Annotated in this window: 48 protein-coding genes, 1 tRNA gene, 2 rRNA genes and 1 pseudogene (2 of these 52 cut by a window edge); 18 read left to right on the top strand and 34 right to left on the bottom strand. The window is 66.4% G+C overall.

Translation table 11 applies throughout. From position 1 onward, the window contains the following. On the bottom strand, positions 1-949 hold the 5' portion of the coding sequence (gene dinB / locus ACEN9K_RS09180; RefSeq protein WP_051081447.1) for a DNA polymerase IV. Its footprint begins 308 nt before the window's first position; 949 of the gene's 1,257 nt are visible here — the first part of the coding sequence; its start codon is at positions 947-949; its stop codon lies off the left edge, out of view. 99 nt (positions 950-1,048) lie between these two features. Here dinB and ACEN9K_RS09175 point away from each other — a divergent pair, with 99 nt between their 5' ends. After that, positions 1,049-1,570: a hypothetical protein gene (locus ACEN9K_RS09175; protein WP_018771509.1), complete on the top strand. Its 522-nt coding sequence runs from the start codon at positions 1,049-1,051 to the stop codon at positions 1,568-1,570. Beyond that, positions 1,567-2,661, top strand: a complete 1,095-nt coding sequence (locus ACEN9K_RS09170) for a polyprenyl synthetase family protein (RefSeq protein ID WP_056389738.1) — start codon at positions 1,567-1,569, stop codon at positions 2,659-2,661. Before ACEN9K_RS09175 ends, ACEN9K_RS09170 begins: the two co-directional genes overlap by 4 nt. A 9-nt stretch (positions 2,662-2,670) precedes the next feature. Here ACEN9K_RS09170 and ACEN9K_RS09165 read toward each other — a convergent pair whose 3' ends face one another. Next, entirely contained in the window at positions 2,671-3,024 is a 354-nt protein-coding gene (locus ACEN9K_RS09165; RefSeq protein WP_026266108.1) for an Rv2175c family DNA-binding protein, read from the bottom strand. A 249-nt stretch (positions 3,025-3,273) separates the two neighbouring features. On the opposite strand from ACEN9K_RS09165, the gene ACEN9K_RS09160 reads away from it, so the two are divergent. Both ACEN9K_RS09160 and pknB read left to right on the top strand, forming a co-directional pair. Continuing rightward, entirely contained in the window at positions 3,274-4,659 is a 1,386-nt protein-coding gene (locus ACEN9K_RS09160; protein WP_026266107.1) for a lytic transglycosylase domain-containing protein, read from the top strand. A 95-nt stretch (positions 4,660-4,754) separates the two neighbouring features. Further along, on the top strand, positions 4,755-6,848 hold the full coding sequence (gene pknB, locus ACEN9K_RS09155; protein WP_488314785.1) for a Stk1 family PASTA domain-containing Ser/Thr kinase: 2,094 nt from the start codon (positions 4,755-4,757) through the stop codon (positions 6,846-6,848). Between the two features lie 65 nt (positions 6,849-6,913). Here pknB and ACEN9K_RS09150 read toward each other — a convergent pair whose 3' ends face one another. After that, complete coding sequence (locus tag ACEN9K_RS09150) at positions 6,914-8,305, bottom strand: class II 3-deoxy-7-phosphoheptulonate synthase (protein WP_018771504.1); 1,392 nt, start codon at positions 8,303-8,305, stop codon at positions 6,914-6,916. Positions 8,306-8,403: 98 nt separating this feature from the next. Further along, positions 8,404-9,240, bottom strand: coding sequence for a lysophospholipid acyltransferase family protein (locus tag ACEN9K_RS09145; protein ID WP_026266106.1), 837 nt, complete (start codon positions 9,238-9,240; stop codon positions 8,404-8,406). Between the two features lie 111 nt (positions 9,241-9,351). Here ACEN9K_RS09145 and ACEN9K_RS09140 point away from each other — a divergent pair, with 111 nt between their 5' ends. From ACEN9K_RS09140 to ACEN9K_RS09130, 3 genes are read left to right on the top strand one after another with little or no spacing between them, the layout of a single operon-like run. Next, positions 9,352-10,140 (top strand): alpha/beta hydrolase, encoded by a 789-nt coding sequence (locus tag ACEN9K_RS09140; RefSeq protein ID WP_495635570.1) that lies wholly within the window; start codon positions 9,352-9,354, stop codon positions 10,138-10,140. Next, entirely contained in the window at positions 10,137-10,943 is an 807-nt protein-coding gene (locus ACEN9K_RS09135) for an alpha/beta hydrolase (protein ID WP_018771501.1), read from the top strand. Before ACEN9K_RS09140 ends, ACEN9K_RS09135 begins: the two co-directional genes overlap by 4 nt. Then, complete coding sequence (locus tag ACEN9K_RS09130; RefSeq protein WP_134164411.1) at positions 10,930-11,556, top strand: hypothetical protein; 627 nt, start codon at positions 10,930-10,932, stop codon at positions 11,554-11,556. The genes ACEN9K_RS09135 and ACEN9K_RS09130 overlap by 14 nt, the downstream gene beginning before the upstream one ends. A 40-nt stretch (positions 11,557-11,596) precedes the next feature. Here ACEN9K_RS09130 and ACEN9K_RS09125 read toward each other — a convergent pair whose 3' ends face one another. Next, the gene (locus ACEN9K_RS09125; protein WP_026266105.1) at positions 11,597-12,685 is read right to left on the bottom strand and encodes an ROK family glucokinase; all 1,089 of its coding nucleotides are present in this window, start codon (positions 12,683-12,685) and stop codon (positions 11,597-11,599) included. A 171-nt stretch (positions 12,686-12,856) separates the two neighbouring features. Between ACEN9K_RS09125 and ACEN9K_RS09120 the strand changes: the two genes are divergently transcribed. Beyond that, complete coding sequence (locus ACEN9K_RS09120; protein ID WP_134164412.1) at positions 12,857-14,665, top strand: AMP-dependent synthetase/ligase; 1,809 nt, start codon at positions 12,857-12,859, stop codon at positions 14,663-14,665. A gap of 66 nt (positions 14,666-14,731) precedes the next feature. Here ACEN9K_RS09120 and ACEN9K_RS09115 read toward each other — a convergent pair whose 3' ends face one another. After that, a complete protein-coding gene (locus ACEN9K_RS09115; RefSeq protein WP_495635569.1) occupies positions 14,732-18,130 on the bottom strand; it encodes a pyruvate carboxylase in 3,399 nt (1,132 codons plus the stop codon). A 302-nt stretch (positions 18,131-18,432) separates the two neighbouring features. Here ACEN9K_RS09115 and ACEN9K_RS09110 point away from each other — a divergent pair, with 302 nt between their 5' ends. Further along, positions 18,433-19,251 carry a ParA family protein gene (locus ACEN9K_RS09110; RefSeq protein ID WP_495635568.1) on the top strand — a complete coding sequence of 273 codons (819 nt, stop codon included), beginning with the start codon at positions 18,433-18,435 and terminating at the stop codon, positions 19,249-19,251. A gap of 74 nt (positions 19,252-19,325) precedes the next feature. On the opposite strand, the gene ACEN9K_RS09105 is transcribed toward ACEN9K_RS09110, so the two are convergent. The 5 genes from ACEN9K_RS09105 to gcvH form a co-directional block, all read right to left on the bottom strand. Beyond that, positions 19,326-19,919 carry a MerR family transcriptional regulator gene (locus ACEN9K_RS09105; RefSeq protein ID WP_018763528.1) on the bottom strand — a complete coding sequence of 198 codons (594 nt, stop codon included), beginning with the start codon at positions 19,917-19,919 and terminating at the stop codon, positions 19,326-19,328. A gap of 234 nt (positions 19,920-20,153) precedes the next feature. After that, the gene (locus tag ACEN9K_RS09100) at positions 20,154-20,657 is read right to left on the bottom strand and encodes a bifunctional nuclease family protein (protein ID WP_018771495.1); all 504 of its coding nucleotides are present in this window, start codon (positions 20,655-20,657) and stop codon (positions 20,154-20,156) included. Then, entirely contained in the window at positions 20,657-21,373 is a 717-nt protein-coding gene (gene ftsR, locus ACEN9K_RS09095; protein ID WP_018763526.1) for a transcriptional regulator FtsR, read from the bottom strand. The genes ACEN9K_RS09100 and ftsR overlap by 1 nt, the downstream gene beginning before the upstream one ends. A 23-nt stretch (positions 21,374-21,396) precedes the next feature. Continuing rightward, positions 21,397-21,873, bottom strand: a complete 477-nt coding sequence (locus ACEN9K_RS09090) for an FHA domain-containing protein (RefSeq protein ID WP_018771493.1) — start codon at positions 21,871-21,873, stop codon at positions 21,397-21,399. Positions 21,874-22,028: 155 nt separating this feature from the next. Continuing rightward, complete coding sequence (gene gcvH, locus ACEN9K_RS09085; RefSeq protein ID WP_018763524.1) at positions 22,029-22,415, bottom strand: glycine cleavage system protein GcvH; 387 nt, start codon at positions 22,413-22,415, stop codon at positions 22,029-22,031. 167 nt (positions 22,416-22,582) lie between these two features. Here gcvH and ACEN9K_RS09080 point away from each other — a divergent pair, with 167 nt between their 5' ends. Then, complete coding sequence (locus tag ACEN9K_RS09080) at positions 22,583-23,452, top strand: Fpg/Nei family DNA glycosylase (protein ID WP_018771492.1); 870 nt, start codon at positions 22,583-22,585, stop codon at positions 23,450-23,452. 152 nt (positions 23,453-23,604) lie between these two features. Continuing rightward, positions 23,605-25,548: a polysaccharide deacetylase family protein gene (locus ACEN9K_RS09075; RefSeq protein ID WP_495635567.1), complete on the top strand. Its 1,944-nt coding sequence runs from the start codon at positions 23,605-23,607 to the stop codon at positions 25,546-25,548. 74 nt (positions 25,549-25,622) lie between these two features. On the opposite strand, the gene ACEN9K_RS09070 is transcribed toward ACEN9K_RS09075, so the two are convergent. From ACEN9K_RS09070 to ACEN9K_RS09025, 10 genes and pseudogenes are all read right to left on the bottom strand, one after another. Then, positions 25,623-25,699 (bottom strand) — tRNA-Pro (locus ACEN9K_RS09070). Positions 25,700-25,835: 136 nt separating this feature from the next. Beyond that, on the bottom strand, positions 25,836-27,383 hold the full coding sequence (der, locus tag ACEN9K_RS09065; protein ID WP_018772027.1) for a ribosome biogenesis GTPase Der: 1,548 nt from the start codon (positions 27,381-27,383) through the stop codon (positions 25,836-25,838). Between the two features lie 10 nt (positions 27,384-27,393). Next, a pseudogene (locus ACEN9K_RS09060) lies at positions 27,394-28,072 on the bottom strand (lysophospholipid acyltransferase family protein). A 31-nt stretch (positions 28,073-28,103) separates the two neighbouring features. Further along, the gene (gene cmk, locus ACEN9K_RS09055; RefSeq protein ID WP_018772025.1) at positions 28,104-28,817 is read right to left on the bottom strand and encodes a (d)CMP kinase; all 714 of its coding nucleotides are present in this window, start codon (positions 28,815-28,817) and stop codon (positions 28,104-28,106) included. Next, positions 28,817-29,926, bottom strand: a complete 1,110-nt coding sequence (locus ACEN9K_RS09050; RefSeq protein ID WP_134164415.1) for a prephenate dehydrogenase — start codon at positions 29,924-29,926, stop codon at positions 28,817-28,819. The genes cmk and ACEN9K_RS09050 overlap by 1 nt, the downstream gene beginning before the upstream one ends. A 3-nt stretch (positions 29,927-29,929) precedes the next feature. Further along, on the bottom strand, positions 29,930-31,138 hold the full coding sequence (locus tag ACEN9K_RS09045) for a pseudouridine synthase (protein WP_018772023.1): 1,209 nt from the start codon (positions 31,136-31,138) through the stop codon (positions 29,930-29,932). 137 nt (positions 31,139-31,275) lie between these two features. Beyond that, on the bottom strand, positions 31,276-32,001 hold the full coding sequence (gene scpB, locus ACEN9K_RS09040) for an SMC-Scp complex subunit ScpB (RefSeq protein ID WP_134164416.1): 726 nt from the start codon (positions 31,999-32,001) through the stop codon (positions 31,276-31,278). Next, positions 31,998-32,813, bottom strand: a complete 816-nt coding sequence (locus ACEN9K_RS09035) for a segregation and condensation protein A (RefSeq protein ID WP_018772021.1) — start codon at positions 32,811-32,813, stop codon at positions 31,998-32,000. Before ACEN9K_RS09035 ends, scpB begins: the two co-directional genes overlap by 4 nt. A gap of 7 nt (positions 32,814-32,820) precedes the next feature. Continuing rightward, a complete protein-coding gene (locus ACEN9K_RS09030; RefSeq protein WP_026266195.1) occupies positions 32,821-33,720 on the bottom strand; it encodes a ParA family protein in 900 nt (299 codons plus the stop codon). A gap of 230 nt (positions 33,721-33,950) precedes the next feature. Beyond that, positions 33,951-35,297: a C4-dicarboxylate transporter DctA gene (locus tag ACEN9K_RS09025; RefSeq protein ID WP_018772019.1), complete on the bottom strand. Its 1,347-nt coding sequence runs from the start codon at positions 35,295-35,297 to the stop codon at positions 33,951-33,953. 158 nt (positions 35,298-35,455) lie between these two features. Between ACEN9K_RS09025 and ACEN9K_RS09020 the strand changes: the two genes are divergently transcribed. Next, positions 35,456-37,090 carry a sensor histidine kinase gene (locus ACEN9K_RS09020; protein WP_018772018.1) on the top strand — a complete coding sequence of 545 codons (1,635 nt, stop codon included), beginning with the start codon at positions 35,456-35,458 and terminating at the stop codon, positions 37,088-37,090. Then, the gene (locus tag ACEN9K_RS09015; RefSeq protein ID WP_495635566.1) at positions 37,087-37,800 is read left to right on the top strand and encodes a response regulator; all 714 of its coding nucleotides are present in this window, start codon (positions 37,087-37,089) and stop codon (positions 37,798-37,800) included. Before ACEN9K_RS09020 ends, ACEN9K_RS09015 begins: the two co-directional genes overlap by 4 nt. Positions 37,801-37,839: 39 nt before the next feature. On the opposite strand, the gene ACEN9K_RS09010 is transcribed toward ACEN9K_RS09015, so the two are convergent. Continuing rightward, a complete protein-coding gene (locus ACEN9K_RS09010) occupies positions 37,840-39,744 on the bottom strand; it encodes a propionyl-CoA synthetase (RefSeq protein ID WP_495635565.1) in 1,905 nt (634 codons plus the stop codon). Positions 39,745-39,917: 173 nt separating this feature from the next. On the opposite strand from ACEN9K_RS09010, the gene ACEN9K_RS09005 reads away from it, so the two are divergent. The 4 genes from ACEN9K_RS09005 (at position 39,918) to ACEN9K_RS08990 (ending at position 44,206) form a co-directional block, all read left to right on the top strand. Further along, positions 39,918-40,574, top strand: a complete 657-nt coding sequence (locus ACEN9K_RS09005; RefSeq protein ID WP_018772015.1) for a GntR family transcriptional regulator — start codon at positions 39,918-39,920, stop codon at positions 40,572-40,574. Then, entirely contained in the window at positions 40,567-42,087 is a 1,521-nt protein-coding gene (locus ACEN9K_RS09000) for an MmgE/PrpD family protein (RefSeq protein ID WP_018772014.1), read from the top strand. The genes ACEN9K_RS09005 and ACEN9K_RS09000 overlap by 8 nt, the downstream gene beginning before the upstream one ends. After that, positions 42,088-42,990, top strand: coding sequence for a methylisocitrate lyase (prpB, locus tag ACEN9K_RS08995; protein WP_478222031.1), 903 nt, complete (start codon positions 42,088-42,090; stop codon positions 42,988-42,990). Positions 42,991-43,066: 76 nt separating this feature from the next. Continuing rightward, positions 43,067-44,206 carry a bifunctional 2-methylcitrate synthase/citrate synthase gene (locus tag ACEN9K_RS08990; RefSeq protein WP_018772012.1) on the top strand — a complete coding sequence of 380 codons (1,140 nt, stop codon included), beginning with the start codon at positions 43,067-43,069 and terminating at the stop codon, positions 44,204-44,206. A gap of 72 nt (positions 44,207-44,278) precedes the next feature. On the opposite strand, the gene ACEN9K_RS08985 is transcribed toward ACEN9K_RS08990, so the two are convergent. After that, positions 44,279-44,761, bottom strand: a complete 483-nt coding sequence (locus tag ACEN9K_RS08985) for an 8-oxo-dGTP diphosphatase (RefSeq protein WP_144599563.1) — start codon at positions 44,759-44,761, stop codon at positions 44,279-44,281. A 75-nt stretch (positions 44,762-44,836) separates the two neighbouring features. Between ACEN9K_RS08985 and ACEN9K_RS08980 the strand changes: the two genes are divergently transcribed. Continuing rightward, a complete protein-coding gene (locus ACEN9K_RS08980) occupies positions 44,837-45,526 on the top strand; it encodes a hypothetical protein (RefSeq protein WP_488314795.1) in 690 nt (229 codons plus the stop codon). Positions 45,527-45,573: 47 nt separating this feature from the next. On the opposite strand, the gene xerD is transcribed toward ACEN9K_RS08980, so the two are convergent. The 11 genes from xerD to ACEN9K_RS08925 all read right to left on the bottom strand — a co-directional run. Then, positions 45,574-46,587, bottom strand: coding sequence for a site-specific tyrosine recombinase XerD (xerD, locus tag ACEN9K_RS08975; protein WP_056389686.1), 1,014 nt, complete (start codon positions 46,585-46,587; stop codon positions 45,574-45,576). Continuing rightward, the gene (locus tag ACEN9K_RS08970) at positions 46,587-47,246 is read right to left on the bottom strand and encodes an NUDIX domain-containing protein (protein WP_488314796.1); all 660 of its coding nucleotides are present in this window, start codon (positions 47,244-47,246) and stop codon (positions 46,587-46,589) included. Before ACEN9K_RS08970 ends, xerD begins: the two co-directional genes overlap by 1 nt. A gap of 27 nt (positions 47,247-47,273) precedes the next feature. Further along, positions 47,274-49,079: a CTP synthase gene (gene pyrG, locus ACEN9K_RS08965; protein ID WP_488315979.1), complete on the bottom strand. Its 1,806-nt coding sequence runs from the start codon at positions 49,077-49,079 to the stop codon at positions 47,274-47,276. A 28-nt stretch (positions 49,080-49,107) separates the two neighbouring features. Beyond that, on the bottom strand, positions 49,108-50,847 hold the full coding sequence (recN, locus tag ACEN9K_RS08960) for a DNA repair protein RecN (RefSeq protein WP_478222032.1): 1,740 nt from the start codon (positions 50,845-50,847) through the stop codon (positions 49,108-49,110). A gap of 4 nt (positions 50,848-50,851) precedes the next feature. Further along, complete coding sequence (locus ACEN9K_RS08955; protein ID WP_018772005.1) at positions 50,852-51,877, bottom strand: NAD kinase; 1,026 nt, start codon at positions 51,875-51,877, stop codon at positions 50,852-50,854. 13 nt (positions 51,878-51,890) lie between these two features. Beyond that, positions 51,891-52,706, bottom strand: coding sequence for a TlyA family RNA methyltransferase (locus ACEN9K_RS08950; RefSeq protein WP_478222033.1), 816 nt, complete (start codon positions 52,704-52,706; stop codon positions 51,891-51,893). Further along, positions 52,706-53,017: a hypothetical protein gene (locus ACEN9K_RS08945; RefSeq protein ID WP_478222034.1), complete on the bottom strand. Its 312-nt coding sequence runs from the start codon at positions 53,015-53,017 to the stop codon at positions 52,706-52,708. Before ACEN9K_RS08945 ends, ACEN9K_RS08950 begins: the two co-directional genes overlap by 1 nt. Before the next feature lie 9 nt (positions 53,018-53,026). Then, a complete protein-coding gene (locus tag ACEN9K_RS08940) occupies positions 53,027-54,016 on the bottom strand; it encodes an HAD-IIA family hydrolase (protein ID WP_056389678.1) in 990 nt (329 codons plus the stop codon). A 5-nt stretch (positions 54,017-54,021) separates the two neighbouring features. Further along, a complete protein-coding gene (locus tag ACEN9K_RS08935) occupies positions 54,022-55,851 on the bottom strand; it encodes a tetratricopeptide repeat protein (protein ID WP_495635564.1) in 1,830 nt (609 codons plus the stop codon). A 570-nt stretch (positions 55,852-56,421) separates the two neighbouring features. After that, positions 56,422-56,538: ribosomal RNA gene (gene rrf, locus ACEN9K_RS08930) — 5S ribosomal RNA — on the bottom strand. 172 nt (positions 56,539-56,710) lie between these two features. Next, positions 56,711-56,997: ribosomal RNA gene (locus tag ACEN9K_RS08925) — 23S ribosomal RNA — on the bottom strand; it runs 2,843 nt beyond the window's last position.

The raw sequence follows: 56,997 nt of genomic DNA, 5'->3' as shown, positions 1-56,997 counted from the left end.
TGATGGTGGAAAAGTCGGCGAAGCGCAGCTTCAGCGCCACGGTCCGGGCAACCATTCCGGAGCTCCGCAGGCGCGCGGCGGTGCGGTGGGAGAGCCGCAGCAGTTCCCGGCGAAGGAGGGCGTCATCGGCGGTGTCCACGGCGAAGGTCTCTTCGGCGCCGATGCTCTTTTCCAGCCGCACCGGGGTAACGGGACGGCGATCGATGCCCCAGGCAAGCTGGTGCACGTGCTCCCCCGTTGCCCCCAGTACCTTCTTCAAGGACGACACCGGCGTCGCCGCCACGTCCGCCACCGTCCTGATTCCCATCTTGGCAAGCACCTCTCCGGTCTTGGCGCCGACGCCCCAAAGGGCGCCCACCGGAAGGCTGTGAAGATAGGGCACGGTTTCGTCCGGCCCGATGAGCAGCAGGCCGTCGGGCTTGCAGCGGGTTGAAGCGATCTTCGCCACGAACTTGGTTTCCGCAATTCCCACGGATGCAGTAATGCCCAGTTCCGCTGCCACGCGCCGCCGGATGAGCTCGCCGATTCCCCTGGGCGGGCCCAGCCGCCGCAGCGCCCCCGTGACGTCCAGGAAGGCCTCGTCAACGCTGAGCGGCTCCACAAGCCCGGTGATGGATTCGAAGATGGCCATCAGTTGCCCGGACACCTCGTAGTACAGCTTGTGCCGGGGTTCAATGACCACCGCCTGCGGACACATGCGCATGGCCACGGCCATGGGCATCGCCGACTTCACACCGAAGGCGCGGGCCTCGTATGACCCTGAGAGGACCACCGAGCGTTCCCCGGGGAAGCCAACAATGACGGGCTTGCCCCGGAGCTCGGGGCGCGTCCGGAGTTCCACTGAAACAAAGAAAGCGTCCATGTCCACGTGCATGATGCACGAGGGCCGGCGGCCCGGAGGGCGCGCGGCGGTTGGCTGGTTCGTACCTGCGGGCCCCACGGATCCCATCCTATCGGTTCACCGGAGACTGCAGGTTTGTCAGGGCGGCAGGGGAGGCTGGCTAAACTGGAGGCTGGTTCCGCCAACAACACCAGGAGGAAAGTCTCTGTGACGGCTATTGGAAACTTCAAGCCAGCTGGCCTGGCCGCGCTTGCCGCCATCGGGGCACTTACCCTGGCGGCATGCCAGACCCCGTCCGGCCAGGCAGAGCCGTCCCGGTCCGCATCCGTCGCCGCGACCCAATCCACTGTGACCGCCTCCCCCAGCCCCTCGGCGTCGCCCAACACGTCCGCAACCGTGGGCGCCGTCGTGGCGGGCTTCCCCCAGCAACTCCTGCCCCTGATGCCGGGGGCAACAGTGGTGTCCAGCAGCTTTGACAAGGCCTCAGCGCCCGCCACTGCAGCCCTCGTGGGTACTGTCACGGCGCCCACTGCCTCCGTGATGGACTTTTATTCCAAGGCTTTGGAAGGCCAGGGCTTCAAGGCCGTTCCCGGGGACAAGGTGGGCGCGGTGGCTTCCAAGGATTTCGTCCGCGGTGACAACGAGACCGTGAACCTCTCCGTGGTGGAAGCCGCCGGTGTTTCCACTTTCACCATCGGGGCCAACGTGGCAGCTGAGTCAGCCAAGTGACGGCCGCGGAGCAGTTGAGGAATGAACAGGCTGATTTTGTGGCAGGAGTTGCCGGCGAGCTGACCAGCTTCCTGACCGCACGCCAGTCGGTGATGTCCGGCATTTCCCCGGACATCGAGCCCATCATGGGTTCCATCTCGAATTTGGTGACCGGCGGAAAACGCCTCCGCGCCCTGATGTGCTACTGGGGATGGCGGGGTGCAGGCGGCGAGGCCGGATCAGGCCAGGTGGTCACGGCCGGCGCAGCCCTCGAGCTGTTCCAGGCTGCCGCCCTGATCCACGACGACATCATCGACCGTTCGGACACCCGGCGGGGCGGTCCCAGCGTGCACCGCCGCTTCAGCCAGCTGCACACATCGCAGGGCTGGGCGCTGGACAGCGAACGGTTTGGGCAGGCCGCAGCGATCCTTGCCGGCGACCTTTGCCTGTCCTTCAGCGAGGAGGCGTTCACCGACATCGGCGAGCCGGCCGCGTCGGGCAGCAGGGCCAGGCTCATCTTCAACCTCATGCGCGCCGAGGTCATGGCCGGACAGTACCTGGACATCCTGGAGGAAGTGGCCGGACCGGTCCGGGACCGCGCCGGTGCCGTTGGCAGGGCGCAATCGATCATTCGGTTCAAGAGTGCCAAGTACTCCACCGAGCACCCCTTGGCGTTGGGCGGAGCTTTGGCCGGAGCGTCCAATGACCTGCTCCGCGGCTATTCAGCGTTCGCCCTCCCGCTGGGCGAGGCCTTCCAGCTCCGCGACGACGTCCTGGGCGTGTTCGGGGATCCGCTGACCACAGGCAAGCCGGCCGGCGATGATTTGCGTGAAGGGAAGCGGACCGTTCTGGTGGCCCTCGCCCTGGACCAGGCTTCGCCGGAAGAGTCCGCGTTCATCGATGCCAGCCTGGGCAGGCCCGATCTGTCCGAATCCGACATCGTCGAAATTCGACGGATTATCGAGGATTCCGGCGCGCTGCAGGCCACGGAAGTCCTTATCAATGAATTCGGCGCGGCAGCATTCGATGCCCTTGACGGGCTTCCGTTGGACGAGCTGCCCAAGACCGCCCTTCGGAAGCTGGCTGAAGCTACCGTCAGCCGAGCCTCCTGAAAGCGGCAGCTACCAGGCCAGAGTCTGGGCCCTGCGCCTGATTTCGGTCTTGCGCCCTTCCCGAAGGGCATCGATGGGGCGGCCGCGCAGGGATTCGTCGGCGGTGAACAGCCAGCCAATAAGGTCCTCGTCCGAATAGCCGGCATCTGCCAGCACCACGATGGTCCCCTTTAGGCTGTCCACTACCTGGCCGTCCTGGATGAATTCCGCTGGAACCGACCGGATCTTCCGTTCCCCAACGCGCAATGCAGCGAGGGCATGTTCGTCAATCAGGCTGTGGACCTTGGTGATGGAGACATCCAATAAACGGGCGACGTCGGGCAGTGGCAGCCACTCGCCCACCAGGTTTTCTACGTTATTCACGGATCAAGGTTGCCACGCTGCGCACCCCCGCGCCTAGTCGGAGCATTCCATTCCGCTCCTGGCCTGCGGACACTCCCGAAAAGAGGGCATTACGGGGAATCCCAAAATTCTTGTGCTATCCGCTAATTCATGAGAGATTCACACTCATAACATTTGTAACACTAATAACTTGAGTCACAGTAGTATCAAGATTGACAGCGGCATCCCCGTCCGCGTCCGCACCCGCAGTTGAGAAGAGGATTCCTTCCGATGACGACGTCCCGCTCGCCAAAGCAGCCCCCCAAGCCGAGTCTGCCGATGATTGCCGCCACCACAGCGGCGCTGCCAGCGGTCGTATTGTCATCCTTGGCCCTCGCCCAACCTGCCGCAGCACAGCAGCCCGCACGGAACATCCCCAGCAGCCTCGCAGCAGCCATGAAGGCCCAGGCTGCAGCGAAGGCAGCCGGAACGGTGATTCCCGCCGCCGTGGTATCCACCACCATCCCGGCCGCCTTCCAGCCCGCACAGCCGGCGGCACCTGCGGAGTACACGATTGCCCGCGGCGACACCGTCAGCGCGATTGCCGGCCGCTTCGGTTTGGATACCGGCGAAATCCTCAAGCTGAACAACCTGCAGGCCAACACCATCATTTACCCGGGGCAGAAACTAAAGCTGTCCGGTTCGGCTGCACCTGCGGCCCCCGCACCTGCGGCTGCCCCGGCTGCTCCGGCCCCTGCTGGTGGAGCAACGTACACGGTGAAGCCGGGCGACACCCTCGGTGCGATCGCAGCAAAGCACAACGTGGCCCTTTCCGACGTCTTCACCTGGAACAATCTCTCCATGCGCTCCATCATCTACCCGGGGCAGAAGATCAAGGTGGGTGGCGGCGATTCCACGCCCGCTCCCGCAGCGGCCCCGGCCCCCGCCCCGGCCGCACCTGCGCTGGCCGCCACCTCAGCACCGGCAACCGGCTCCTACACGATCAAAGCCGGAGACACGCTGTCGGCGATTGCATCCCGGCACGGGGTAAAGCTGTCTGACCTGCTCTCGGCGAACAAGCTGGGCATGACCAGCATCATCTACCCTGGCAGCAAGCTGGCCATTCCCGGCGGCTCCGGCCAGTCGGATCCGCAGCCGGCTGCTGCGGCCCCGCAGCCTGCTGCCGCGCCCCTGGTGCCCAGCTCCTTCCTGGGCTTCAGCTACCCGGCTGCCGTGGTCAGCTCGGCCAATGAAAACAAGGCCCTGCTGAACGCCTCCCCCGTTCCCTCGCGGGATGAAATGAAGAACATCGTTGCCGATACGGCACGCCGGATGGGAGTGGATCCTTCCCTGGCCCTCGCCTTCGCCTTCCAGGAATCCGGTTTCAACCAGCGCGCCGTGTCACCGGCCAACGCCATCGGCACCATGCAGGTCATTCCCAGTTCCGGGCAGTGGGCCTCAGACCTGGTGGGCCGGAAGCTGAACCTGTTGGACCCCTACGACAATGCCACAGCCGGCATCGCCATCATCCGGCAGTTGCTGGCCACCAGCAAGGACCAGGACACCGCCATTGCCGGGTACTACCAGGGCCAGTACTCGGTGAGCAAGTACGGCATGTACGACGACACCAAGGCCTACCTCGCTGCCATCAAGGCGCACCAGAAGAACTTCGGCTGAGCGGGCCGCCGGCCAGTCCTGAGTGCGGGTCCGAACCGTTACCGGTTCGGACCCGTTTTCGTGTCGGACGCGTTTTGCTGCGGGATTAGGATCGTATGGTGCAGGAACACGTGTCAGACCCAGTTGCAGGGACCCTGGTGGACAACCGTTATGCAGTCACCTCCAGGCTTGCCCGTGGCGGAATGTCCACCGTCTACCTGGCCATAGACCAAAGGCTGGACCGTGAGGTGGCGCTGAAGGTGCTGCACCCCCACCTCGCTGCTGACGGGAACTTCCTGGACCGGCTGGGCCGGGAGGCAAAGGCGGCCGCCCGGCTGTCGCATCCGCACGTGGTGGGTGTCCTTGACCAGGGCAATGACGGCAACACGGCCTACCTCGTAATGGAGTACATCAAGGGCCACACGCTGAGGGACGTTCTCAGGGAAAGGGGTGCCCTGCCTCCCCGGCTGGCGCTGGCACTGATCGATCCGGTGGTGGAGGGCCTGGGCGCGGCACACGCTGCCGGCTTTATCCACCGTGACGTCAAGCCCGAGAACGTCCTGATCGCCGATGACGGCAGGATCAAAATAGGCGACTTTGGACTTGCCCGTGCCGTTACCAGTTCAACCAGCACCGGGGCCCTGCTCGGAACGGTGGCCTATATCTCCCCGGAACTGGTCCTGGGCAAGCCGGCAGACGCCCGCAGCGACGTCTACTCCGTGGGCATCATGCTGTATGAGATGTTGACCGGCAGGCAGCCGTTCGAGGGCGAAGTCCCCATCCAAGTGGCCTACCAGCACGTCAACGGAACCGTGGGCCCGCCATCGGACCTGGTGCCGGGGCTGGCCGGGGAAGTGGACGAACTGGTGCAGTGGTGTACTGCCAATGATCCGGAAAACCGGCCGGTGGACGGCAATGCCCTGCTGCAGGAACTGCGCCACATCCGGACCAACCTCACTGATGCCGAACTGGACCTGCTGCCTCCTGCAGCCGCTGCCGCCGCGTCCCAGCACCAGACCGAGGTCCTGGCACGGCGCAGCAACCCCACAACGCTGATGCCTCCCGCCCGGCCCGCCGCCCCTGCCTACCCGCCCGGCCGGCAGGAGGCACCGGCCCCGTCGGCATCGGCGGGCCCTGCCGCCCAGGTGCCATATCACCAACGGCCCGGATTAGCATTGCCCGACGACGACGATGCGGACAGCGGATGGTCTCCCCCGCCGCCGCGGCTGGGCAAGCGGGCCCAGCGCCGGGCGGACAAGGAAAGCGGGAAACTCCGCGCCCTTGCCGCTGCCACGCCGGTGCGCACGCTTCGGGAGGGAAATCCCCGCCGCCGCGGCATCCTTTGGGTCCTGGTCCTCATCATCGCCGCACTCCTGGCGACGGGCGCCGGCTGGTTTTTCGGAATGGGTCCGGGCGCCGCGGCCGCCGTACCGGCGGTCGCCAACAAGACTGTGGCGCAAGCCCAGCAGTTGCTGGGCGGAGTGGGCTTCCGCTCCACTACGAGCGATGTCTTCGACGACGAGGTGCCCACCGGGCTGGTAGTGGGCACGGACCCCGCCGCGGGGACGGAGATCCGGAAGTTCCAGCCGGTTTCCCTGCTGGTTTCAAAAGGTCCCCAGCTTTTTCCCTTGCCGAAACTCACGGGCGGAACCTTGTCTGAGGCGAAGACCTCCCTCAACTCCGATGGCATGGCCCTGGGCACTGTCACTGAACAGTTCGATGAACAGGCGGCTGCTGGAACCGTCATGTCGCAGGACCCTGCCGCGGGCACGCCTGCCCGCCACGGCACCCCCGTTGCGATCGTGGTTTCCAAGGGCCCGCAGCCCATCGCCGTCCCTTCGGTGGTCGGGAAATCCGGGGACGACGCCGTGGCGGCACTGAAGGCAGCAGGCCTCACTGCCAAAGTAGCCCCGGAGGCGGTGTTTGACCGGAACATCCCGGAGGGCGCCGTCGTCAGCCAGTCCCCCGCCAACGGGACACTGACCCGGGGTGGCACTGTTACCCTGACCATTTCCAAGGGCCCCAGGATGGTGGCGGTGCCGAGCTACATCGGCAAGCAGGCAACTGAAGCGCGCAAGGCGCTGGAAGCACTCGGCTTCCAGGTCCGGGTGAACAACATTTTGGGCGGCTTCTTCGGCACGGTGAGGGACCAGTCGCCGGTGAACCGGGAAGTTCCGGAGGGCTCAGTCATCACCATCACCGTGGTGTAGCCCCCTGTCTTTCAATGAAAAAGGGTGGGCCGGCAGTGCCGGCCCACCCTTTTACTGCCCTGGTCCTAGTGCTTGGCGAGGGCGCCGGCCACCAGGAACGCCATCTCAAGGGACTGCATGTGGTTCAGGCGGGGATCGCAGACGGACTCGTAGCGGTCCAGGAAGGCCTCCTGGTCGATCGGGTCCGCGCCACCCAGGCACTCCGCGACGTCATCGCCGGTCATCTCGACGTGCAGGCCGCCCGGTACCGTCCCCAGCCCGTGGTGCACCTCGAAGAAACCGCGCACCTCGTCAATGACGTCGTCGAAATTGCGCGTCTTGTAACCGTTGGGCGACGTGACGGTGTTGCCATGCATGGGGTCCGTCACCCACAGGACCTGCGCGCCGGAGGCGGTGACCTTTTCGACGACGGCCGGCAGTTTTTCGCGAATGTTGCCGGCGCCCATACGGGTAATGAAGGTGAGCCGGCCGGGTTCGCGGTCCGGATCCAGCTTGTCGATCAGGCGGAGGGCGTCATCACCGGTAGTGGACGGCCCGAGCTTGACGCCGATCGGGTTGCGCACCCGTGAAAGGAAGTCGACGTGGGCGTGGTCCAGCTCGCGGGTGCGCTCCCCGATCCAGAGGAAGTGGGCCGAAGTGTCGTACGGGAAGCCGGTGCGGGAGTCGATGCGGGTGAGGGCGCGTTCGTAGTCGAGCAGCAGGGCCTCGTGGCTTGCGAAGAACTCAACCCGCTTAAGTGCTTCGAAATCGGCGCCGCAGGACGCCATGAACTTGATGGCCCGGTCGATGTCGCGGGCCAGCGACTCATAGCGGGCGTGGGCCGGGTTCTCGGTGAAGCCCTTGTTCCACTGGTGCACGGAGCGCAGGTCCGCGAAGCCGCCCTGGGTGAAGGCCCGGATGAGGTTCAGCGTGGATGCGGAAGTGTGGTAGGCACGCAGCATCCTCGACGCATCGTGGCCGCGTGACTCGGGCGTGAAGTCATAGCCGTTGACGATGTCGCCGCGGTAGGCGGGCAGGGTCACTCCGTTACGGGTTTCGTCATTGGAGGAGCGGGGCTTGGCGAACTGGCCGGCCATCCGGCCCATCTTGATAACCGGCATTGCTGCGCCGTAGGTAAGCACCACGGCCATCTGGAGGATGGTTTTGACCCGGGCGCTGATCTTGTCAGCCGTGGCGGCCTCGAATGTCTCGGCGCAATCACCGCCCTGCAGCAGGAACGCCTTGCCTTGGGCGGCAGCAGCCAGGCGCTCGCGCAGCACGTCCACTTCGCCGGCGAACACCAGCGGCGGCAGGACGGAGAGTTCCTTCACCGAAGCCTCAAATACATCCCGGTCCTGCCAACTGGGCTGCTGGGAAATGGGAAGGTCCCGCCAGTGGTCCAGTCCGGGATAGTTTGCCGCTCCGCTCTGGGCGGTGCTGGACAGCGAAAAGGCGGGTTTTGCAGATAGCTCAGTCACCCTCTAAGACTAACGGCAGGGCGGCACCACCGGGCACCTGGCCGTCACGCTGACCGCCGCCGCCGTCACAACTGCGGCGCGCCCCGTGGAAGGTCCGGCTACCCCGTCGCCGATGTTCCGGCGTCGTCCCCGGCGTCGTCGCGGGCACCGGGCTGCGGTACGGACGGTCCTCCGGCGCCTGGCTCCGGGACAAAACCATTGTCGGCGGCCACCGGAGCGGCAAGCGGTTCGGCTGCAGCCACGGGTTCTCCGGGCTTGCCGGCGAGCCGAAGCTTCACCACGGCGGCGTACTCGTCCACGTACTCCTGCCCGGAAAGCCTCATCAGCTGGGACATGATCTCATCCGTGACCTTGCGCTGGACCGTCCTGTCCTCTGCCTGCTCACGGTACTGGCTGAAGTCCAGCGGTTCGCCGAAGATCATCCCGATCCGGCGGATGTTGGGCAGCCGTTTGCCGATGGGCTGGACCTTGTCAGTGCCGATCATGGCAACCGGAATCACCGGGACGCCGGCCTGCAGGGCCAGCCTGGCCACGCCCACCTTGCCGCGGTACAACCGCCCGTCGGGGCTGCGCGTGCCCTCGGGGTAAATGCCCAGCAGGCCGCCTGCGTTGAGTACTTCCATCCCGGCATTCAGGGATGCGGCAGAGGCAGCGCCTCCGGACCGGTCCATGGGCAACTGGTTGGTGAGGCGGAAGAACGCGGCAGTCAGCCTGCCCTTGATTCCGGTGCCCGTGAAGTACTCGGACTTGGCCAGGAAGACCACGGGCCGCCGCACCATGAGTGGCATGAAGATGGAATCGGAGAATGAAAGGTGGTTGGAGGCGATGATGGCGGCCCCCTGCGCGGGAATATTGTCCAGGCCCTTGACCCAAGGCCGGAACAGCAGCTTGATCACCGGACCGAGGAAGATCCTTTTCATAACCCAATAGAACACGTGGTGAACCTCTCCGGAAGGCAGCCCCCGGGCCCTGCGTCGGGCCTGGCCAGCGAGTCAATGCAACCCTACTCTAGTGAGATTTGGCGGGAACAGTGACACGATGGAGTCATGACTGAAAGCAGCATCCCGACCCGGCCGGCCGCTTTCAGTTATCCAGGCCACGGGGCCAATGCCCGCATCGGGATAGCCATATGCCACGGCTTCACGGGCAGTCCGCTGAGCATCATGCCGTGGGCGCAGCACCTGGCGGAGCTGGGGTACGCCGTATCCGTCCCCCTGCTGCCGGGGCACGGCACGGACTGGCGCCAGCTTGCACGGACAAGCTGGAAAGACTGGTACCGCAGCTACGAAACGGCCCTCCTGGATCTCTCGGGGCGCACCGATGCCTGCTTCGCCGCGGGTCTGTCCATGGGCGGTGCCATTGCACTGCTTGCGGCGTCCCGCCACCACGTGGCCGGTGTCAGTGTGGTCAACCCCGGGCTGAGCTTCTACGACCGGCGGGTGCGGATCATAGGACTCCTCAAATACTTCCAGCGGACCACGGTTCCCATTCAGGAGGACCAACCCACGGCACCCGCGACGGACGACGGCGACTATTCGCTGACTCCGCTGGCTGCCGTGCATGAGCTGAAGAAACTGTTCGGGGCGGCAGTGCGCGGCCTGCCCCGGGTGGACGCCCCGGTCCAGGTCTTCAAGTCGCGCACTGACGCCGTTGTTCCGCCAACATCGCTGGCGCTGCTGCGCAAAGGGCTGGCCGGACACCTCGCGGAAGTGACGGACCTTGCCAGCAGCGGACATGTGGCTACTCTTGACGTTGACGCGCCCGTAATTTTCGCCCGGTCGGCAGAATTCGTCGCCGCCCACGCCCGCCGCACCAGCACCTTGGAGACGACATGACGTCCGGTCCGGACCACAGCCCCTTCAGCAGTGCCTTCAGCGGCGAAGGGCCCCGCACGGGAGTCGTCCTGTCCCACGGCTTCACGGGGAGCCCCCATGGCCTGCGCGCCTGGGCCATGGCCTTCGCCGCGGCCGGTTTCGCCGTCCGGATGCCGCTGCTGCCGGGGCACGGGACCAGTTGGCAGGACCTTGCCCGAACCCGCTGGCAGCAATGGCACGGCGCCCTGGATGACGCCTTCCTGGAACTGGACGCCGAGTGTGACCAGGTCTTCGCGGCGGGCCTTAGCATGGGCGGGGCCCTGGCCCTGCGCATCGCGGCCACCCGGCCGGTCGCCGGAGTCCTCCTGGTGAACCCCGGCCTGGTGATTGACGATCCCCGGGCGTCGCTGGCCGGGCTCCTCAAACTGGTGCTGAAAAGCACCCCGTCCATCGGCAATGACATCCTCAAGGCAGGTGTGGACGAGGGCGCGTATGCCCGCACCCCTGTGGCCGCGGCCCATGAGCTCAACAAAATGTTCAAGGACACTGTCCGGCTCCTCCCACGGGTCACGGCACCTGTCCAGGTGTACCGTTCCGCTGTGGACCACGTGGTGTCCGATGCCAGCATGGATGTCCTCCGGCGGGGCCTGGCACACGCGCCCCTGGAAGTGGTCCGGCTGGAGAACAGCTACCACGTGGCCACGCTGGACAACGACGCCGACCGCATCTTCGAGGGGTCGGTGGACTTTATCCGCCGGGTGCTGGCATCCGGGCCCGCCAGCCCGGCCGGACCGGGACAGGAGGTCCGCAGTGAACAGGCCTGATTCGGAGCAGCCGGACCAGGGTGCCAACCAGGACGACGCCGTATGGCTTGACTTGGTGGCGCGGCTCGAATCGGACACCGTGGCCATTCGGCCCGACACTCCTGTATCCGGGGAGCAACCGCCCACCGGGATTGTGCCCAATGGAACTGTGCCCCATGGAACCGGGCACAATGAAACTGCGCCCACCGGAAGTGGACCTACCGCGCCCGAAACGCCTGGCCCGTCCTCCTTCCGGGACTTCGATCCCTTGGGCCTGGCCGGGAGGCCGCCGGCCGAACCGTCTGCGGCGCAGCGCCAGGCGTCAGGTGGGCCGGACGGTCCTACGGCAAGCGGGTCCCCGGAGGGACCGCGGGACTATGAGGTGGACGACGACGGCGAGGAGTTCGTGCCGGAGGAACCGCCCAGCCTGGCCGGCACCGATCCCCTGACCATGCTGGCCTGGCTCGGCGCCGTAGGTGGACCGGTGGCGCTGCTGCTGTCGGCAATGTTCTGGCGCACGGCGCCCCTGCTGGCCATCGTCGGCATTGTTGCCGTGTTCGTGCTGGGGACGGTGTACCTGATCATGAAGCTGCCCGAAGAAAAGAACGGCGACGACGACGGCGCGAGGGTCTAGCGCAGCTCCTCCTGGGCCACCGCCGGACCAGCCGCCGTCGTCAATTGCGGACGCGGCTGCTGACGCGCGAAAGGTCGGCCGCGCCGATGAGGCCCGCGTTGGGGCCCAGGGCCGCCAACTCGATCCCTGCGGCCGGGCGGAATCCGCGGCCCGTCAGGTTCCGCGCGAACGCTTTGCGGGCCGGCTCCACCAGCAGGTCGCCCGCCGAGCAGAGCCCGCCGCCGATAACGAAGAGGCCCGGGTCCAGCGCCGCCGCCAGGTTGGCCAGCCCCAGGCCGAGCCATTCGCCAACTTCCTCGATCAGCTCCCGTGAGGCGGGATCGCCGGCCAGGGCCAGTTCGGTCACGATGGCTCCGGTGATGGCCTCGGGATGTCCGCCCACGGCTGCCAGCAGGTCGTGGGCCACCGGCGAGTTCGACCGGGCCAGGAGCCTGGCTTCGCGGCCCAGGGCGTTGCCGGAGGCGTATTGTTCCCAGCATCCGCGGTTGCCGCATTCGCAGCGGTGGCCTCCGGGCATGATGATCTGGTGGCCGAACTCCCCTGCCACGCCGAACCGGCCACGTTCCACCCTGCCGTCCATCACCATGGCGCCCCCGATGCCGGTGCCCAGCGTGATGCAGACCAGCCGGTCCTCTCCCTGCCCGGCGCCAAAGCGCCATTCGGCCCAGGCCGCGGCGTCGGCGTCGTTGGTCAGCAACACCGGACGGCGGAGGAGCCGCTGGAGGTTCTCACGCAGCGGTTCGTTGCGCCAGGCCAGGTGCGGGCTGAAGAGCACGGTTCCACCGGCCAGGTCCATCCACCCCGCAGCACCGATGCCCACGGACCAGATGCGGTGCCCCCGGCCGAGTTCCTCCACCAGTTCCACGATGACCTGCTCCACTGCCCGTGGGTCGGTGCCCGGGGTGGACCGGCGCGCTTCACTGAGGATCCTGCCTTCCGCGTCCACCACCCCGGCGGCCACCTTGGTCCCCCCGATGTCTATGCCGATGGCCAGCCCCTTGCGGCCAAGGCGAAGGTGCCCGCCCACACTTCCGTGCAACTGTCCGGCGCGGTACGTGGCGGGACGGCGGCGCCAGGGCGCTGGTCTTTTGAGGGGGCCGGCCTGATCGCCGGACGACGGTCCGTACATAGTGCACCATTCTAGGCGGGCGGAAGGATTGTCTTGACATACAGTCCCCCATCCAGCGCCCATTGACGGCTAAGTTACTCGCCAGTAGGTTTGTGTACTGCACAGTTCCGGCAGGGGTACTAGTCTTTAGGCAAACCCCTGCGCGGGACTTCAGATATCAAAGGAGCTATAGTGCGCGAATTCAGTGTTCCGCCCCTGGTTGTTGTCCCTCCGGAAACCAACATCACCGACCTGGTGCTGCGGCAGGCAGCCAAGCCCAGCAACCCGGCACTGTTTTCCCGCCTGGACTCCGCAGGCTCGTGGCGCGACGTGTCCGCCACCGAGTTCCTCGCCGACGTGAAGGCGCTGGCCAAGGGGCTCATCGCCAGTGGGGTGGGGGCGGGCGACCGCGTTGGCATCATGTCCCGCACCCGTTACGAGTGGGCACTCGTGGACTTCTCCATCTGGTTCGCCGGGGCTGTGTCGGTGCCCATCTATGAAACCTCGTCCCCTTCCCAGGTTGCCTGGAACCTGGGCGATTCCGGCGCTGTGGCGGCATTCGGCGAGTCCGCCCATCACGAAAACGTCATCCGGCAGGCCGTCACCGCCGAAGGACTCACGGCAGTGCAGCATGTGTGGCAACTCGAGGGCCAAGGCCTCGACAGCCTTCGCGAGGCAGGCCGCGACGTCAGCGATGAAGAGCTGGAGTCACGACGCAGTGCAGCCGGCCTCCACGACATTGCCACGATCATTTACACGTCGGGCACCACAGGGCGTCCCAAAGGCTGCGAACTCACGCATGGCAACTTTGTGGAGCTGTCCGACAACGCACTGGCCATCATCGGTGAAATCGTCCACGAGAACGCCAAGACCATCATGTTCCTCCCGCTGGCCCATGTGTTTGCCCGCTTCATTTCGGTGCTGGCCATGGCGGCCGGTACCACCGTGGCCCACACTCCGGACATCAAGAACCTCCTGGCCGACCTGCAAAGCTACGAGCCGACATTCATCCTTGCGGTGCCCAGGGTCTTTGAAAAGGTCTACAACTCCGCGCTGACCAAGGCGGAGGACGGCGGCAAGGGCGCCATCTTCCACCGCGCCGCCGAAACTGCCATCGCGTTTTCCAAAGCCCGCCAGGACGGACACGTGGGGCTGGGCCTGAAGCTGCGGCACGCACTGTTCGACAAACTGGTGTACGGCAAGCTGCGGGCGGCGATGGGCGGACACGTTGCCCACGCGGTGTCCGGCGGCGGCCCGCTTGGCGAGCGGCTGGGACACTTCTTCCAGGGCATCGGGATGCAGGTGCTGGAGGGCTATGGCCTCACCGAGACCACCGCCCCCATCACGGTCAACACCCCGTCCCGGATCAAGATCGGTTCGGTGGGCAAGCCCCTCCCGGGAAACGCCGTGAAGATTGCCGACGACGGCGAGATCCTGGCCAAGGGGGTCTGCGTGATGCGGGGCTACTACCGGCGGGACGACCTCACAGCAGAGGCGTTCACCGATGGCTGGTTCCACACCGGTGACATCGGCCGGCTGGACGATGAAGGCTTCGTCTGGATCACCGGCCGCAAGAAGGAGATCATCGTCACCGCGGGCGGCAAGAACGTCATCCCCGCGTTGCTCGAAGACCAGATCCGTGCCGACGCCCTGGTGTCGCAGGTCCTGGTGGTGGGTGACAATAGGCCGTTCATCGGGGCCCTGGTGACCCTCGACCAGGAAGCGCTTCCAGGGTGGCTCCAGCGCCACGGCCTTCCGGCGGACACCACCCTTGAGCAGGCGGCGGGCAACCCGGTAGTGAAGGCAGCAGTGCAGGACCTGATTACCGCGGCAAACACCTCGGTTTCCCAGGCCGAGGCCATCAAGTCCTTCCGCATCGTCCCGGCAGACTTCACCGAAGCCTCCGGGCACCTGACCCCCTCCATGAAGGTGAAGCGGGCGCAGGTGATGAAGGACTTCGAAACCGTCATCGAGGAGATGTACTCCGCGCCGCGTTCCTGACGTCCCACAACAAAGGAAGGGTCCTTCACCTTGTGAAGGACCCTTCCTTTGTTGTGCAGCCTTACCCTACTGTTCGATGACCAGCAGCAGGTCCCCGCCCTGGACCTGCTCCACCGCTGAGATGGCCAGGCGGGAAACCTTGCCGCCCACCGGCGTCGTGATGGACGCCTCCATCTTCATGGCCTCGATGGTTGCCACCGTGTCACCCGCGTTGACGGAATCGCCGGGCTTGACCGTGACGGTAACGGCACCTGCGAACGGTGCGGCCACCTGCCCGGGCTGGCCGGGATCGGCCTTCTCGGCGGCCTTGACGTTGCTGACCACCGACCGGTCGCGCACCATGACCGGGCGGGACTGGCCGTTGAGGGTGCACATGACGGTGCGCATGCCCTTCTCGTCCGGCTCCGAGACCGCCTCCAGGGAAGCAATCAGCCGGACACCGCGCTCCAGCTGGATCTCGTGCTCGGTGCCGCGCTGCAGCCCGTAAAGGTAGTCGCGGGTATCCAGCACGGAGATGTTGCCGTAGGTCTCCACGCTCTTCAGGTAATCCTTGGTGGGACCGTCGAAGAGCAGCCGGTTCAGCGTGCGCTGGCGGGTCTTGGAATCAGACTTCAGTGCGGCGCTGTCCTCGGCGCTGAGTTCCACGTCGCGGACTTTCACGCTGCGGCCCTGGAGGGCCTTGGTGCGGAAGGGCTCCGGCCAGCCTCCGGGAGGATCACCGAGCTCGCCGGACAGGAAGCCGATCACGGAGTCCGGAATGTCGTAATTCTGCGGATTCGCCTCAAAATCAGCGGGATCGGCGTTCAGGCCCACCAGGTGCAGGGCGAGGTCGCCCACTACCTTAGACGACGGCGTCACCTTGACCAGGTGCCCCAGGATGCGGTCGGCGGCGGTGTACATGTCCTCGATGGCTTCGAACCGCTCCCCCAGCCCCAGCGCCATGGCCTGCTGGCGCAGGTTGGACAGCTGGCCGCCCGGGATCTCGTGCTTGTACACGCGGCCGGTGGGGCCGGGCAGGCCCGACTCGAACGGTGCGTACACGCGGCGGACGGCCTCCCAGTACGGCTCGAGCGAGCTGACGGCGTCCAGGCTGATGCCGGTGTCCCGTGGAGTGTGGGCAAGGGCGGCGACAAGGGCCGACGCCGAGGGCTGGCTCGTGGTGCCGGCCAGGGATGCGGAAGCCACGTCCACGGCATCCACACCCGCGTCGACGGCGGCCAGCAGCGTGGCCAGCTGGCCACCGGCGGTGTCGTGCGTGTGCAGGTGGACCGGCAGGTCGAACCGTTCGCGGAGGGCAGCCACGAGCCTGGCGGCAGCTGCGGGACGGAGCAGGCCGGCCATATCCTTGATCGCCAGGATGTGGGCTCCGGCGTCGACGATCTTCTGGGCCAGCTGGAGGTAGTAGTCCAGCGTGTAGAGCTTCTCCTCCGGGTCCAGCATGTCGCCCGTGTAGCAGAGAGCCACCTCGGCGACGGCGGTGCCGGTGGCGCGCACGGCACGGATGGCGGGTGCCATCTGGCTGACGTCGTTCAGGGCGTCGAAAATGCGGAAAATGTCGATGCCGGTGGCGGCCGCCTCGTTGACGAACGCCTCGGTGACCTCCTCCGGGTACGGTGTGTAGCCAACGGTGTTCCGGCCGCGCAGCAGCATTTGGATGCAGACGTTCGGCATGGCGGCGCGCAGGGCAGCGAGCCGGTCCCAGGGGTCCTCCCCCAGGAAGCGCAGCGCTACGTCGTAGGTTGCTCCACCCCATGCCTCTACCGACAGCAGCTGCGGAAGGAGTGCCGTGACGGCGGGACCGGCGGCAACGAGGTCCCGGGTGCGGACGCGCGTGGCCAGCAGGGACTGGTGCGCATCCCGGAAGGTGGTGTCGGTGACGGCCACGGCGTTCTGCTCCCGCAGCGCCTTCGCGAAGCCTTCCGGCCCCAGCTCGAGGAGTTTCTGGCGCGAACCCGGTGGTGCCGTTATGCCTTTGACGTCAGGCAGCTTCTGGGCGGGATTGGAGTGCACGGTCAATTCACCGTTGGGCTTGTTGACGGTGACGTCGGCCAGCCAGGTGAGGAGCTTCGTGCCGCGGTCTGCCGAAACGCGGGCCTTGAGCAATTCCGGGCGCTGGTCAATGAAGTTCGTGGCCACATCCCCGGCGATGAAGTCGGGGTCGTCCAGCACTGCCTGGAGGAAGGGGATGTTCGTGGAGACACCGCGGATGCGGAATTCGGCCAGGGCACGGCGGGCCCGGGCCACTGCTGCCGGGTAGTCCCGGCCGCGGCAGGTGAGCTTGACCAGCATGGAATCAAAGTGGGGGCTGATTTCGGCGCCGGAGTAGACCGTGCCGCCGTCCAGCCGCACGCCGGCACCGCCGGCCGAGCGGTAACCGGTGATCTTTCCGACGTCGGGCCGGAAACCGTTGGCGGGATCTTCCGTGGTGATGCGGCTCTGCAGTGCTGCGCCGCGCAGCTTGACGGAGTCCTGTGACAGGCCAAGGTCGGCGAGGGTCTCGCCGGAGGCGATCCGCATCTGGGCCTGGACCAGGTCCACGTCCGTGACTTCCTCGGTGACCGTGTGCTCCACCTGGATGCGCGGGTTCATTTCGATGAAGACGTGCTGGCCTGCCCGCTCGCCCTCGGTGTCCACCAGGAACTCGACGGTACCGGCGTTGACGTAGTTCAAGGCCTTGGCGAACTTCACCGCATCGCGGTAAAGGGCCTGGCGGATGCCTTCATCCAGGTTGGGGGCCGGAGCGATCTCGATGACCTTCTGGTGCCGCCGCTGGATGGAACAGTCGCGCTCGAAAAGGTGCATGACGTTGCCTTCGGCGTCCGCGAGGATCTGCACCTCGATGTGCCGCGGGCGCAGGACAGCCTGCTCCAGGAACATGGTGGGGTCACCGAACGCCGCGTCCGCTTCGCGCATGGCCGATTTCAAGGCCTCGGGCAGGGCCTCGCGGGTATCCACCCGGCGCATGCCGCGGCCGCCGCCGCCTGCCACAGCCTTGGCGAAGATGGGGAATCCGATCTCATCGGCCGCGGCCAGGAGCTCGTCCAGGTCCTTCGACGGCTCGCTGGACTTCAGGACCGGCACGCCCGCCTCGCGGGCCGCCTTCAGTGCGGCAACTTTGTTGCCCGCAAGCTCCAGCACCTCGGCGGGCGGACCCACGAAGGTGATGCCGGCTTCCTTGGCCGCACGCGCCAGGTCCGGGTTTTCCGACAGGAAGCCGTAGCCCGGGTAGATGGCGTCCGCGCCGGACTCCTTGGCCACCCGTACCACTTCTGCGACGTCGAGGTATGCCCGGACGGGGTGGCCTTCCTCGCCAATCAGGTACGCCTCGTCCGCTTTCTGGCGGTGGATCGAGTTTCGGTCCTCTTGGGGAAAAACGGCAACGGTCTTGGCGCCCAGCTCGTAGCCGGCGCGGAAGGCCCTGATCGCGATTTCACCGCGGTTGGCCACCAGAATTTTGGAAAACATGCTTCTCCTGCATCATTGCGGGGTGGATCGATGAGTGGTCACAGTGTCTAGGACCTACAAGGACAAACACAAATCTTTGTGGCAACAGTCACAGATTTTCCCGTCATGTCCCGATCGCTTTCAGCCTGGCTGGCGGAAACCGCCCCGGCAGCACAGTCGGTGCCATGCCGACGCCCGGTAAAGCAGGATTCGCCGACGCATCAACATATGATGAGTAGGGCGGCAGGACCGTCCGGCTTCGGCTCTGCCGAGGCAAACATTACCCCCAACACGGCATCCGGCGTTAGGTTTTGGTCTCTCAAGTGCAAGTAGTCAGCATCAGCAGCCTCAAGGGTGGAGTCGGCAAGACTTCCGTCACCACAGGATTGGCGTCTGCGGCGCTTGCCGCCGGAGTCCGCACGCTGGTGGTGGACCTGGATCCGCACGCCGACGCCACCACGGCCCTCGGCGTTCAGCCGGGCGAGCAGTTGGATATCGGCCGGATGCTGAAGAGCCCACGAAGGGCGAAACTGGCCGGGAACGTGGTGCGCAGCAGCTGGGCTGACCGCACCCCCTTCAACGGCGCCGGGCCCGCTGTCCTGGATGTCGCCGTCGGCTCTGCCTACACCGGAATCTACGACCGGCCGGACCTTGGCCGCCGGGACCTCCGCAGGCTTTCCGCCGTGCTCGCCGGCACGGAAGAGTACCAGCTTGTCCTCATCGATTGCCCGCCGTCGCTCAACGGCCTGACGCGCATGGCGTGGGCTGCCAGCGACAAGGTCGCCCTGGTTGCCGAACCTGGCCTGTTCTCGGTTGCCGGTACGGAACGCACCATGCGGGCCATCCAGCTGTTCAAGCAGGAGTTTGCGCCCAATCTGTCACCGGCGGGCATCGTGGCCAACCGCGTCCGCAGCGGCTCTTCCGAGCACACCTACCGCCTGGCGGAGATGGAGTCCATGTTCGGCGAACTCCTGCTGAGCCCGCGGATTCCCGAACAGGCCAACTGGCAGCAGATCCAGGGCGCGGCGCACCCCGTCCACCACTGGCCCGGGGATTCAGCCAAGTCCGCGGCCGGATTGTTCGACGAACTGCTGTCCACCCTGATGGCGTCCGGCAAGGGCCTGCGCAGCCGCGCCCGCTAGGACCTCACGTCTTAAACAATCAGGGCGGCCCTCCAACTGGAGGGCCGCCCTGATTGTTTATGTGTAAGAACCGGTCAGCTGATCTTCCGGGCGGCGCGCCGCTTGCTCAGTTCATCGTCCGGAAAGGACTGCTCGGCGGCATGCTCGCTGGGCAGGGACGCGAGGCTGCCTTCCACCTCGCGCCAGACGCGTCCCACGGCAATGCCGAAAACGCCTTGGCCGCCCTGCACCAAATCAATGACTTCGTCCGCGGACGTGCACTCGTAGACACTGGCGCCGTCGCTCATGAGCGTGATCTGGGCCAGGTCCTCGACGCCGCGTTCCCGGAGGTGTTCAACGGCGGTGCGGATCTGCTGAAGGGAAACGCCGGTGTCGAGGAGCCGCTTGACCACCTTGAGCACCAGGATGTCCCTGAACCCGTACAACCGCTGGGAGCCGGATCCTGCCGCGCCGCGGACGGCCGGCTCAACCAGGCCCGTCCGGGCCCAGTAATCGAGCTGGCGGTAAGTAATGCCGGCTGCCTTGCAGGCCGTAGGACCGCGGTAGCCGGCGTCCTCGTCCAGTACGGGAAGGTCCTCGGTGAACAGGAGGCCCTGGGCACCGCTCACGGGCACAGCAACACCAGCCGTGGGCTGTTTTAGCCCGCCTGCTTCGCCTTTGGGACTCACCTGGATCCTCCTTGTCGTACGCTCCCGGGAACTTGTAACGGCAAGCCTTGGCATGAAGACCATGCGTGTAATTATTCCGCGGGGCGCACTTTCCAGTGTGACTTGCGCGGCTGCCGTAAGCAAGGGAACTTGATACTTCGACGTTAGGCCCGGCAGGTCCCGAGGTCAAAGACCTTCGGGGGTTGGAAGAGGCGTGTCGAAACTTTCAGGCTTAACTTTAACCTTAACGTGACCTTAGCCGTCGAAATCCTCAGGTTCCACATCGTCAAGGAACTCACGGAAGCGGCGCAGTTCGCGCTCCTCATCCACGGTGGGGCCGGGCTCTGTATCCTCGCCTTCGTCGTGCTCAGTGATGCGGACGCCGGCCTCATCCATCACGGAGTCGGCGCACCAGATCCGGCACTTGGCGCGGAGCGCCACCGCAAGGGCATCAGACGCCCGCGAGCTCACCGTGGTCCCATTTTCGAACTGCAGCTGCCCGTAGAAGATGTTGTCCTCCACCGCGACGATGTTGACACTGACCACTGAGTGGCCCAGGGACTCCACGACGTCCACCAGGAGATCATGGGTCATGGGCCGGGGTGGGACCACACCCTGCTGGGCAAGGGCGATGGCGCTGGCTTCCGGAGTGCCGATCCAAATGGGGACGTGGCGTTCGCCGTGCATCTCCTTGAGCAGGACCAGCGGCTGGTTTGAAGGCAGTTCGATGCGAACGCCTACAATCTCGACTTCAATCATCAGATGTCCATGCGTGAGATGTGGTCCTGCACCAGGGCCCGGTGCAGGGTGAGGCAAAGATCGCTGATCTCGCGGGCCGCCTCTGCCGCGCGCGCCTGTGATGCAGAGTCCTTGCGCGAGGCAAGCGGCGCCACAGCGCGTTCCACCAGGCCGAATTCCCGTTCGGCCGCGGCCTGGAAAGGCCGCAGGTGCCTTGGTTCCAGCCCGTGGCTTTCCAGCTGGACGCACGCGCGGGCCACCTGGAGGGCATGTTCGTCGAACTGGCCGTTGCTGTGGCTGATGAGGCCGAAGCTCAGGAGCGACTGCAGCAGGGGCACGCTGGCGCCGGATTCGGTGCGGAGCTGTTCCTCGCTCAGTTTCCGGCCGCGGTTCTGAAGTTCGGCGGCCAGCTCGTCGGAGACTATGCGCGGGGAAACCACGACGCCGGGAGGCAGGTTCTCCGGCCGTTCCCCCCTGTCAATGGCGTCAAGGTAGTCCTTGATGACTTTCAGGGGCAGGTACTGGTCCCGCTGCAGGGCCAGTACGAAGCGCAGCCGCTCCACGTCACCGTCGGAATACTGGCGGTAGCCGGCAGGGGTGCGGCGTGGGTTGATCAGTCCCTTTTCCTCAAGGAACCGGATCTTCGACGCGGTCATGCCAGGGAAGTCGGCGCTCAGCTGGGCGAGAACTTCGCCAATGTTCAGGACCTGGGGGCCCCGGCGTTCCGGTTGTGCCATTGCCACAGGCAGCGGTCCCCGGGTCAGCTGCGGCCTGCAGCCGTGGCAGGGCTCAGGTAGAAGGTGAGGCGGAATTTGCCGATCTGGACTTCGCTGCCGGACCTCAGCTCAACGCGGTCCACGCGGTCGTGGTTGACGTAGGTGCCGTTGAGGCTGTTCATGTCCACGACTTCGAAGCTGCGTGCCGTGCGCCGGAATTCGACATGGCGGCGCGAAACCGTGACATCGTCCAGGAAGATGTCCGCGTCCGGGTGGCGCCCCGCGGTGGTCACGTCCGAATCCAGCAGGAACCGGGCGCCGGCATTCGGCCCGCTGTGGGCCACGAGGAGCGCGGAACCGGCGGGCAGGGCTTCCACCGAGTTGCGCTCTTCCGAGGACAGCCTGGGCGCGATGGTGGGTTCATCGGTGATGGGGGTCAGATGGATCGAGGTGGTCTCCGACGCCTTAGCCGCACCCGTGCCGTAATCCCCATCGGCAGGGTTGTGTCTGTGGCCAGCCATGGATTCCTCCTCTGTGACGCTGCAGGCGCAAACCTGCAGCCAACGTTTGCTCTCCGGCCCTGCCAGCAGGTCCGGCGCCGGCTCCCGATCCGGGGGCTGACGTGCGAAGACGCTTTGCCTGCGGCGCGGGGCCGGACCGGAATTACCGGTTAGCTTTAGCCTACCTGTTGTTCGTACTCGGATGCACTGAGCAGGGACTCAACTGCATCCGGTTCGGCGAGTTTGACCTCGATGAGCCAGCCGTCACCGTAGGGATCGGTGTTGATGAGGGCCGAATCGCTGTCCAGGGAGTCGTTCCGGGCCACCACTTCGCCGGAAACGGGTGCGTAGATGTCGCTCACGCTCTTGGTGGACTCGACCTCGCCCACCACTTCGTTCGCCGTAATCTTCGTGCCGACTTCGGGCATCTGGGCGTAGACGACATCTCCAAGGGCGTCCTGGGCAAAGTCGGTGATTCCCACGCGGACCACGCCGTCGGCATTCGGGGCCGTGACCCACTCGTGTTCGGCGGTGTAGGACAGGTCTTCGGGAATGTTGCTCATGGGTGGCCTTTCATCGGGGTACGCGCCAATGTCAAAAGGGGCCCGTAAAACGGGCCGCCGCTGAAAGTATAGGCATAACTGCCGGGGCCGGCGCGGGCGTTTCTGACAAGATGGGACCCATGAGTGCAAGCACCGGTTCAGCATGCCGGGGACAGGAAAGGTAGGCCATGCCGGAACTGCCTGAAGTCGCCGGTCTGGCCGCGTTCCTTGATGAACAGCTGCGGGGCTGCGTTGTAGCGAAACTGCAGATTGTCTCGTTTGCCGTGCTCAAGACGGCCGATCCGCCGTTCAACGCCATCGAGGGCCGCACCGTGTCCGGCGTCCGCCGGTTCGGAAAGTTCATCAGCATTGACACGGACGGCATTTCCCTGGTGTTCCATTTGGCGCGCGCGGGCTGGGTGCGCTTCACGGACTCCCCCGCCGACAGCCAGCTCAGGATGGGCAAGGGCCTCATCGCAGTGCGGGCTGCTTTCTCCGGTCCCGACGGGCCGCGCGGGCTGGACCTGACGGAAGCGGGCACCAAGAAAAGCCTGGCCGTCTACGTCGTGCGGGATCCGCAGGACGTGCCGGGCATCGCCACGTTGGGCCCGGATCCGTTTACCGAGGCGTTCGACGCCGACATGCTGGCTGCGATCCTGGCCGGCAGTTCGCAGCAGATCAAGGGACTGCTGCGCAGCCAAAGCGTGATCGCCGGCATCGGCAACGCTTACAGCGACGAGATCCTCCATGCCGCCCGGGTCTCTCCGTTCGCCATCGCCAAATCCCTGGACCGGGAGACGGTGCAGGTGCTGTACGACGCCATCCACAGCGTGCTGGGCGAGGCACTGGCCGAAGCAGCCGGCAAGCCGCCCAAGGACCTCAAGGACGTCAAACGCAGCCACATGCGGGTTCACGCCCGGACCGGACAGCCCTGCCCCGTCTGCGGCGACACGGTACGGGAAGTCTCATTCGCGGACACTGCCCTTCAGTACTGCCCCACCTGCCAGACCAAAGGCAAGATCCTGGCCGACCGCAGGACTTCGAAGTTCCTGAAGTAGGAAGATCCGGCACCCAAGGCATCCCGCGGCTGCGGACGGTGTCGCGGGTGACCGGATTGCGGTTCGGGACCTCTGGCCCTGCCCCGGCACACCCCTGGGGCGTAGCGTCTTGACCAAGGCTCGCATGTCTCGGTCACCACGAAGGGGTCACAATGCGCAGGTCCCGCCCCACAGTCATCGGAATGGCCTTGGCCCTCGCCCTCGGCGGTGGTCTCGGGGGCACGGCCCTGGTGCCCGCCGCGGCCGCCGTACCAGCGGTGGCGGTGCAGCGGAGCGGTCCGGCGTCGATGGCGGTCCAGCAGGCCGGTGACGACGCGATTGTCCAGCATTACGAGCAGCTCGGCGGCAGCGCATCGTTCCTCGGCACGCCAGTCGGGAGCGCGTACGACATCGCTGGGGGCCGCGCCCAGGATTACACGGCCGGCACCATCTACTGGAGCCCCGGCACCGGAGCCCACGAGGTCCATGGGGCAATCCGCGGACGCTATCTCGCCTTCGGCGGACCCGCAGGCCTCCTGGGCTTCCCACTCACCGACGAGACCGCCACCCCGGGCGCCGCCGGCCGGTACAACGACTTCGCCGCAGGATCCATCTACTGGAGCCCCGCCACCGGAGCCCACGAGGTGCACGGGGCAATCCGCGGACGCTATCTCGCCTTCGGCGGACCCGCAGGCCTCCTGGGCTTCCCACTCACCGACGAGACCGCCACCCCGGGCGCCGCCGGCCGATACAACGACTTCGCCGCAGGATCCATCTACTGGAGCCCCGCCACCGGAGCGCACGAGGTGCACGGGGCAATCCGCGGACGCTATCTCGCCTTCGGCGGACCCGCAGGCCTCCTGGGCTTCCCACTCACCGACGAGACCGCCACCCCGGGCGCCGCCGGCCGATACAACGACTTCGCCGCAGGATCCATCTACTGGAGCCCCGCCACCGGAGCGCACGAGGTGCACGGGGCAATCCGCGGACGCTATCTCGCCTTCGGCGGACCCGCAGGCCTCCTGGGCTTCCCACTCACCGACGAGACCGCCGCCCCGGGCGCCGCCGGCCGATACAACGACTTCGCCGCAGGATCCATCTACTGGAGCCCCGCCACCGGAGCGCACGAGGTGCACGGGGCAATCCGCGGACGCTATCTGGAGCTCGGCGGCCCGGCAGGCGTGCTCGGATTCCCGCTGACGGACGAGACAGGCACCCCCGACGGGGTCGGCCAGTACAACCACTTCAGCGGCTCGAATGCCGGCTCGTCGATCTACTGGTCGCCCGCCTCCGGAGCCCACGAGGTGTACGGCGCAATCCGGGCCCAGTGGGCGGCCCTCGGCTGGGAGCGCAGCCGGCTCGGCTACCCAACCAGCGGCGAGTACGGCATCACGGGCGGCCGCCGCAATGACTTCCAGCACGGTTCGATCCTGTGGCACGCGGCCAGCGGCAGGATCGAGGTCATCTACACCAGCGTCCCGCCGGCGCTCCTGGGCGTTGATCTTGAGCGCATTCCGACTGCGCAGAAGGTTGTCGCGCTCACGTTCGACGCCGGCGCCAACGACGCCGGCCTCCGGTCGATCCTCGCCACCCTCGCAGCCAACGGCGTCCCGGGCACGTTCTTCCTCACCGGAGACTGGGTCAACCAGTTCCCCTCCGACCCGGCACTGATCTACAACGCGGGGCATCGGATCGGCAATCACTCCATGACCCACCCGGACTTTACCGCCCTGACGGACGCCCAGATCACGGCCGAGATCAGCAGCGCGCAGAGGACCATCGAGGCCGCTGGAGGCGACCCGCTCCCGTTCTTCCGCTTCCCGTTCGGCGCCCGCGATTCCCGCACGATTGCAGACGCCAACGCCGCCGGGTACGCGGCGATCCGGTGGACCGTCGACACCTTGGGTTGGCAAGGCACCATGAACGGAACGCGCGGCCCGGGCTTTGTCGTCCAGCGCATCATGGCTTCCGCACAGCCCGGGGAGATTGTCCTGATGCACCTCGGCTCGAACCCCGACGACGGTTCAACGCTCGACGCCGCGGCCCTCCCGCAGGTGATCTCCCAGCTCCGGGCGGCAGGCTACGGCTTCGTCACCCTCGACGCCGCCCTCGGCTAGCTGGGCCACCGACGGGCTGGTTCATATCCCGCCAACGCAAAAGCCGCGGAAACCCCAAGGTTTCCGCGGCTTCCTGGTCGGGCTGACAGGATTTGAACCTGCGACCCCTTGACCCCCAGTCAAGTGCGCTACCAAGCTGCGCTACAGCCCGCTGGTTCCGCCGTTCTCCGCTGAACTCAACCCGAGGGTTTTCATCAGCAGTCCGGCCGAACCACCTAGAAGAGCTTACACGATCCGGAGGGGTGCCTGTGACACTTTCCGGTGATCAGCCCCAAGGTGTGTCGCAATTAACGCTTCCGGCCACGCTTCTCGCGCACGCGCATGCTGACCTCAATCGGGGTTCCCTCGAATCCGAAGGTCTCCCGCAGGCGGCGGGTGATGAAACGGCGGTACCCGGGGTCCAGGAATCCCGTGGTGAACAGCACGAATTTGGGCGGGCGGCTGGAGGCCTGGGTGCCAAAGAGGATGCGGGGCTGCTTGCCGCCGCGGACCGGGTGGGGGTGGGCGGCCACGAGCTCACCCAGGAAGGCGTTGAGGCGCCCGGTGGCGATCCGCTTGTCCCAGTTCTCCAGGGCAAGGTCCAGGGCCGGGACCAGGCGGTCCTTGTGCCAGCCGGTCTTTGCCGAAATGTTGACCCGCGGCGCCCATTCCACATGGGCCAGGTCCTGCTCGATCTCGCGCTCCAGGTAACGGCGGCGTTCATCGTCGAGCAGGTCCCACTTGTTGAATGCCAGGACCAGCGCGCGGCCGGACTCGATGGCCAGCTGCAGGATGCGCACGTCCTGTTCGCTGAGGACCTCGTCCACGGCGAGAAGCACGACGGCGACCTCCGCCTTCTCGAGCGCGGCCTGCGTCCGAAGTGAGGCGTAGTAGTCAGCGCCCTGCGCCATGTGCTGGCGGCGGCGGATGCCGGCGGTGTCCACAAAGCGCCAGGTGCGGCCGCCGAGTTCAATGAATTCGTCAACGGGGTCACGCGTGGTTCCTGCGGTGTTGTCCACCACTACGCGCTCGGATCCTGCAAGCTTGTTCAGCAGCGAGGACTTGCCCACGTTGGGGCGGCCGATCAGGGCGATACGGCGCGGGCCGCCTGAGCGGTCCGTTCCCTCGATCGTTGAGTATTCAGGGAGCACGTCCATGACGTGGTCCAGGAGGTCCGCGACACCTCGCCCGTGAAGGGCAGAGACCGGGTAGGGCTCGCCGAAACCGAGGCCCCACAATGCGGCGCTGTCCGCTTCCTGGGCGAAGTCGTCCACCTTGTTGGCCACCATGATGACCGGCTTCTTGCTGCGGCGCAGCATCTTCATGACGCCTTCGTCCGTGGCGGTGGCGCCCACTGCGGAGTCCACCACGAAAAGCACGGCGTCGGCGAGTTCCACGGCCATCTCGGCCTGCTCGGCGACGCGGGCGTGGATGCCGCGGGCGTCGTGCTCCCAGCCGCCGGTGTCCACCAGCGTGAAGTTGCGGCCGTTCCAGTTCGCGGAGTACATGACCCGGTCACGGGTGACGCCCGGGGTGTCCTCCACCACTGCTTCGCGGCGGCCCAGGATGCGGTTCACCAGCGTGGACTTCCCCACGTTTGGCCGGCCGATGATTGCCAGGACGGGATCCAGCTTGACGGGACCGTCAAAGTCCTCGTCGCCGTACTCCCCGCTCAGCAGGGCGGCATCGTCCTCGTCAAGCTCGTAATCCTCCAGGCCGGCCCGGAGGGAGGCGGCACGCAGCTCCGCTTCGTCGTCGCCAATCGCTGCCAGCCGTTCGGCAACCTGGTCGGTGCCGGTGGGAGTGTATTCGTCGTCGGTGCCGGAAGGCCCGGAAGTCTGGGTGGTGTCGCTCATTGCACTGTCCTTAGTGGTCATCTGCCGGCGTCCCCGGCTACTGCTGTCAAGTCGTTGTGGTCAGCGGAAGGCAAAGGCTGCCCGCTGAGTTGGATAGCGTCCTGGACGTGCCCGGCCAGCGCTGCACGGATGTCCTGCGCCGCCCTGTCCATTGAAGCACGCCCGCTTTCACCGGCCCGGCGGGCCAGGGTAAGGGCTGATCCGAAGCTGACGTGGAATCGCCGCCCCGGCCGCGGGACGAAGTCCAGGTGCTCGTCGCCCTGCCGGGTGCCCAGGATGGCCACCGGAACAACCGGTGCCCCGGACTTCAGCGCCAGCCAGGCCACGCCCCCGTTGATGTCCGCGGCTGCCCCGCTCCCCCGCGTCCCTTCCGGAAGAATCCCAACGCAGCGTCCGGCGTCGAGCACGTCCTTGCAGCGCTGCAGCGCCGCCCGGTCACCCTGCCGGTCCACCGGAAGCTGCCCGGAGGCGGTGAGTACCCGGCCCAGGAAGCCCTGGAACATCTCCTGTTTTACCAGGATGTGCATGGGCCGCGGCGCCGCGCCGAACATGACCGGCCCGTCGAGGAAGCTGATGTGGTTGGCTGCGAAGATCACCGGACCGCCGGTGGGAACGTTGCTCCTGCCTGTCACCGTGGTCCGGTAGACCACGTGGTCCAGGATCCATCCCACCGGCCTGCTCCACGCCATGGTCAGTCGGGTTGGCACACCCGCCCGGGTCTCAGTCACGGTTGAGGACCTTTGTAACGATCACGAGGGCGGCATTGACGGTCTGCTCGAAGTCCAGGTCCGAGGAGTCCAGCGTGACCACGCCGTCTGCCGCCTGGGTGAAGTTCACCACGGTTGAGTCCCTGGCATCCCGGTGGGTCACCTGGGCTGCCAGCTGTTCGGCGTTCTGGGTACCGCCCAGCTGGATGCCGCGCCGGCGGAGGCGGGCTTCCTCGCTTGCGGTGAGGAGCATGCGCACCTCGGCTCCGGGCGCGACGACGGTGGTGATGTCCCGGCCTTCCACCACCATTCGGCGGTGGTGCTTTTCAATCAGGTCCCGCTGCCTGCGGATCAGTTCGGTCCGGGCACCAAGCGTGGTGGCCACGGAGCTGACCGCGGCGGAAATTGCCGGTTCGCGGATGGCATCGGTGACGTCCACGCCGCCTACCCGCACGTATTCCTCCTGGGGGCTGGTGCTCAGTTCCAGCGCAAAGTCCCGGGAGGCCTGTTCCACGGCCGGCGTGTCATCAAGGTCAATCCCCTGGTTTACGCAGTACCAGGTCAGTGCGCGGTACATCGCTCCGGTGTCCAGGTAGGCCAGCCGCAGCCTGCGGGCAACCTCCTTGCTCACGCTGGATTTACCGGAGCCGGACGGTCCGTCGATGGCAACCACCAGCGGCCGGCCGATGCGCAGGGCGCGCATGGTCTCGAGGAGTTCCTGTGTCATTACTGAAGTACCCGCCATCCGCGGTCGTTGAGAGCTTCGATCAGGTGGTCGTGCTTGTTCGGCAACACAGACAATTCCACCATGCCAACGTTCTGTCCGGAGGAATGGTCCAGCCGAAGATCCTCGACGTTCACACCGATTTCACCGATCTCGGTGAGCAGCTGCGCGATCTGGCCGGGCTTGTCATCCACCAGGACGGTGAGCCAGGAGTATGCCTGCGGCGGGCCGCCGTGCTTGCCGGGAATCCGGGCCTGGCCGGCGTTGCCCTCACTGATCAGCTGTGCCAGGTCCAGCCGGGCTCCCGGTGCCGTGGGCTGTTCCAGGGTTCCGATGAGGCGGTTCAGGTCCTCGCGGACGCCGTAGAGGATCTCCACGACCTTGGCTGCATTCCCGCCGAGGATCTGCACCCAGAGGGTGGGATCGCTCGCGGCAATCCTGGTGACGTCGCGGAGGCCGTTGCCGGCCAGCGACAGGGCGTGCAGTGGCGTTCCCTGGAGGCGGCTGGCCAGCAGGGATGACATGACCTGCGGCAGGTGCGACACCAGGGCCACTGCTTCATCATGTTCGTCCGCCGTGAACTGCGAGACAACCGCTCCAAGATCCGAGGCAAGCGACCGTGCCACTTGCAGGGCAGCGCCGGAGGTCTCCCCGGAGGGGCACAGCACCCAAGGCATGGAGGTGAACAGCTCGCCGCGGGCGGCCACCGGTCCCGATTTTTCCCGCCCGGCCATGGGGTGGGTGCCCACGTACCGGGTGAGGTCGGCACCGAGGCTGCGCAGACGGGCCAGGATGTCAGCCTTGACGCTGGCTATGTCCACCACGACGGCGTCGGGGTAGTCAGCCAGCGCCTGGCACACGACGCCGGCCGTCACGTCCGGCGGGGCGGCAACCACAACCAGTTGCGGTTTGCGGTTGCCCAGCTCGGACAGGGGACGCCCGGCACCGATGTCCACCGCAACCGCCTGGTTGGTGGGTGACGGGTCGGAAAGGAACACAGGTACGCCACGCCCCCGCAGGCCCAGCCCAATGCTGGTGCCCAGCAGTCCGGTACCAATCACCACCACCGGGCCATCCAGGTGGCCGCGGCCCTGGCTTTTGAACGCGGACATGCGTCAGAGTCCTACGGATGCCAGCAGGTGGCCGACTTCCTGCTTGCCCAGGTTGCGGATGCTGCCCTGGCGCTGGTCCCCGAGTCCGATGGGGCCCACCTTGACGCGGACCAGCCGCTGGACCGGGAAGCCGACAGCATCAAAGAGTCGGCGGACAATCCGGTTCTTACCCGAGTGGAGCACAACCTCGATCAGCACGTGGCCCGGGGTGGAGTCCACCAGGCGGAAGGAGTCAACGGACGCGAACCCGTCCTCCAGTTCCACGCCGGCTTTCAGCTGGGCGCCGACGCCCTGCGGGAACGGCCCGCGCACCTGCACCAGGTAGGTCTTGGGAACCTCGTAGGACGGGTGGGTCAGCCTGTTGGCGAGTTCGCCGTCGTTGGTCAGCAGCAGCAGGCCTTCGGTGGCGACGTCGAGCCTTCCCACATGGAAGAGGCGTTCGCCGGTGTTCTTGTTGCTCTTCAGGAAGTCGCTGATGCACGGCCGGCCCTCGGGATCCTCCATGGTGGACACCACGCCCTTGGGCTTGTTGAACACCATGTAGACCAGGTTCTCGTCCAACTGGATCCGCAAGCCGTCAACATGGATGACGGCGGTCTTGGGATCGACGCGCATGCCGAGTTCCGTAACCACCTGGCCGTCCACCTCAACGCGGCCCTCGGCGATCATTTCTTCGCAGACGCGCCGGGATGCAACTCCGGCGGACGCCATTACTTTCTGGAGGCGCACGCCGTCTGCATCATGGAGTTCGGACTGCGGAACGTTACCGCGGGGGCCCTTCTTCCGGCCGGGCTTGCGGACCGGACCCAGGTTCTGGCCGAAGCGTTCGCTGCCGAATGCACGGGAAGCGGCTGTCCCGGGTGCACCGGTACGCGGCTTGGGCTTGAGGGCACCGGGAGTTCCGGGAGCCTTCTTGGCGCCGGGCTTGCGTGCCGCGGGCTTGCGCGACGACGGCTTGGCGCCCCGGGCGCCCTCCGATGCCCGTGCCTGCTGGTCCCCCGCCAGATCGGGGTCGATGAAGCGTTCCTCGCGCGGCTTGGGGGCGCGGTGGGGCCGGTCCCCGCCGAATCCTGCTGCCCGCTTGGCTGTTCCGCCGCGGGAACCGCCGCTGAAGCCGCCGCCCTGTGCGCTGCGCTGCTGGGAGTTGTTGCGCTCGTTGCCGCCGCGTCCCGAACTGTTACGTGGTGAACCCTGGCGTCCCGCCTGTGTCATGACCCGTCCTTCAATGTGTTTTGGCCGGCAGAGATGTCCAAGGACAACCCTAGCCAGCCGCGCAGACTTCGTCTGCCCTGATAGAAAACCTGATAAACAAACTGCTCATGAGACCGCTGCCGGCAGAAGGGTCCTGCCTACATGGTCCCGGCGTCGTAGAACTCTGCGATCCCGTCGAGTCCCGGAAGGTGCGGCGACAGCTGGGGCAGGTCCTCCACTGAACTGACTCCCATCCGTTCAAGGAAATAGGAGGTGGTCCGGTAGAGGATTGCGCCGGACTCGGGATCCGTTCCCGCGTCCTCGATCAGCCCGCGCTGGGCAAGCGTCCGTACGACGGAATCAACATTGACACCGCGAATTGCAGACACCCGGGCCCGGGAAACGGGCTGGCGGTACGCGATGACTGCCAGCGTTTCCAACGCCGCCTGGGTAAGCCTGGCGGTCTGCCCCTCAAGCACATATTTGCCGACAATGTCGGCAAACTCCGTGCGCGAGTAGATCCGCCAGCCACCGGCGATGTTCCGCAATTCAAAACCCCGGGGGCTGGAACCAATGCCAGCGTGGCTGGCATCCTCCATCTCCGGGGCTTTAACAGTATAGCCGTTATACTCACGCTGCAGTTCTGCCAGCAGGGAGCGGACCGCGGTGACCGTCAGGCCTACCCCGGCTGCCAGCTCTTCCTCCGTGGCGGGTTGGTCCAGGACCATGAGCACCGCTTCGAGGGCAGCCTTGGCACCGCCGGGGAGGTCGTCGAAGTCCGGGCCGTGGTCCGCGTCCTCCCGTGGCGCCGTGTCCTCCGGCTTCCCTGTGTCCTCAAGCATTGCCCCGCCTTCCACGGCCAGGTCCTGCGGCTTGGAATTCACGCCTGCTCCTCATACTCTTCGCTCAGGTTTTCCGCCGACCAGTCGCGGCCTTCGGCTGTCCAGTGGATGGCAAGCTCGGACAGCGGGGACAGCTGGTCGAACGACACGGCCCGGTCCCGGAACAGTTCCAGGAGCGCCAGGAAGCGGGCCACCACCACCAGGGTGGAATCGGCGTCGGCAATCAGGGAACGGAAGGTCTGGGGCGACTCCTGTTGCAGGCGAAGCCCCATCATCCGGGCCTGTTCCTTGACGCTGACGTTGCTCCCATGCAGGTGGCCGAGTGCCACTTGCGGCGGCTGGGCGGGCGCTTTGGGCCGGAGCGCGGCCTCGGCCAGCGCGGCGAACTGTTGCGGCGTGTGTTTCCACACCAGTTCAGGAAGCATCGACGCGAAGTGCTCCTCCAGGGCCACCTGGCGTGGAAAGCGCCGGCCTTCCTGGTGCAGGGTTTCGCCCAGGATTCCTGCCACCTGCTTGAAAGCCTTGTACTGCAGCAGCCGGGCAAAGAGGAGGTCCCGCGCTTCCAGAAGGGCGATGTCCTCGTCGTCCTCCACCTCACCCGCGGGAAGGAGCCGTGCCGCCTTGAGGTCAAGCAGCGTGGCGGCGATCACCAGGAATTCGCTCGCCTCGTCCAGGGCCCACTCTTCACCGAGCCGCTGCAGTTTACGGATGTACTTGATGAACTCATCCGTGACGGTGGCAATGGCCACTTCTGTAATGTCCAGCTGGTGTTTGGCGATCAGCCCCAGAAGGAGGTCGAAGGGACCCGTGAAGTTGGCCAGCCGCACCTCGAAGCCGGGTTTGGATTCGGCCACGGCGTGGTTAGGGTGCGCCGCCGCGGGAGATCAGCTCCTTTGCCAGCCGGCGGTAGGCGTCGGCGCCCACGTGGTTTCCGGCGTAGCTGGTGATGGGCTCCGCGGCCACGGTAGCGTCTGCGAACTTGATGGAGCGCTTGATGACGGTTTCGAAGACCTTGTCGCCGAACGCCTCCACCAGGCGGGTGATCACTTCGCGGCTGTGCAGTGTCCTTGCGTCGTACATGGTGGCCAGCACGCCGTCCACCTGAAGGCGAGGATTCAGCCGGTCCTGGACCTTGTCGATGGTTTCGACCAGCAGCGCCACGGCGCGGAGGGCGAAGAACTCGCAAATGAGCGGGATGATGACGCCGTGGGCTGCCGTGAGGGCGTTGACGGTCAGGAGGCCCAGGGAGGGCTGGCAGTCGATGAGGACGACGTCGTAATCGTCTTCGACTTTCTTGAGCGCACGGTCCAGGACCTGTTCGCGCGCCACCTCGTTGACCAGCTGGACTTCCGCGGCGGAGAGGTCGATGTTGGCGGGCAGCAGGTCGACGTTTTCGACGCCCGTGTGGTGGATGGCGTCACGGATATCCACCTTGCGGTCCATCAGGACGTTGTACACCGTGAGGTCCAGCTCATGCGGGTTGACACCAAGGCCGGCGGAGAGCGCGCCCTGGGGGTCGAAGTCCACCAGGAGGACGCGGCGGCCGTACTCGGCGAGCGCCGCGGCGAGGTTGATGGTGGAGGTGGTCTTCCCCACGCCGCCCTTTTGGTTGACCATGGCGATAACGCGGGCCGGACCGTGGGAGGACAGCGGCGCGGGTTCCGGGAACTCCCGGTATGGGCGCCCGGTGGGCCCCATCACCGCGTTTTCCAGGTCGAATTCCGTGCCCTCCAGAGTTGCTGAACCCTGTTCGCTGCTCACGTATCTGTCCACACTTTCGATGACGGTGATTTCCTGCCGCTGGCTCACCAGCGCCGTTCGTTCTGCTCCCTAGGTTACAGCGCCCGACACGGCATTCGACGGAACTTGACTTTCCGCGAATGTTGAGCCTTGACCCTCTAGCTGAGGTCGAAGGTTGCACTGCCTGGGAACGCAGGACCGCCCCCGCAGCATGGCTGCGGGGGCGGTCCCGTGGGGTGTCCTGGCGGTGGCTAGGCCTTGGCAGCCTCGCGGGCGCCCTCTTCCTTGGGTGCCATTTCGCCGTGATGGTGGACCATCATGGTTGCCTCGTCGAAAGGTTCTTCGCCGGACAGCACCCGGCCAACCTGGCCGCCGTCGATCTCCTTGACCCAGGTGCCGATCAGGACGGTGGCCACCGCGTTACCCGTGAAGTTGGTCAGGGCGCGGGCCTCGGACATGAACCGGTCGATGCCGACGATCATGCCCACGCCGCCGAGCAGTTCGGGCTTGTGTGCCTGCAGGCCGGCCGCGAGGGTTGCAAGGCCGGCACCGGTCACACCGGCGGCACCCTTGGAGGCGATGATCATGAACACCAGCAGGGAGATCTGGGCGCCGAGGTCCAGCGGGGTGCCCATGGCGTTGGCCACGAACAGGGACGCCATGGTCAGGTAGATGGCGGTTCCGTCCAGGTTGAAGGAGTAGCCGGTGGGAACGGTGACGCCGACGACCGGCTTGGAGACGCCGAGGTGTTCCATCTTGGCGATCAGCCGCGGCAGTGCCGCTTCCGAGGACGACGTGGAGAAGATGATGAGGTACTCACGGGCCAGGTACTTCATCAGCTTGAAGATGTTGACGCCGGCAACCACCTGGAGCAGGCCGCCCAGGATCACCACGATGAACAGTGCGCAGGTGATGTAGAAGGCGATCATCAGGGTGAACATGCTGACGATGGCCTGCACGCCGGTTGCGCCCACGACGGCGGCGATGGCACCGAAGGCACCTACCGGAGCGAGCCACATGATCATGATGAGGATGCGGAACACCAGTGCCTGGCCGTAGCCGACAGCCTTGAGGATCGGGGCACCCTGGGCGCCCATCTTCTGCAGCGCGAAGCCAACCAGGATGGCTGCCAGCAGGGTGGGCAGCACGGGGACGTCACTGGGGATGATGCCCAGCAGGAAGTCCACGGTGCTGTCGGTCGCCGCCTTCTTGTTGGGGTCGTACGGCGTCAGCTTCAGGCCCTCGCCGGGGTGGATGATGTTGCCTACCACCAGGCCGATGGCCAGGGCGAAGGTTGACATGATGATGAAGTAGCCCAGTGCCAGGCCGCCGACCTTGCCGACGGTGGCTGCCTTGGCGATGGAGCCGATGCCCAGGACGATGGTGCAGAAAATGACCGGTGCGATCATCATCTTGATGAGCTTGACGAAGCCGTCGCCCAGGGGCTTGAGGGACTTGCCCACCTCCGGGAACAGCAGGCCCACCACCGCGCCGAGGACGACGGCGGCGATAACTGCGATGTAGAGGTAGTGGGACTTGTCCAGTCCCTTGCGCCGCGGGGTCGCGGTCTCGAGCGACTCTCCTCGTTGAGAAGCCATGATGTGTCTCCTTGTGGATATTCTGATAGACGTTGCGGCGCAGTCTCTGGGCTCAACACGTCCGTCCAATGTGATATCCATCATTGGGCACCCCGTGATCCAGCTCACCGTTGCGTTCATATTGGTCGCGGTATCGGCAGGGTCCAAGGGAGGCAGGCATGATCCACCGCTGGAGTATCGCCCGCCGGCTCTTCCTGGCGAACCTGCTGATCGTCGTGTCGTTTATCGCCATCGTGGGAACGGCCGCCTACGTGGACGCGCGGGACCGGACGTATGACGAAGCGGGCCGCCGGATGGAAGGCGTGGCTGCCTCCATCGCCGCCAATCCCCTGGTGCTCCAGGCTGCTGCCACGCCGGACCCGTCCGCCGTCCTGCAGCCGTATGCCAAAGACGTCACCACCGCGGCCCACGTGGACTTCATCACGATCATGGCGCCGGACCGTACCCGCTGGACCCACCCGCGGGACGAGGAGCTGGGCCGGCCCTACATCGGCTCCATCGATGAAGCACTCCGCGGCCACACCTACACCGAAGTGACGGCAGGTACGCTGGGCCCGTCGGTGCGGACCATTGTTCCGGTCAAGGATTCTGCGGGGACAGTCAAGGCCCTCGTAGCGGTGGGTGTTACCGTCCGCAGCGTCGATATCGCCTTTGCCGGGCGCCTTCCCGTCCTGCTGGCCGTCGGCATGGCCCTCCTGGTGGGCGGTTCACTGGCGTCGTGGCTGCTGGGCAGGTACCTGCGGCGGGTTACCCGGGGCTGGGGTCCCGAACAGCTGGCACAGCTGTTCGCCTACTACGAGTCGGTGCTGCACTCGGTCCGGGAAGGGCTGATCCTGATCGATGCCCGGAAGCGCGTGGTGATGTACAACGACCAGGCTGCCGAGCTGCTGGGCCTGGCCGACACCGGCAACAATGACCCCACCCGGCCCCCATCGCTGGCAGACCTTCCCCTGGACGACGAACTGCGCAGCCTGTTCGAGTCCGGGCGGACCACCAAGGACGAGATGGTCCTGACCGGCTCCCGCGTGCTGGTGGTCAACCAGGGGCCGGCCCGGGGTCCCGAGGCCCGGGGTACCCGCGGGAAGGTCCCCGTCTACGGGACCGTGGCCACCCTCAGGGACCGGACAGAAATCGAAGCGCTGGGCAACGAACTGCAGACCATGCGCACCCTTTCCGACGCGCTGCGCGCCCAGACCCACGAGCACGCCAACCGGCTGCACACCTTGGTTTCGCTCCTGGAACTCGGCCGGACCAGGGAAGCCCTGGACTTTGCAACCCAGGACCTGGCCCTGAGCCAGCAGCTGACAGATGACATGGTGAGTTCGATCGATGAACCGGTGGTGGGCGCCCTGCTCATGGGAAAGGTGGCCGAGGCCCACGAACGCGGCGTCCAGCTGGATCTCTCCACCCTGGGCTCCGGCACGGCACCCGGGGTGGCCGTCCAGGACCTGGTGACGATCCTGGGCAACCTGCTGGACAATGCCATCGATGCCGCCGCCGATGCACCCCCTCCGCGGAGGGTGGTGCTGACGCTGGAGGCCGATGAAGAAGGCCTGGACATCGCCGTCAACGATTCCGGAACGCCCATCGACCCCACCGATGCGGAAAAGATCTTCCGGCACGGATTCAGCACCAAGCCTGCGGGGGCCGGGGGCCGGGGAATCGGCCTGGCCCTGGTGCGGCAGGCGGTGCAGCGTTTGGGCGGTACGCTGGCCATCAACGGCCGGCGCGGCGCCAAGTTCGAAGTATTCCTGCCTGCAGCGGTGTCCGCGGAGAAGGAGCACAGACAGTGAGCAACATCCGGGTCCTCGTCGTCGAAGATGAGGCCATCGCTTCGGCAGCGCACGCGGCCTACGTGGGGAGGCTGGAAGGATTCGAGCTCGCCGGGACAGCCCCCGACGGCCAGTCGGCCCTGCGGCTGCTGAACGAATTCGTGACCGCGGGAGAGCCCGTTGAACTGGTCCTGCTGGACATGAACCTGCCCGACCTGCACGGCCTGGACATCGCCCGCCGGATGCGTTCGGCGGGGATCCTGGCGGACATCATTGCGATCACCGCCGTGCGCGAACTGGCGATCGTCCGCAGCGCCGTGGCAATCGGCGTGGTCCAGTACCTGATCAAGCCCTTCACGTTCGCCACGTTCTCCGACAAGCTGGAAAATTACCGCCAGTTCCGGCAGCAGTTGGCCGGTTCCGGCGGTGGCCCCGGCAAGGGGGGCGCCTCGCAAAGCGAAGTGGACCAGGCCTTTGCCAGCCTCCGGGCGCCATCCGAACTCCCGCTGCCCAAGGGACTCTCAACCTCGACGCTCGGATCCGTCCAGGAGTTCCTCCGGGGGCAGCCCGAAGCAGTGTCCGCCACGGAGGTCATGGACGCCCTGGGGATGTCGCGCGTGACGGCTCGGCGCTACCTTGAGTACCTGGCCGATGCGGGAACAGTTTCCCGGACCGCCCGCTACGGCACCCCCGGCAGGCCGGAGAACGAATACCGCTGGAACACCCGCTGAGCTGCTCGGGGTTGGACGTGCGCGCCCCGGCCATGCGCCTCAGCCAGCCTCCGCCTCCCCCGCCCGGAGTGCTCCGATCAATTGATCGATGACGCCTGGATCCTCGATGGTGGACGGAACGGTGTACTCCTCGCCGTCCGCTATCTGGCGCATGGTCTTGCGGAGGATCTTCCCCGAACGGGTCTTGGGCAGTGCATCCACCACTGTCACCTGTTTGAAGTCTGCAACCGCACCAATGTCCCGCCGGACCAGTGCCACTAGATCCTTGGCCAGGACATCTTCGGCGATGTCCACCCCGGTTTTGAGCACCACGTAGCCGCTGGGACGCTGGCCCTTCACGGGGTCGGCGAGGCCGATCACGGCGCACTCCGCAACGGCCGGATGCTGGCCGATCACCTGTTCCATGGCGCCGGTTGAGAGCCTGTGCCCGGCAACATTGATGATGTCGTCCGTACGGCCCATGACAAAGATGTACCCGTCCCGGTCCTGGTAACCCGAATCGCCGGTGGCGTAGCAGCCCTCGAAAGCCTGAAGGTAGGAAGAGATGTAGCGCTCATCATTCCGCCACAGCGTTGTGAGGGTGCCCGGCGGCAGCGGCAGTCCAAGCACGATGTTGCCCTCGGTGCCGGGTTCCACCTCTCCGCCTGCGCCGTCGAGGATCTGCAGCCGGAACCCGGGCATGGGCACGCTCGGGGAGCCGGCCTTGATGGGCAACTGCTCCAGGCCACGCGGGTTGGCGCAAATGGCCCACCCGGTCTCGGTCTGCCACCAGTGGTCCACCACCGGCACGCCGAGGGCCCGTGATGCCCAATGGAAAGTGTCCGTGTCCAGCCTCTCGCCGGCAGTGAACAGGGTCCGCAGGCTGGAGATGTCGTACTTCCGCAGCAGCGACGCCGCCGGATCCGCCTTGCGGATGGCCCGGAGTGCCGTGGGCGCAGTGAAGAGCACATTGACCCTGTGGTCCCGGACCACGCGCCAGAATGCGCCGGCATCCGGGGTGCCTACGGGCTTGCCCTCGTACATCACCGTGGTGGCGCCGGCCAGCAGCGGGCCATAGACAATGTAGGAGTGCCCCACTACCCAGCCGACGTCTGACGCGGTCCACATCACGTCGCCCGGACCGACGTCGTAAATGTTCTCCAGGGTCCAGCGCAGGGCGACGGCGTGGCCGCCGTTGTCCCGCACCACTCCCTTTGGCGTGCCGGTGGTTCCGGATGTGTAGAGGATGTAGAGCGGATCGGTGGCCTTCACCTCAACGGGAGCGGCAGGCTCTGCGGAAGCCATTTCCGTGTCCCAGTCCAGCCAGCCCGCATGGTCCGCAGCCTTGGACGCGAATCCGTCGCGCTCCTTGACCAAGACGGGAAGATCCGGCGTGCCCGCCAGTTCCAGCGCCTCCGCGACGGCCGGCAGATACTCGATGCGGCGGGCGGGTTCGATCCCGCCCGAAGCGGTCACCACCGCCGCGGGTGCGGCGTCCCGGATCCGGGCCGCGAGCTCCTTGGGCGCAAAGCCGCCGAACACCACGGAATGGACCGCGCCCAGCCGGGCCGACGCCAGCATGGCGATAGCGGCTTCCGGGATCATTGGCATGTAAATCACCACGCGGTGCCCCTTTCCCACGCCATGGCCACGCAGCACACCGGCAAAGCGCGCCACGGCGTCCGTGAGCTGGGCATACGTGTAGCGGTGCCGGGTTCCCAGCATGGCCGAGTCATGGATCAGGGCCACCTGCTCCCCGCGGCCTTCGGCGATATGCCGGTCAAGGGCGTTGTAGCAGGTATTCAGTGTGCCGTCGGGAAACCAGCTGTAGAGCGGTGCCCGCGTGGAGTCCAGCGCCTGCGCCGGAGGAGAGCTCCAGGCGATGTTTCCCGCGGCCTCCAGCCAAAAGTCGTCGGGCTCTTCGATGCTGCGCCGGTAACTGTCCCGATAGCCGGTGGTGACCATAACGTAATCCCGTCCACGACGTTGTGATGCAGCTCATGCTAGCTGGCGGAGTTAACCACCACAAGGGTCGCTGTATACAAGGAAGTCAATTTCTGGCATATTTTCTCAAAGGTCCATTCTTTTGAGCCCAGTTGTGTATACACTGATGCAGTCAGCCGAGGAAGGAGACGAGCATGCGCGCCAGCGACAAGGCCTATGCCGCCCTGCGCGATGACATCATCGAATGGCGCCTGGCGCCGGGTACGGTCCTTGCCGAGGTGGAACAGTCCGAGCGTCTGGGCGTCTCGCGCACACCGCTGCGGGAAGCCTTGGGGCGCCTTACGGCGGAAGGCCTCACGACGGCAGGCGGCCGCGGCGTCGTCGTCACCGACATCTCGCTTGAGGACATTGACGAACTGTTCGAACTCCGCGAAACCCTTGAGGGCAGGGCGGCGGCACTGGCTGCGCGGCGCGGCGAGGCTGCGACGTTCGAGCGCCTGCAGCGCGAACTGCTCGAGGCTCCCGCATTGATTGGCGGTGACGAGCCGGCCCTGCATGACTACTACGAACTGGTGGGCCGGCTGGACACAGCAATCGACGCCGCCATCTCCAACTCCTACCTGGCCCAGGCCATGCGCAGCCTGCGCGTTCACCTGGTCCGGATCCGCCGGCTTGCCGCCGACGATGCCTGCCGGCTCACTGCCGCAGCCGCCGAGCATGCCGCCATCGCGGAGGCGATCGCGGCCGGCAACCCCAGGCTCGCCGAGGCGGCCACCATCGTCCACCTGCACCGAAGCCTCTCCCACGTCAAAGCAACCCACGCATCCCACCCGAAGGAGCACCATGGTTAAGGAACACCACGTCCGCGTCTATAAAAGCGAAGAAAACCTGCCCCGCGAGGACCAGCTGGCCTACAAAATCGCCCAGGTCGCCGCGGACCCGGTGGCTGTGTCTGACGACGTGACCGCTATGGTGATCAACCGCGTCATCGACAACGCCTCGGTGGCGATCGCTTCCCTGAACCGCGCGCCGATCGTCGCCGCCCGTGCCCAGGCGCTCACCCACGGCCCCAGCACCGGCGGCAAGGGGTCCAAAGTCTTCGGCATCGAGGACCGCGTGTCCCCGGAGTGGGCAGCCTGGGCCAATGGGGTGGCTGTCCGGGAACTGGACTACCACGACACCTTCCTCGCGGCCGACTACTCCCACCCCGGGGACAACATCCCGCCGATCCTCGCCGTCGCCCAGCACGTTGGCGCCAGCGGCCACGACCTGATCCGGGGCATCGCCACCGGGTACGAGATTCAGGTCAACCTGGTCAAGGCCATCTGCCTGCACAAGCACAAGATCGACCACGTGGCCCACCTCGGCCCCTCGGCCGCGGCCGGGATCGGCACCCTGCTTGGCCTCGATGTGGAGACCATCTTCCAGTCAGTGGGCCAGGCGCTGCACACCACCACCGCCACCCGGCAGTCCCGCAAGGGCGAGATCTCCACCTGGAAGGCCCACGCCCCGGCCTTTGCCGGCAAGATGGCCATCGAATCAGCGGACCGGGCCATGCGCGGCCAGACCTCCCCCGTGCCCATCTACGAAGGCGAAGACGGCGTCATCGCCTGGATGCTCGATGGCCCGGACGCCTCCTACATGGTCCCGCTTCCCACCCCGGGTGAAGTCAAGCGTGCCATCCTGGACACCTACACCAAGGAACATTCCGCGGAGTACCAGGCCCAGGCGTGGATCGACCTTGCCCGCAAGCTGCACCGCGAACACCCCGAGGTCACCGATCCGGCCAACGTCGAGTCAGTGCTGATCAAGACCAGCCACCACACGCACTACGTGATCGGCTCCGGCGCCAACGACCCCCAGAAATACAGCCCCACCGCGTCCAGGGAAACCCTGGACCACTCCATCCCGTACATCTTCACCGTGGCCCTGCAGGACGGGGCCTGGCACCACGTGGACTCCTACGCACCGCAGCGCGCCGCCCGTCCGGACACCGTGGAACTGTGGCACAAAGTCAGCACGGTGGAAGATCCCGAATGGACCCGCCGCTACCACTCCCTGGACATCGCAGAGAAGGCTTTCGGCGGCTCGGTGGAGATCACGCTCAAGGACGGCACCGTCATCACCGACCAGATCGCCGTTGCCGACGCCCACCCGCTCGGCGCCCGCCCCTTCGCCCGGGAACAGTACATCAACAAGTTCCGCACCCTCGCCGCCGGGCTCGTGGAGGAGGCTGAGATCGAAAGGTTCCTCACCGCCGTCGAACGCCTCCCACAGCTCGCCGCCGGTGAGCTGGACCAGCTGAACATCACCGCCGCTCCCGGCGTCATCGACCTCGCGGCGGCACCGAAGGGACTGTTCTAGATGCTGTACTCAAAGACCACCCCGGAACAGAAGCGGGTCCGCTTCCGGGAACTGCTGGCCTCCGGGACCATCCAGCAGTTCCCCGGCGCGTTCAACCCGCTCTCCGCCCGGCTGATCGAGGAAAAGGGCTTCGCCGGGGTGTACATCTCCGGCGCCGTCCTCGCCAACGACCTCGGCCTGCCGGACATCGGCCTGACCACCCTGACCGAGGTAGCCGCCCGTGCCGGGCAGATCGCCCGCATGACGGACCTGCCCTCGATCGTTGACGCGGACACCGGCTTCGGGGAGCCCATGAACGTGGCACGCACCGTCCAGGAACTCGAGAACGCAGGCCTGGCCGGCTGCCATATCGAGGACCAGTTCAACCCCAAGCGCTGCGGCCACCTCGACGGCAAGAACGTGGTGGACCAGGACACCGCCACCAAACGCATCAGGGCCGCGGCCGACGCCCGGCGGGACCCGAACTTCCTGATCATGGCCCGCACCGACATCCGCGCCACCGAGGGGCTGGAAGCCGCACAGCAGCGCGCCAAAGCCCTCGTCGAAGCCGGCGCCGACGCAATTTTCCCCGAAGCCATGAAGGACCTGGGCGAGTTCAAGGCCATCCGCGACGCGGTGGACGTGCCGATCCTGGCCAACATGACCGAGTTCGGCAAGAGCGACCTCTTCACCGTGGATGAACTGGCCGGCGTCGGCGTCAACATGGTGATCTATCCGGTGACGCTGCTCCGTAGTGCCATGGGGGCTGCTGAGCGTACTCTGGAATCGATCAAATCCGACGGCACCCAGGAGGCGCAGGTTCCAAACATGCTGACCCGTGCCCGGCTCTACGACCTCGTTGACTACGAGGCCTACAACCGCTTCGACACCGGCGTGTTCAATTTCCAGGTTCCCGGAACATGACACCCGGCACCTGACACCCAATCGGAAGGCCGGCCTCCGCCGGACGAACAGGCTTTAGGAACAAAGGAGTTTCAGCATGGCTGAAAATGAGATCAAAAAAGGCCTTGCCGGCGTGGTGGTGGACTACACCGCCGTTTCCAAGGTCAATCCGGACACCAACTCCCTGCTCTACCGCGGCTACCCTGTCCAGGAACTGGCAGCGCGGTGCAGCTTCGAGGAAGTGGCGTACCTGCTGTGGAACGGTGAACTGCCCACCAAGGACCAGCTTGCCGAGTTCAGCGCGAAGGAACGCGCCGGCCGCGCCCTCGATCCGGTGGTGAAGCAGGTGATCGATACCCTTCCGGTCACTTCGCACCCGATGGACGTCTGCAGGACTGCTGCTTCCGTTATGGGGGCACGGCATCCCCTGACCGGGGATTCCTCCCGGGAAGCCAACATGGCCAAGGCCGTGGACCTGTTCGCCGCCATGCCCGCGGTGGTGGCCTACGACCAGCGCCGCCGCCACGGGCAGGATGTGGTGGAGCCCCGCGAAGACCTTGGCTACTCGGCCAACTTCCTGTGGATGGCCTTCGGCGAGGAGCAGGTGCCGGAGGTGGTGGATGCCTTCAACGTCTCGATGATTCTTTACGCCGAGCACTCCTTCAACGCCTCCACATTCACCGCCCGTGTGATCACCTCGACGCTCTCGGACCTGCATTCAGCCGTGACCGGTGCCATCGGCGCCCTCAAGGGTCCGCTGCACGGCGGCGCCAACGAAGCCGTCATGCACACCTTCGACGAGATCGGCATCCGGCAGGAGGAGTCCCTGGAGGAAGCAGCGGCCCGGGCCAAGGCATGGATGGAAGACGCCCTGGCGCAGAAGAAGAAGGTGATGGGCTTCGGCCACCGTGTTTACAAGCACGGCGACTCCCGGGTCCCCACCATGAAAGCCGCACTGGACAAGATGATCGCCCACTACGGCCGGCCGGAACTGCTGGGGCTGTACAACGGGCTCGAGCAGGCCATGGACGAAGCCAAGGCCATCAAGCCGAACCTCGACTACCCGGCCGGGCCCACGTACCACCTGATGGGCTTTGATACGCCCACATTCACTCCCCTGTTCGTGGCCAGCCGGATCACAGGCTGGACCGCCCACATCATGGAGCAACTGGACGCGAACTCCCTGATCAGGCCGCTGAGCGAGTACATCGGTCCGGAGGAGCGGCACCTCCCCTGACTCCTGGCAGGAACGTCCGACGGCGGCCCGGCACCCAGATGCCCGGGCCGCCGTCGGCCGTTAATTGCCTGCTCAGTCCAGCAGGCTCTCGGATGAGGCGACTGATTCGTTGTCTGTGTGCATGGTGACCACCACGTTGATCCTTCGGCCTTCCAGAACCACCGGGAGCCAGTGGTCGGCGTCCTGCCACATGCGGTCCACGGGCAGCGTATCCACCCGGAACCATTCAGGCAGGATCTCGTCGCTGGGTGCCGGCTCGCCCTGCCAGGTCCGGGCGGTGAAGAGGGTGGTCCGCATATTCCATTCCGGGCGGGCCGGAAAGACGAAGTGGACCGATCCGGCGTCCGCCAGGTCCTCAACCCGCAGCACCACACCGGTCTCTTCCAGGACCTCCCTGATGACGGCCTGCGCGTCCGACTCCCCCGGTTCCACGTGGCCGCCGATGCCCACGATCTTGCCCCTGCCGAACCCGGTCTGTTTCAGCCCGAGGAGTACCTCGGGGCCGCCCGGCCCGTCACGGAGCAGGAAGCAAAGGGTCACAGCGGCTGTGGTCATGCCTTCAAGCCTATGGGGTCCGGGAGTTGTCATCGGGGAAGCGCCAAGGGACGCCGGATATGCCAAGCTCTAGGTGTGACTCCCGAAACAGGACACGGAATACGGGCCGCCAGGATTTCGGCCATTGACACCCGCCTGCCGGAGTGGCTGGTGCGCAACCCATTGTATTGGGGCTGGGCCTGGGCCTGTGTCTGGACGGCGCTCATCCTTGCAGATGAGTTCGTGAACCTGGCTGGTTGGACGTGGTACCTGCTGGTGGCAGCAGCGGCCCTGCCCACGCTGCTCAGCACCCTGGCCGTTCTCCACGTGACTCCCCGGCAGCAGGTGAAAGCCGCCCGGGAGTCGGTTTTGGGCCTGTTCTTCGTGCGGTTCCTGGCACTTGTTGCGGCCTTCATGGTCTGGGCCATCTCGGTGGTGTTCAGTGCGTCGATCTCAACCACTGTCCAAGCGGTGGCGGGAGACTCAGAGCGCGAGGTGACGGCTCTGGGCTTCACCCTGATGGCGGCCCTGGTGCCGCTGGTGGTAGCCGTCCTGTGGTTGGCGTTTGTCGCCCGGTGCGCCTGGTTCCTTCGGCGGCTTCGCGGCTGGCGGCAGGTGCCCACGCTCTCCCGCGTACCGAAATCCTTCCTCCGCGGCCGGCCACGGCTGCGCCGGGTGGTGATCGGCCTGGCACATCCCGGACTGATGTTGGTCGCCTGCATGGGAACTTCTGTGCTGGCTTTCCTGCTGGGGCCCGTGGAACTGACCATCGAGGCCATGTTCTAGCTGTCCGCGCGACCCTGGCGGCCGGACGTGCCCTGCCTGGCGGAACGTCAGCCCAGCGCGCGGGGATGAGCGGCCGCGTAGATTTCCCGGAGCGTATCAGCCGTGACCAGCGTGTACACCTGGGTTGTGGTCACCGATGCGTGGCCCAAAAGTTCCTGCACCACCCTGACGTCCGCGCCGCCTTCGAGCAGGTGGGTGGCGAAGGAATGCCGCAGCGTGTGCGGTGAGACGTCCCGGGTGATGTTGGCCTTCTCCGCCGCCGCCTTGAGGATGGTCCAGGCGCTCTGCCGGCTGATCCGGCCGCCGCGGGCATTCAGGAACAGCGCAGGCGTGCCCTTGCCCTTGGCAGCAAGCAGCGGCCGGCCGCGGACCAGGTAGGCGTCCAGCGCCCGGGCCCCGTAGGAGCCCAGCGGCACCAGCCGCTCCTTCGACCCCTTGCCGAACAGCCGGACAATGGCAGGCCCGGATTCCGGCCCGGCAAGGGAGATGTCATCAACGTCCAGTCCCACCGCTTCGCTGATCCTGGCTCCCGTGGAGTAGAGGAATTCAAGCAGGGCGCGGTCCCGCAGTCCGGCGGCAGTGTCCGTTCCTGCCGCCTCCAGGATGCGGGTCACTTCGTCAACGCTGATGGCCTTGGGCAGCCGTTTACCTGCCATGGGTGGGTGGACGTCGCGGGCTGGATCGGCCGGCGTATAACCTTCGAGGGCCCAGAACTTGTGCAGGCCACGGACCGCCACCACCGTCCGGGCCGCGGACCGGACCCCCAGGGTGGAACCGCCATCGGAACCGTCCGACAGGGCGCGGACGTAACCCGTGACGTGGTGCCGGGTGATGTCCTCCGGCCGGCCGCAGCCGGCGGCGGCAACATACCGGGCGTAGCGGGCCAGGTCCCGGCGGTAGGCCGCCAAGGTATTCGCTGCCAGTCCCCGTTCCACACCCATGTGCTGGAGGTAGTCGGTAATTGCACGGTCGATGGCGGAAGGTACAGGTGCCGGGGCAGCGGCAGCCTCCGCCGGGCCCGGTTCGACCGCCGGCGCTGCTTCAGCCGAAGGAGGCGCCATCAGCGCTGGCTGGGGTGGGCGGGCCAGGGGGCGTCGGCGGGGCGGAGGCCTTCATAGTCATTGGCGCGGGCGGCAGCGGCAGCCAGGATCCCGACGACGGCGGACGGGTTGTGCAGGCGTCCGGCCAGGACGGACGCCACGGCATCATCCAGGCCGATCCAGTGGAACTCGATCTCCGCTTCCTCGTCCGTCCGTTCGTGGCGTTCGTGGTGCGGCACTTCGGTGAGGTCACGGGCCAGGTAGATACGGATGGCCTCGCTGGAGGATCCCGGGGAATTGAAGACATCCGCCAGGACGTTCCAGGTCCCGGCAGCAAGGTCCGCTTCCTCGGCCAGTTCGCGCGCCGCCCCCACTACGAAGTCTTCGCCTTCAACATCCAGCAGGCCCGCCGGAACCTCCCAGAGGTCCATGCCCACGGGGTGCCGGTACTGCTTCAACAGCAGGACCTGGCCCTCGGCGTTCATGGGCAGGACGGCTACGGCGCCGGGATGGTCGATGTAATCGCGGGTGAGGGCGTCCCCGGCGTCCGAGAGCTGGAAGGTGTCGCTGACTACATCCCAGATCCTGCCCTGGTAGACCTTCTCCGTTGACAAAAGACGGCGCGGGCTTGGTGCATCCGAAACCTGTTTGGCAGGGGTGGCTTCAGGTGTACCAGGCATCGCGCCGTCCTTTGTGTGTTCTATCGACTACTTAGCGGTAACGGTACCCGATGCCGCATGTTCGCCGGCCGGGGGCACAGCCGTGTCGGCAACGCCCTCCTGGCCTGCACCCTGGCCGCCCGCGTTCCGGTGGCCTACGTTCTGGTGGTCAAGTGCAGCCTTGACCAGGCCGGCGAACAGCGGGTGCGGGCGGGTGGGCCGCGAGCTCAGCTCGGGATGGGCCTGCGTGGCCACGTAGTACGGGTGCACGTCGGCGGGCAGCTCAACGAATTCCACCAGCTTGCCGTCCGGGGAAGTGCCGGAGAAGACCAGGCCCTTGTCCGCAATCTGCTGGCGGTACTTGTTGTTCACCTCGTAGCGGTGCCGGTGGCGTTCGCTCACGGTGGTCTTGCCGTAGGTTCCGGCGATGACCGAGCCTTCATCCAGTTTGGCTTCGTACAGTCCAAGGCGCATGGTGCCGCCCAGGTCGCCGCGGCCTTCCACGTACTCCAGCTGCTCCTCCATGGTGGCGATCACCGGGTACTTGGAGTCCGGCTCGAATTCGCTGGAGGAGGCACCCTCCAGGCCCACCACGTTGCGGGCGTACTCGATCACCATGCACTGCAGGCCGAGGCACAGGCCCAGCACGGGCAGCTTGGTTTCGCGGGCAAACTTCAGGGCGCCGAGCTTGCCTTCGAGTCCACGGATGCCGAAGCCGCCGGGAACGCAGATGGCGTCCACGCCGTCGAGGGCCTTGACGGCGCCTTCGCGGGTCTCGCATTCGTCCGACGGGACCCAGCGGATCTTGACCTTGGCCTCGTTGGCGAAGCCGCCGGCACGCAGCGCTTCGGTGACCGAGAGGTAGGCGTCAGGCAGGTCGATGTACTTGCCCACCAAGGCAATCTCGACGTGGTGCTTGGGGTTGTGGACGGCTTCAAGCAGCTTGTCCCAGCTGGTCCAGTCAACGTCCTTGAAGGGCAGGTCAAGGGCCCGGACGATGTAGGAGTCAAGGCCCTGTCCGTGCAGGGTCTTGGGGATGTCGTAGATGCTGGGGGCGTCCGCGGCGTTCACCACGGCGTCGATATCGACGTCGCACATGCGGCCGATCTTCTCCCGCATGGCCTCCGGCACTTCACGGTCCGAACGGATCACGATCGCCTCGGGCTGGATGCCGATGGACCGCAGCGCGGCCACGGAGTGCTGGGTGGGCTTGGTCTTCAGCTCCTGCGAGGGGCCAATGTACGGCACCAGGGAGACGTGCAGGAAGAACACGTTTCCGCGGCCGATGTCCTGGCGGACCTGGCGGGCGGATTCGAGGAACGGCTGGGATTCGATGTCGCCAACGGTGCCGCCGATTTCGGTGATGATGACGTCCGGGGCGTTCTTGCCCTCGGCGGGCAAACGCATGCGGCGCTTGATCTCATCCGTGATGTGCGGGATGACCTGGACGGTGTCCCCCAGGTACTCGCCGCGGCGTTCCTTGGCAATCACCGTGGAGTACACCTGGCCGGTGGTGACGTTCGCGGACCCCTCGAGGTTTTCATCAAGGAAGCGCTCGTAGTGCCCGATGTCCAGGTCCGTTTCGGCGCCGTCGTCTGTGACGAAGACCTCGCCGTGCTGGAAGGGGTTCATTGTGCCCGGATCCACGTTCAGGTAGGGATCGAGCTTCTGCATTGTCACGGACAGGCCGCGTGCCCGGAGCAGGTGACCAAGGCTGGACGCCGTCAGTCCCTTACCAAGCGAGGACGCCACACCGCCGGTGACAAAGATGTGCTTCGTCGTCTTGGAGGAGCCCGGGAACCGGGAATTTACACGGGAATTTGATCGCTGCACCACGGAATTCGAGCCTATCATCAATTCGTCCGTCCCGTGGTTGTCCCTGTCAGGCCCGCTGGGGCAGGAGCTTGGCGTCATCCAGCAGTTCCTGGGCGTGGGCCTGCGCGGTTTCGGAGTCTTCCTGGCCGGCCAGCATCCGGGCGAGCTCACGGACCCGCTCCGGACCGTCGAGGAGGCGGACGTCACTGGAGGTGAACCCGGTGGCGGTGCCGCCGTCGGCTCCCCTGACGGAAGTCTTGGTGACGGTGATGTGCTGGTCCGCGAACGCTGCCACCTGCGGCAGGTGCGTGACCACCAGCACCTGCACGTGGCGTGCCAGCATGGCCAGGCGGCGGCCGATCTCGACGGCGGCGCGGCCGCCCACGCCGGCGTCCACCTCGTCGAAGACGAAGGTGGGGACGGGATCGACGGCGGCAAGCACCACTTCGATGGCCAGCATGACGCGGGACAGCTCACCGCCGGACGCCCCCTTGCCCAGCGGCCGGGCCGGGGCGCCCGAATGCGGCCGCAGCAGGAAGCTGATGTCGTCCGCGCCGTGCGGGCCCAGCTGACCGGTCGGCTCGAGGTTGATCACCAGCGTGGCATCGGCCATGGCCAGGGCCTTGAGCTCCGCACTGACGCGGCCGGACAGGTCCTTTGCGGCCTTGGCGCGGATCTTGCTGATGCCCGCTGCCTGCTTCTTCAGCTCCGCCTCGGCGCGGACCACCTCAGCGTCCAGGGCCTCGATGCGGGACGAGTCGTCCTGGAGCTCGTCGAAGCGGACGCGCGCCTGCTCCGCCCACTCCAGCACCTCGTCGATGGTGGGGGCGTATTTCCGGACCAGTTTGGCCAGCGCAGCGCGCCGGTCCTCGATCTCGGCCAGCCGCTCCGGGCCCTCGGAGTCCAGGCTGGCCTGGTAGCTGGCCAGCTCGGCGGCGATGTCAGTAAGCAGGAAGCCCACCTCGGCCAGCCGGGCGGCTGCGGAGCCCAGCTGCGCATCGTGCTCGGACACGTGCTCCAGGGTCCGCTTGGCGGAGTCCACCAATGTGGTGGCGTCACCGGCTTCACCAAAGTCCTCGGCAATGAGTGCCTGGTGGGCGGTGCTCGCGGCGATCCGCAGTTCCTCCACGTTGGCAAGCTTCACGGCCTCGGCCTTCAGGAGCTCATCCTCCCCCGGCTGCGGATCCACCTCGTCAATCTCGGCAAGGGCAGCCTCCAGGGATTCAGCTTCGCGGAGCCTGTCGCGGGCGGCGCTGCGGAGGTTGTCCAGCTCGGCCTGGCTGGACTTCCACCGGCCATACAGCTCCTGGTAGGCGGCCAGTGGACCGGCCAGGTTGTCGCCGGCGAACTTGTCCAGGGCTTCACGCTGCGCCGTGGCGCTCTTGAGCCGGATCTGGTCCGACTGTCCGTGCACCACCACCAGGGTCTCGCCGATCTCAGCCAGTACGCCCACAGGTGCAGCACGGCCGCCCAGGAAGGCACGGCTGCGTCCATCCGCACCAAGGCGCCGGGCCAGGATCAGCTCTGCGCCGCCGTCGAACTCTTCCGCCTCGGCACCGGCGTCCAGGGCACGCGCAATGGCCGGGTGGCCGGCGTCGAGCTTCAGGACTGCTTCAGCGGTAGCACTCTTGGCGCCGCTGCGGACGGCCCCGGCATCCGAACGGGCGCCCAGCAGCAGGCCAACGGCGGTGACCACCATGGTCTTGCCGGCGCCGGTTTCGCCGGTTACGACGCTCAGTCCAGGGCCGAGCGGAAGCGTTGCGTCGGTGATGACGCCCAGATCGCGGATTCTCAGTTCTTCAAGCATGGATTCACTTTGCAGTCGACGGATCGGGATCGCTGTCGGAGTTCTCCACATGCGGCACGGGCAGCGGCGGCATGGGCCGCGGCGTCCGCACAATGGGGATGGGGCCGGTGTGCACGGCGTCGGACTTGGGTACCGGCCCGCGCCAGCCGTGGATAGGCAGCTCGAACTTGCGGACCAGCCGGGCGGAGAACGGCGTCTGGTGGGTGCGGGCCAGCCGGACAGGAGTGGCGGACTTGGTCACTTCCACGCGGGCTCCCGGCGGCAGGTCCACCGAGCGCCGTCCGTCGCACCACAACACGCCCTGGGCGTCGGTCCGGCCCAGCACCTCCACTGCAAGCTTCGACCTGGGCGACACCACCAGGGGCTTGGCGAAGAGTGCATGGGCGCTGATGGGCACAATGACCAGGGCCTCCACCTCCGGCCAGACCACCGGACCGCCCGCCGAGAACGCGTAGGCCGTGGATCCGGTGGGGGTGGCCAGCACGATGCCGTCTGAGCCGAAGGACGTCAGCGGGCGCTCGTCCACCTCGGTCACGACTTCGAGCATGCGTTCGCGGTTGGCCTTCTCGATGGCGGCCTCGTTTAAAGCCCAGGTGTGCCAAATCTTCTGGCCGCGGACCCAGACCTGGACATCGATGGTCATCCGCTCTTCAACCGTGTACTCGCGGCTGGCAACCCACTCCACGGTCTGGGCAAGGTCCGCCCGCTCGCTTTCGGCCAGGAAGCCCACGTGGCCCAGGTTGACGCCCAGCAGCGGCACATCCACCTCACGGACCAGTTCGGCGGCCCGCAGGATGGTGCCGTCACCGCCAAGGACCATGACGAGTTCCACATCGGGCAGCTGGACGTGGTCGTGGAGGACCTCCACCGGCTGGGCCAGGTGCCCAAAGAACCTTTCCATGTCCCCCAGTTCGGACTCCTGCATCACGGGGACCATGCCGGAGGCGTGCAGCAGGGCGCAGGCTTCCCAGGCGGCTTTCAGTGATTCCTCGCGGCCGGTGTGGGCAAGGACCAGTACACGCCTGCTCATCAGGTTCCGCTCTCTAGTGGTTAGGCCAGATTTGTCCGAGCAACGCAGCGGCTGCTGCCTCTCGCTCTTCGATCTTAGGCAAGTCTTTGCTGATCCTGCGTTTTATCCACAGGAAGTATTCGACGTTTCCGTCCTGCCCCGGCAGCGGACTGGCCGCCAGCCCGCAAAGGTCCAGGCCGGCGTCGAGCGCTGCCCCGGCCACCTTCTCCACGGCCATCCGCCGCTCACGCTCCGAGTTGACCACGCCGGTGCGGCCCAGGCGGTCCTTGCCGATCTCGAACTGGGGCTTGACCATCAGCACCAGGTCGCCGCCGGGTTCGGTGCAGCCGGCCAGTGGCTGGACCACGAGGGTGAGGGAAATAAAGGACAGGTCGGCGACGGTCAGCGCTGCCGGGCCGCCAATGTCTTCCGGAGCCATGTACCTGACGTTCATGCCTTCATGGACGTCCACGCGGGGGTCGTCGCGGAGGTGCGGCACCAGCTGGCCGTGTCCGACGTCGACAGCCACCACGTGCGCGGCACCCCGCCGAAGCAGGACATCGGTAAAGCCCCCGGTGGAGGCGCCGGCGTCCAGGCACCTCTTGCCCGCCACCGAAACTTGGGGGAAGGCGTCGAGGGCCCCGGCCAGCTTATGGCCCGCGCGGCTGGCGTAGCTGTCCTGGTCATCGTGTTCGACGGCGAGGTCCCGGCTGTCATCAACCTGGAGGGAGGCCTTGGCGAGGACCTGGCCACCGGAGCTGACCTTGCCTTCGGCGATGAGCGTCGCGGCATGGGTGCGCGACCTCGCCAGCCCGCGTGCCACCAGTGCCTGGTCGAGGCGAACCGGCATCAGGCTGCACCCCCGGCGGGACCGGGCAGTGTGGAGCCGGTCCCGGTGGGGGCGGTCTCTGCGGGATCAGCACTTGCGGGATCGGCGTCTGCGGGATCGGTGCCTGCGGGATCGGCGTTGAGGGCGGCCAGCAGTTCATCGTGGAGGTCGTCGTAGACGGTCCCGTGGTCCGGGACAGGGAGCCCGGGCATGTCGAAAAGCCTGGCTACGGCCTGCGCAACCTGCGGATCGGTGAGGTCCATCCCACCTGGCTGCGGCCACTCCGGGGCCGGCTGGGCTGTCGCGTCGTCCGGTTCGGTCAGCTCAGTCATTCAACCAGTCTAGTGATCCAGCCACACCAGCTTGGGCGCCTTCGGGGCTGCGGCGTCCGGCGTCGCCGCCCACCAGGCCGCACATGCGGCCCGCCAGGAGTCGAGCTGGTCCTGGCTGCCAATGATGCCCACGGCTCCGTTGGCCACGCGCGCGGTTGACTGGCCGCACGTATACGTGCCGTCGTCGTGCGTCACTTCGGGGTACGGGCGGTGCAGGCCGGCCAGGTTTTCGATGATGTAGTTGGGCCGTTCCGCAGACCTCGCGGCCAGAATGGTTTCGCGCGTGTCGACGCCGGTCAGGACAGCAACGGTGGCAAAGCCCGCGTTGTTGCCGCCCAGGATGTCCGTGTCCAGCCGGTCGCCGACCACCAGGGGACGCTCGGCCCCGAGGCGCTTGGCTGCCGAATGGAACAGCGGAGCTTCGGGCTTTCCAGCAACCTTGGGCTGCTGCCCCGTGGCAGCAGCGACAGCGGCAACCAAGGTGCCATTTCCCGGGGCGATGCCACGCGCCTGGGGAATGGACATGTCCGTGTTGGTGGCCACCCAAAGCGCCCCGGCGGACACCACGTAGGTGGCCTCTGCCAGGTCCTTCCAGCCGATGGTTGGGCTGAAACCCTGGACGACCGCGACCGGTTCCTCCGCCTGGCTGCCCACCGGCACCAGGCCCACCAGTTCAATTTCGCGGGCAAGCGCCGTGCTGCCCGTGATGAGGATCCTGGACCCTGGTGGAAGCAGCGAGGCCAGGAGCTCGGCTGCCGCCTGCGAGGAACTGACCACCTGGTTGTCCTCGGCGGGGGCACCAAGCTCACGGAGATGCGCTGCCACCTCCGCCGGGGAGCGGGAGGCGTTGTTCGTCACATAGCCCAGGCCGATACCCAGGCCGGAGAGCTGCTGCAGTGAATCCACAGCTCCGGGAATGGCGTGGGGCCCGGCATAGACCACGCCGTCCAGGTCGGCGAGCAGTGCGTCGAAGCGGGAAACCAGTGAAACGTCACTCATGCTTGTCAGTCTTCCCGGCGTTCTTCATCATGCTGGGTGGCACCGCTGTCCTCCGCTTCGGCATCACCGGCAGCTTCGGAATCCAGCTCGTCCCGTTCCACCGAGTCCTGGTCCGATTCGGCGTCGTCGGAGACGAAGTAGTCGGCGTCCTGGTCGTCCAGGTTGCTGTCCTGGGCTGCTTCCGCTTCGGTAGCGCGGGTGCTTTCAGCTTCGGCGTCTGCGTCACCGGCGGTGGGGGTTTCAGCGGGAGCTTCGGTTTCGGCGGCGCCGGAGGCACGCTCCAGCAGCCGGCGTCGCTCAGCCTCTTCCCGTGCCTCTTCTTCCTCGTCCCAGCCGAGGTCGATGATTTCGGGTTCCTGGTCCGCACCCTGGCCCAGCGCGTTTTCTGCCACGACCGCCTGGCGGTTCCACTTTTCCGACTCTTCCTGGCGTCCCACCGCTGCAAGTGCATCGGCGTAGGCACGGAAGAGTCGCGGACTGTAGGAGAAGGCACGGTTGATGTCCAGCTGCGGAATCTCCAGTTCCGCTACTGCCGCGTCCAGCTGGCCCAGATCGGTCCGTGCACCGGCTGCCACGATTGCCAGTTCCACCTTGCCGGGCGCGTCAAGGTCCCGGGCTTCCTCCGAGCGGGCAACATCGAGGGCACGGTCGGGGCGCCCCAGGCCACGCTCGCAGTCGGCCATCACGGGGAGGTGCACGTTGGAACCACTGATCCGGCGGAAGGTGCGGAACTCGCGGAGTGCCTCACCGTAATGGCCGGCAGCATAGGCCGTCAGGCCAACGGCCTCGCGGACGGCTGCGAGCCGTCCGCCACGACGACTGGCGGCGAGGGCGTGCTGGAAGGCAAGCTCGGGCTCGTCGTCGATAAGGCGGCCGGCCATCACCAGGTGACGGGCAACCCACTCTGCGCTCTTGGGCTCAAGGGTCTTGATCTGGTGGTGCGTGGCTCGGTCCAGTTCCTTGCCCGTGACGTCCTCATCGATCTCGGGTGAGCGTTCCCGGTCAGGGCGGTTGGCGCTGCGAAGGTCTGCGGCGTTGGGCACGCGGACAGGGCGCTCCTCCTGGCGGTCGCGGCCAAAGCCGCGGGGGCCGGAGCCGCCACGACCTGATTCGGCCCGGGAGTCGCCGCGGTCGAAGCTGCGCGGTGCGCGATCCTGCCTGTCACCAAACGGCTTGCGGTTCTCGCCACCGAAGCCGCGGCGGTCGCCTTCGCCTTCGCGGCGCGGACGGTCACCGAAAGGCTTCCGGTCACGGTCACCACCGCCAAAGCTGCGGCGGTCGCCCTCACCGTCACGGCGCGGACGGTCACCAAAGGGCTTACGATCACGGTCGCCGAAAGGCTTCCGGTCACGGTCCCCGAAAGGCTTACGATCACCGCCACCAGTACCACCGGTGAAACCACGACGGTCACCCTCACCGTCACGGCGCGGACGGTCACCAAACGGCTTACGATCACGATCACCGAAAGGCTTACGATCACCGCCACCAGTACCACCGGTGAAACCGCGACGGTCACCCTCGCCGTCGCGGCGGGGACGGTCACCAAACGGCTTACGATCACGATCACCGAAAGGCTTCCGCTCACCGCCACCAGTACCACCGGTGAAACCGCGACGGTCACCCTCGCCGTCGCGGCGGGGACGGTCACCAAACGGCTTACGATCACGATCACCGAAAGGCTTCCGCTCACCGCCGGCCCCGGAACCGCCGCGGGAGGGGCTGTTGCCGTCGCGGTCGGAGCGGGACCGGAATCCGCGGGGATCCCCGCCGGAGTTGTTGTTGCCGCGGAACGCGCCGCGGTCGTTGCCGCGGTTGCCCCCGTTGTGCTCGGCCATATGGATTCCTCCTGTTGTGAGCCGACCACTGGCGCAACTGCAGCCGCTCGTTTCGTTTCCTACGCAACCCGAAATCAAGCGCTTCGAAGTCCGTACATCTTCATCAATTCTAGTGGAGCCGCGAAATCCCAAGGGACAGCGGGCCCCTTGGGAGCGGTATCGTGGCCATCTTCACAGGCGACGCCCCATCACATCCTGCCCGTTTCCGCGGGATGCGCCATCACATCCTGCCCGTTCGCCGGCCACGCCTCATCACTTCGTGAGAGTCTTCTGTCGTGGCGCGGGACGTGGTGTCGCGTCACCGGTGGGGGAGGAAAGCTGATGTCGCGTCACCCATAACCGCACAGGACGTGGTGTCGCGTCACCGGTGGGGGAGGAAAGCTGATGTCGCGTCACCCATAACCGCACAGGACGTGGTGTCGCGTCTGCGGTGAGGGGACGAAAGCTGATGGCGCGTCACGGGGCCCAGGTGCGGGATCGCGTTGTGGTGTTGGTGGGTTAAATACTTTGGTGTTGGTGGGTTAAATGTGGGAGGCCCCAACCTGGTGGTTGGGGCCTCGACCAATGTGTGTCCGGCGGTGACCTACTCTCCCACACCCTCCCGGGTGCAGTACCATCGGCGCTGTGGGTCTTAGCTTCCGGGTTCGGAATGGGACCGGGCGTTTCCCCCACGCTATGACCGCCGTAACCCTTGTACCCGCCCGCCCGGTGTTTTGTTCGGGGGTGGGAAGTCTGGTGGTTACAACATTGTGGTGTTGTTATTCAGTTGTGGTGGTTCCGTGCCGTGACAACCCCGGTGTTGGGGGGTTGTTGGTTGGGAACCACATAGTGGACGCAAGCAGAGTTTGTATGTATCTGTGTGGTGTAAGTTGTTGGCCTATTAGTACCGGTCAGCTTCACGAGTCGTTAGTCCTCGCTTCCACATCCGGCCTATCAACCCAGTGGTCTGGCTGGGGGCCTCTCACACCCGAGGGTGTATGGAAATCTCATCTCGAAGCGAGCTTCCCGCTTAGATGCTTTCAGCGGTTATCCCATCCGAACGTAGCTAATCAGCGGTGCACTTGGCAGTACAACTGACACACCAGAGGTTCGTCCGTCCCGGTCCTCTCGTACTAAGGACAGCCCTTCTCAAATTTCCTGCGCGCG

The sequence above is a fragment of the Pseudarthrobacter sp. Pseusp20 genome, assembly GCF_059492155.1.
The sequence above is the reverse complement of the archived record's forward strand: the minus strand, read 5'-3'. Positions and strand labels throughout refer to the sequence as shown.

Coding starts and splice junctions, on each gene's coding strand:
- ACEN9K_RS09160 (WP_026266107.1), top strand. CDS start 3,274: ATGACGACGTCCCGCTCGCCAAAGCAGCCCCCCAAGCCGAGTCTGCCG.
- pknB (WP_488314785.1), top strand. CDS start 4,755: ATGGTGCAGGAACACGTGTCAGACCCAGTTGCAGGGACCCTGGTGGAC.
- ACEN9K_RS09140 (WP_495635570.1), top strand. CDS start 9,352: ATGACTGAAAGCAGCATCCCGACCCGGCCGGCCGCTTTCAGTTATCCA.
- ACEN9K_RS09135 (WP_018771501.1), top strand. CDS start 10,137: ATGACGTCCGGTCCGGACCACAGCCCCTTCAGCAGTGCCTTCAGCGGC.
- ACEN9K_RS09125 (WP_026266105.1), bottom strand. CDS start 12,685: ATGTACGGACCGTCGTCCGGCGATCAGGCCGGCCCCCTCAAAAGACCA.
- ACEN9K_RS09115 (WP_495635569.1), bottom strand. CDS start 18,130: ATGTTTTCCAAAATTCTGGTGGCCAACCGCGGTGAAATCGCGATCAGG.
- ACEN9K_RS09100 (WP_018771495.1), bottom strand. CDS start 20,657: ATGATTGAAGTCGAGATTGTAGGCGTTCGCATCGAACTGCCTTCAAAC.
- ftsR (WP_018763526.1), bottom strand. CDS start 21,373: ATGGCACAACCGGAACGCCGGGGCCCCCAGGTCCTGAACATTGGCGAA.
- ACEN9K_RS09090 (WP_018771493.1), bottom strand. CDS start 21,873: ATGGCTGGCCACAGACACAACCCTGCCGATGGGGATTACGGCACGGGT.
- gcvH (WP_018763524.1), bottom strand. CDS start 22,415: ATGAGCAACATTCCCGAAGACCTGTCCTACACCGCCGAACACGAGTGG.
- ACEN9K_RS09080 (WP_018771492.1), top strand. CDS start 22,583: ATGCCGGAACTGCCTGAAGTCGCCGGTCTGGCCGCGTTCCTTGATGAA.
- ACEN9K_RS09075 (WP_495635567.1), top strand. CDS start 23,605: ATGCGCAGGTCCCGCCCCACAGTCATCGGAATGGCCTTGGCCCTCGCC.
- der (WP_018772027.1), bottom strand. CDS start 27,383: ATGAGCGACACCACCCAGACTTCCGGGCCTTCCGGCACCGACGACGAA.
- cmk (WP_018772025.1), bottom strand. CDS start 28,817: ATGACACAGGAACTCCTCGAGACCATGCGCGCCCTGCGCATCGGCCGG.
- ACEN9K_RS09050 (WP_134164415.1), bottom strand. CDS start 29,926: ATGTCCGCGTTCAAAAGCCAGGGCCGCGGCCACCTGGATGGCCCGGTG.
- ACEN9K_RS09045 (WP_018772023.1), bottom strand. CDS start 31,138: ATGACACAGGCGGGACGCCAGGGTTCACCACGTAACAGTTCGGGACGC.
- ACEN9K_RS09025 (WP_018772019.1), bottom strand. CDS start 35,297: ATGGCTTCTCAACGAGGAGAGTCGCTCGAGACCGCGACCCCGCGGCGC.
- ACEN9K_RS09020 (WP_018772018.1), top strand. CDS start 35,456: ATGATCCACCGCTGGAGTATCGCCCGCCGGCTCTTCCTGGCGAACCTG.
- ACEN9K_RS09010 (WP_495635565.1), bottom strand. CDS start 39,744: ATGGTCACCACCGGCTATCGGGACAGTTACCGGCGCAGCATCGAAGAG.
- ACEN9K_RS09005 (WP_018772015.1), top strand. CDS start 39,918: ATGCGCGCCAGCGACAAGGCCTATGCCGCCCTGCGCGATGACATCATC.
- ACEN9K_RS09000 (WP_018772014.1), top strand. CDS start 40,567: ATGGTTAAGGAACACCACGTCCGCGTCTATAAAAGCGAAGAAAACCTG.
- prpB (WP_478222031.1), top strand. CDS start 42,088: ATGCTGTACTCAAAGACCACCCCGGAACAGAAGCGGGTCCGCTTCCGG.
- ACEN9K_RS08990 (WP_018772012.1), top strand. CDS start 43,067: ATGGCTGAAAATGAGATCAAAAAAGGCCTTGCCGGCGTGGTGGTGGAC.
- ACEN9K_RS08985 (WP_144599563.1), bottom strand. CDS start 44,761: ATGACCACAGCCGCTGTGACCCTTTGCTTCCTGCTCCGTGACGGGCCG.
- xerD (WP_056389686.1), bottom strand. CDS start 46,587: ATGGCGCCTCCTTCGGCTGAAGCAGCGCCGGCGGTCGAACCGGGCCCG.
- ACEN9K_RS08970 (WP_488314796.1), bottom strand. CDS start 47,246: ATGCCTGGTACACCTGAAGCCACCCCTGCCAAACAGGTTTCGGATGCA.
- pyrG (WP_488315979.1), bottom strand. CDS start 49,079: ATGATAGGCTCGAATTCCGTGGTGCAGCGATCAAATTCCCGTGTAAAT.
- recN (WP_478222032.1), bottom strand. CDS start 50,847: ATGCTTGAAGAACTGAGAATCCGCGATCTGGGCGTCATCACCGACGCA.
- ACEN9K_RS08955 (WP_018772005.1), bottom strand. CDS start 51,877: ATGAGCAGGCGTGTACTGGTCCTTGCCCACACCGGCCGCGAGGAATCA.
- ACEN9K_RS08950 (WP_478222033.1), bottom strand. CDS start 52,706: ATGCCGGTTCGCCTCGACCAGGCACTGGTGGCACGCGGGCTGGCGAGG.
- ACEN9K_RS08945 (WP_478222034.1), bottom strand. CDS start 53,017: ATGACTGAGCTGACCGAACCGGACGACGCGACAGCCCAGCCGGCCCCG.
- ACEN9K_RS08940 (WP_056389678.1), bottom strand. CDS start 54,016: ATGAGTGACGTTTCACTGGTTTCCCGCTTCGACGCACTGCTCGCCGAC.
- ACEN9K_RS08935 (WP_495635564.1), bottom strand. CDS start 55,851: ATGGCCGAGCACAACGGGGGCAACCGCGGCAACGACCGCGGCGCGTTC.